The sequence below is a fragment of the Streptomyces sp. NPDC059582 genome (assembly GCF_042735715.1).
In the GTDB taxonomy this organism is placed as follows: Bacteria; Actinomycetota; Actinomycetes; order Streptomycetales; family Streptomycetaceae; genus Streptomyces.
Window position 1 is genome coordinate 1 of record NZ_JBHWCC010000024.1, and the last position, 56,645, is coordinate 56,645.

The following is a 56,645-nucleotide window of genomic DNA, read 5'->3' on the forward strand; positions in this document are numbered from 1 at the left end:
GGCGCGCAGCGCCGCCCGGTGCGCGGCCGCCGCCAGCCGGTCGTTCTCCGGCGCCGCCCCGCCCGGGAAGGCGTTGCGGCGCCGCGTGTAGCCGTAGGCCAGACCGCTGCGCGGGTCCGCGAAGGCCTGGCTGCCACCCGCCCCGCTGTGCCCGAACGCGCCCGCGCCCAGGAACGGGTGCCAGGTGTCCGCGGTGGCCTGGAACCCCAGCCCGTACGACTTGTGGGCGCGGGCCACCAGGTCGTACCCGACGGAGTGGATCTGGCCGAACTCCGCCGCCGTGTCCTCCTTCAGCAGCGGCACCTTCCCGTCGATCTCACTGATCGCCGCCGCGTACATCCCGGCCAGCCCGCGCGCCGAGGCGACCCCGCCGACCGAGGCCGGGCCCTTGGCGCGGATCACGGGCTCGTTCGGCAGCAGGACGAGGTCGGTCGGCTCGGCCGTATGGGTGTTGAAGGCGACCGACGCCAGCGTGTGCGGTCCCCGCGGCAGCGCGTCGAGCAGTGCCTGCTGCTCGGCGGTCGGGACCATCGGCTGCGCGGTGCGCCAGCGCGGCTCGTGGGCGGCGGGCAGGCCCAGGAAGAAGTCCAGCCCGTACGGGACGCGCACCCGCTCCTCGTACACCTCCTGGAGCGTACGGCCGGTGGCGCGCCGTACGACCTCGCCCGCGAGGGCGCCGATGACCAGCGCGTGGTAGCCGAAGGCCGTGCCCGGCCGCCAGAACGGCCGCTGGTCGGCGAGCCGTTCGGCGATCAGCCGGTCGTCGGCGAGCTCCGCGAGACTGAAGCCGGTGTCCGTGCCGACCAGGCCGGCCCGGTGCGCGAGCAGATCCCGCAGGGTCAGCGATCCCTTGCCCTCGGAGCCGAACTCCGGCCAGTAGTAGGTGACTTTCCGGTCCAGTTCGAGGGTGCCCTCCTGCACGAGGAGCGCCACGACGAGATGAGCGGCCCCCTTGGTCGAGGAGTACACGCCGAAGAGGGAGTCGGCATCGGCGCCGGCCCACAGGTCGACGACCCGCCGTCCGTGCACGTACGCGGTCAACTGTCCTTCGTAGTCAGGTCGTTCCTCGGCCACGAACGCCGTGAACTCCTCCCGCACCGCCTCGAAACCACTCGCGACGGTGCCGTGGATCTCCTGCGTCATCCGCTCTCCTCAACTTCAGCCGCTGTGTGCGTGCGCCCTGGTGATCAATGCCCGTCCGAGCTGGCGGAATTCTCCCTTCGGGTGGTCCCGGAAGAGGGGTTCGGTACCGAACAGGACAGCGTGCGGGCCGCTCACGACCGAGGCCCGACCGGCCGCCGCGGCGGGCCCGCCCGACCCGTCCGCCGGCGGCCGCCAGTGGCCGGAGACGAGCGGGTCGCGGGGTCTTGTGGTCCGACCTGATCTCGGGTGACCCGGCGGCGGTGCCGGGCGCGTTCTCGATCGGCTCGCGCATCCGCTGCCGGGCCCTGGTCCGGCGGGCGCCCTCCCGGGTGACGGGGGCGGGCTCGGCGCCGGTCGCGGGGTGGGGCGCGAGCAGGAGTGAGTTCGCCGAGGCGAGGGCGAGGGCGGCGATCGGAACGGTTCTCGCAGGGACGGTTCTCGTGGTGCGCACGCGTACCTCCTCCGGGCTTCCTGAGATCGGTACGGCGAGGTGTACCCGTTCGACTCAACAGCAACAAGGAGGGGTTGGTGTCATCGATGCCCCGGATGGCGTACGTCAGGCGCCCGAAGGGGGGCATGCCGAGCGCGTCGGACGCGCGTGAGGCGAGGAGAGCCCATGGCGATCCTTCGCTCCCCGGCAGGGACGAGATGCTGCGGACGGCACGCGGCACGACCGAGAACGCCGGGCAACTCGTCCACACGGCGGGGAACATCACCAGGCTCGCGATGAACGCGTGCGGACCCAGGGACGGTTCGGGCGGCGAGCTGCCGCGGGTGCCGCGCCGGACCACCGCCGAGCCGGAGCGGGCCAGTGCGCCCCCCAGGCGCAGGAGGCCTTCCACCGGACCGTCGACACCTTCACCCGGCTCGGCACGAGTGGGGCGCCGCCGGCCGTCCACCCGGTGAGCGAACCCGTCCAGGCGCGGGAGGACCGGGTGGGCGGCCGCGGGGAGGACCCTGTGACGGGTGTGGGGGGAACCGGTGCGGCGGGCACGCGGAGAGCGGGCGTGGCGGAAGGTGGCGGGAATTCACCCGATAGAGTTCGGGCATGCGCGATCTCGGGGTGGGTTTCAGCTATCTCCTGAAGGGCCAGCGATGGGTGGCCCGGCACGGAAAGCAGTACGGCTTCGGCCTGCTGCCCGGGCTGGTCACCCTCGTGCTGTACGCGGCGGCGCTGGTGTGCCTGGCCCTGTGGGGCGAGGACTTCGTCTCCTGGTCGACCCCGTTCGCGGACGACTGGTCGAGCCCCTGGCAGGGTCTGTTCCGCGGCTTCCTCACGGCCGTGCTGTTCGCCCTGGGCCTCCTCCTGGCGGTCATCACCTTCACCGCGGTCACGCTCCTGGTCGGACAGCCCTTCTACGAGAACCTCTCCGAGAAGGTCGACCGGGACGTCTCGCCCGACGGCACCGCGCCCGAGTCGGGTCTGCCGCTCTGGCGCGAGCTGTGGATCTCGGGGCGCGACAGCCTGCGCATCGTCGTCCGCGCCCTGGTCTGGGGCATCCTGCTCTTCGCCCTCGGCTTCCTCCCCGTCGTCGGCCAGACGGTCGTCCCGGTGATCGGCTTCTTCGTCACCGGCTTCTTCCTCACCGAGGAACTCGTCGCCGTCGCCCTTCAGCGCCGCGGTGTCGACCTGCGTGCACGCCTCGCCCTGCTCCGCTCCCGCAAGAACCTGGTCTGGGGTTTCGGCACCCCGCTGGGCCTGGCCTTCCTGGTCCCGTTCGTCGCGGTGTTCCTGATGCCGGGCGCGGTCGCGGGCGCGACCCTCCTCGCCCGCGACCTGCGGGGCGAGGAGATCGCCGGCGAAGAGGCCCGTGAAGAGGAGAGCGTCACCGGGTGACCGGGGCGGCGTCGGCCGCCTCCGCCAGGATCGCCCGCACCTGCGCCACGATGTCCAGCCGGTTGCGCACGAACTCGGCGTCCGTGACCGTCCCGGTCGCCGGATCCGTGTTACCCGTCCCGAACTGGAGCACCGGCGTGTGCACATGGCCGCCCGGCAGCGCGTCGTGCAGGCCCGACCGGTCCCGCAGCAGCGTCGCGCGGTAGGCGATCTCGTTGGAGAGGTAGTCGCCGCCGCCCCCGGCGCGAGCCGTCGACCCGGGGCTCGGGCCGTCCGGCCGTACGACGGGGTCGGTGCCGCCCGCCGGGATCTCGGTCACACTGGTGTGGTCGTACACCGGGAAGGGCCCGGTGTCCGCCGCGACGATCGCCGCGTACGGCAGGGTCGTGGTCGTCCACTGCGGCTGCGAGGCCGGGTCGGTGACGGGCACGGTCTCGGTGCGCGCGACGTTCTCGTTGTCCGGGAAGCCGCCCCGCCAGGCCCCGTTGGTCCGCTCCACGTCGAAGCGTCCCACCCGCCCCTGGCTCACGGTCGTGAACAGGTCGACCCGCGGCAGGTACGGCCGAAGCGTCCGCTCCACCGTGCGGTCCGCGAAGTCCTGCCAGCGCACCGGGAACACGACGGCCTCGACCCGGGCCGGGCCCCGGGCCGTCTCGATCACCGTGCCGTCGAGGGCGAGCGCGCCGGCCCCGGACGGGTTGGAGATCCGGATGTCCCGGTCCAGCGTGAACGGGTCGAAGCCGGTGACGAGGATCCGCCGGACCCCCTTCTCGCCCGCGTGCGTATGCCCCGGATAGCGGATGTCGGTCTGACCGCGCGAGGTCCGCTCCAACGCGTCGAGCAGAGCCGCGCGTTGTGCGGCGCTCACGCCGAACCCCGGCTTCCACAGCCGCACCTCCCGGGTCATCCCCAGCCGCGCCCAGTACAGCGGCCGGTCGTCGTCCCGGCTCAGGTCACCGCCCGCCGGCCCTCGCCCCTGCACGCGGTCCACGGCCCGCCGCCACAGCGCCGAACCCTGCGCCGCGACGACCCGGCGGGCCTGCGCGTAGGAGTGCGCGGCCGCCAGCCGCCGGGTGAACCCGGGCGCCACGGCGTCGAATCCGGACCGGCGGAGGATCTCCTGGGGGACGGCCCCGCCGAGCCGCTGCTCCTCGACGGTCGGTGCGGGCGCGGCGTCGACGGCGGTCGCGGGGGTGGGGGCGGAGAGTCCGGCGAGCAGGGTCAGCCCGAGCAGGCCGATCCGAACACGTAGAGAAGCCAAGGGAGTTCAGGTCCTTCCGTCGCTGTGGGGAGCGTGCAGGGCGGGACGACGGAAGTATCGCGTGACCCCAGTGGTGCACGCCATGGTGCGGGACCCGGGCGGGCGGGGGAGTGCTCAGTTCTCGCCGAGCATCGCCAGGAAGTCCCGGAACGCGCCGGGCATGTCCACCGACTCCGGGTCCAGCAGCCACTGGTACTGGAGGCCGTCCATCACCGCGACCAGCAGCGGAGCGGTGCGTTCCGGGGTGAGGCCGTTCGGCAGCCGGTCGCCGTACTCGGCGCGCAGCACCGCCGCCATGCTCGCGCGCACCCGCTGGTATCGCTCGGTGAAGTACTCGCGCGCCGGATGTCCCTCGGTGACGCTCTCGCCCAGCAGCGCGGAGAAGGTCTGGATGATGGCGGGCCGCATCGCGTTGTACTCGACCAGTGAGGCGAGCAGGTCGACCCGCCACTGGCTGTCGGGCACGGCGTCCCACTGGTCCCGCTCCTTGAGCACGGCGACCAGGAGCGCCTCCTTCGTCGGGAAGTGGTGCAACAGGCCCTGCTGGGTCAGGCCCACCCGCTCCGCCACCGCGGCCAGGCTCGCACCCCGGTAGCCGCGCTCGGCGATCACCTCCAGGGCCGCCCGGACGATCTCGGCGCGCCGCTCCTCGCTCCTGATCCTGGCGTTCATGACGTCACCGTAAGCCATGCGGCTCCCGGGAATGTAACAGCAATATCACGAAACCTACCGCACTACAGGTAGTCGGTGCACGATGGGGACCCCTGCACGGACTCAATGAGGAGGCACCGCCATGGCGGGAACCCCGGGCCCCGGAACCGGCACCCACCCCACCCCGGCCGACGCGGCCCGTGAGGCGGTCGTCGAGGCCGCCCTCGGCAAGCTCGGTCTGGACGCCAAGGCCCGGCTGCTGGCCGGCCAGGACATGTGGTCCCTGCCCGCCCTGCCGGAGATCGGCCTGAAGTCCCTGGTGATGTCCGACGGCCCGATCGGCGTCCGGGGCGTGCGCTGGACCGCCGACGACCCGTCCGTCGCCCTGCCGTCCCCGACCGCCCTCGCCGCCACCTGGGACCCCGCCCTCGCCCGCCGCGCCGGCGTGCTCCTCGCGCAGGAGGCCCGCCGCAAGGGTGTCCACGTCCTGCTCGCCCCCACGGTCAACCTGCACCGCTCCCCGCTCGGCGGCCGCCACTTCGAGGCCTACAGCGAGGACCCGTACCTGACCGGGCGGATCGGCACGGGCTATGTGAACGGCGTCCAGTCCGGCGGAGTCGGCACCACCGTCAAGCACTTCGTCGCCAACGACGCCGAGACCGACCGCTTCACGGTGAACAACCTGGTCGGCGAACGCGCCCTGCGCGAGCTCTATCTGGCCCCCTTCGAGGCCATCGTCGAGAACGCCCACCCCTGGGGCATCATGACCGCCTACAACACGGTCAACGGCACGACGATGACCGAGCACCACCACCTCGTCGACGAGGTCCTGCGCGGTGAATGGGGCTTCGACGGCTTCAACGTCTCCGACTGGATGGCCGCCCGCGACACCACCGCGGCGATCGCCGGCGGCCTCGACGTCGCCATGCCCGGCCCGCAGACGGTGTACGGCGACGCCCTCGTCCAGGCCGTGCACGACGGCGCGGTCGACGAGACCGACGTCGACGCGGCCGTACGGAACGTGCTGCGGCTCGCCGCCCGCGTCGGCATCCTGGAGGGCGCCGAACCCGCCGTCACCGAGCTGCCGCAGCCGGTCGACGGCGAGGCCCTCGCCCGCGAGATCGCCCGCCGCGCCTTCGTCCTCGTACGCAACGAGAACGACGCGCTGCCCCTGAAACCGGCCGGCACGGTCGCGCTGATCGGAGCCGCCGCCCGCGACGCCCGCGTCCTCGGCGGCGGCTCCGCCACCGTCTTCCCGGCCCGGGTCGTCTCCCCCCTCGACGGCCTCACCGCCGCCCTCCCAGGCGGCAGCCTCAGCTACACCGTCGGCGCCGATCCGGCCACCGAACTCGCCATCGCCGACAAAGGCCTCGCACTGCGCGCGATCTGCCGCGACGCCGACGGCGCCGTCCTCGGCACCCGCTCCGCGCCGAGCGGCCAGATCCATTGGATGGGTTCGGACCTCCCCGAGGGCGTCACCCACGACACGCTCCACACCATCGAGCTGACCGGTACGTTCACCCCGCGCGAGAGCGGCTCGCACACCTTCGGCATCAAGGGCACCGGCGCCTACACGCTCACCGTCGGCGGCACCACGTACTTCGACGACGTCCAGCGCCCCGCCGACGACGGCGACCCCTTCGAGGCCGTCTTCGGCTCCCCGATGCCCCACGCCGAGGTCGAACTGACCGCGGGCGAGCCCGTCGAGATCTCCCTCACCCACGTCTTCGCGCTCCCCGAGGGCATCCCGCTGAAGGCGGTCGCCTTCGCCCTCGCCCACCAGGCCCCCCGGCGCCCCGCCGACGAACTGATCGCCGAGGCCGTCGAGGCCGCGCGGGCCGCCGACACGGCCGTCGTCGTGGTCGCCACCACCGAGCGCGTCGAGTCCGAGGGCTTCGACCGCAAGGACCTGCGCCTGCCCGGCCACCAGGACGACCTGGTGCGCGCCGTCGCCGCCGCCAACCCGAACACCGTCGTGGTCGTCAACTCCGGGTCCCCGGTGGAACTGCCCTGGCGCGACGACGTCGCCGCGGTCCTGCTGAGCTGGTTCCCGGGCCAGGAGGGCGGCGCCGCCCTCGCCGACGTCCTCACCGGCGCGCACGAGCCCGGCGGCCGGCTGCCCACGACCTGGGGCTCCCTGGCCGACGCGCCGGTCACCCAGGTCACCCCGGCGGGCGGCGAGCTGCCCTACACCGAGGGCGTGTTCATCGGCTACCGCGCCTGGGACAAGGCCGACCGCACCCCGTCGTACCCCTTCGGTCACGGCCTCGGCTACACCGAGTGGACGTACGAGTCGATCGAGGTCGACGGCACCACGGCGAGGGCCCGCGTCCGCAACTCCGGCGAGCGCCACGGACGCGACGTCGTGCAGCTGTACCTGGCGCCCGTCGAGCCCGACGCGGCGCGGCCCGCCCGCTGGCTGGCCGGTTTCGCCGGCGTCGAGGCCGCACCGGGCGAGGCCGTCGAGGTCACGGTCGAGCTGCCGCGCCGCGCGTTCGAGATGTGGGACGAGAAGGCGGCCGCGTGGACCTTTGTGAAGGGTTCGTACGAACTTCGCCTCGGCCGCTCGATCGCCGACCGCGGACTCACCGCGACGATTAACGTCTGACCCGGGCCTCCGAGCCCCCAGAGCAGCCCCGGTCCGGTGACCTGACCTCCGGACCGGGGCTCAACTCTTTCCTGCCCCCGCGCGCCGGGCAGGTCAGCGGGTGGAGAACGCGTACACCGTCGCCGACCGGAACACCGCGCCAGGACGCAGCTGCGTGCTCGGGAACTGCGGACGGTTCGGGGAGTCCGGGAAGTGCTGCGTCTCCAGCGCGACGCCGTCACCGGGCGTGAACGGCGCGTCGAGGTGCTCCGCCGTGTACACCTGGATGCCCGGCTCGGTCGTCGCCACCGTCAGCACCCGCCCGGACGCCGGGTCGTGCAGCTCGGCCACCTCCTCGGGGGCCCGCGTGACGCCCTTGTCGAGCACGAAGTTGTGGTCGTAGCCGGAGCCCACCTTGCGGGCCGCCCGGAAGTCGAAGCGCGTGCCCGTCACGTCCTCCAGCGCGCCGGTCGGGATCAGGTCCGCGTCGACCGGCGTGTAGCGCGAGGCGGCCAGCCGCAGCTCGTGGCCGCCGGCGCCGCCGGCCCCGCCCAGGTCGAAGTAACTGTGGTTGGTGAGGTTGACGACCGTCGGCGCGTCCGTCGTGGCCTCGTACGCGATCCGCAGCGCCCCGGCCGCGTCCAGGGTGTACGTCGCCGAGACCTCCAGCCGGCCGGGGAAGCCCTCCTCGCCGTGCGGGCTGACCCGGTCCAGGCGCAGCCCGTGCTCGACCGGCGTCACGTCCCACACCCGCTTGTCGAAACCGCGCTCACCGCCGTGCAGCGAGTTCGGCGGGTTGTTGGGGACCAGCGCGTACGTGAGCTCCCCCAGCGGGAAACGGCCGCCCGCGATCCGGTTGGCGTACCGGCCGATCAGCGCGCCGAAGTACGGTCCCGTGTGCGTCAGGTAGCCGTCCAGGTCGGCGAACCCCAGCACCACGTTCCCGGACCGGCCGTCGCGGTCGGGCACCTCCAGCGACTGCACGATCCCGCCGTAGGACAGGATCCGGACCCGCACGCCGGCCCGCTCCAGGGTCCACCGGTGAACCGCGGTGCCGTCGGGAAGTGTGCCGAAAAGTTCACTCATGGGGGAAACCCTAGGTCACGGCTCCCGCGCCGTGACGGTGCGGTAGGCGATCTCCGCGAGCCGCGCCTGACCGTCCGTGCTCGGGTGGAACCAGTCCCAGTGGCTCAACTGACCGGTGCCGAAGCGGTATTCGAATACCGCGTCCCCGTCGAAGCGGCACCGCCGGTCCTTCGCGCACACCTCCTTCAGCACCTCGTTGTACGCCTCCACCCGGTCCTGCACCGTGTCGCGCCGCGTCGTCGCCGCCGTGTCCAGGGCGTCCGCGTCGCCCAGCATGGACGGGCAGATGCCGAGCTTCCAGACCTGCTTGCCCAGCGGGTTGGCGCGCCCCTGAGACCACAGCCGCTTCAGGTTCGGCACGCTCGACACGTACACCTGCGTCTTCGGCAGCTCCGCGCGCAGGGTGTGCAGCGACTCCTCGAAGTCCGCCCGGAAGTCGGCGACCGGCGTCATGTCCGCGGTCGAGGACCGGCAGGCGTCGTTGGCCCCCACCATCACCGTCACCAGCTGCGGCCGCCGGACGGCCGCCCGCCCGACCTGCGCGGGCAGATCGGCCATCCGGGACCCCGTCACCGCGTAGTTCCAGCTGCGCTCGGCCGCGCCCGTCCGCCCCAGCAGCCGCACCGCGAGACTGTTGACCTCCGCCGAGCTGCCCGTCGCCCAGGACACCTCCGGGCAGTCCGACAGGATCGTGCAGGCGTCGAAACCGCGGGTGATGGAGTCGCCGACCGCCGCGACCGAGTCCGGGCTGCGGTCCCAGAGCGGAGCGGGCGACGGCTTCGCCTTGGACTGCGGGCCGCCCGGGCCCGGGGAGTCGCCGCCGATCACGTCACACCCGGCGGCCCCCAGGACGGTCGCCGCCACGACGGCGACAACGGCTCGCGCACGGCAGCTTCGCTTCCGCATCCCCTGGTGATCCCCTCGGTCGTCCGGCAGGCCTTCCCCCTCCATGACAACGTCTGAGGGTTCCCGTCCCGCCCCGGTGCAACGGCACACCCCGTACAAGCGTCCCCCTGGGTGAATGGCGGGCGTTTCCGGGCACTGGGACCGACGGTACGTCACACTCCTTGCGCCGCCGCACGGTAGCCTCGCCATCAACGTGGCCATGCGCCACAGTGCATGGCCCCAGTAGCAAGATGTCCCGCTCTGCCCGGAGGTCCCGGTGACGACACGTGGAGTTCTGTACGTGCACTCCGCGCCGCGCGCGCTGTGCCCGCACGTCGAGTGGGCCGTCGCCGGGGTGCTCGGCACGCGCGTGAACCTCGACTGGATCCGGCAGCCCGCCGCGCCCGGCACCTGGCGCTCGGAGTTCTCCTGGCAGGGCGAGGTCGGCACCGCCTCCAAGCTCGCCTCCGCGCTGCGCGGCTGGCACCTGCTGCGCTTCGAGGTCACCGCCGAGCCCTGCCCCACCGCCGAGGGCGAGCGCTACAGCTGCACCCCCGACCTCGGCATCTACCACGCCGTCACCGGCATGCACGGCGACATCCTCATCCCCGAGGACCGGCTGCGCGCCGCCCTCCAGCGCTCGCAGCGCGGCGAGACCGACCTGGAGGCCGAACTCGCCAAGCTGCTGGGCAAGCCCTGGGACGACGAGCTGGAGCCGTTCCGGTACGCGGGCGAGGGCGCACCGGTGCGCTGGCTGCACCAGGTGGTCTGACCCGGGGGAGCCGGCCCGCGGCGGCAGGACGAAGGGGAGGGGGAACGCGGTGGCGGAGATCGTCCTGATCCACGGCATGGCCCAGGAACAGAAGTCCGCCGACTCGCTGGAGGGCGAGTGGCTGCCCGACCTCGCGGGCGGTGTACGCACCGCGGGGGACCGAGACCTCGCGGACGCCCTGTGGCGCAACTTCCGGCCGGGCCACCACGAGGCCCGCATGGCCTTCTACGGCGACCTTTTCCTCAAACCCGGGCGTATGGGCGCCGAGGAGCGGGTGGCCGAGCTGAGCGAGGTGCAGCAGGATCTCGCCGAGGCCCTCGCCGAGGAATGGCTGCGCGCCGCGCGGGACCGCGCGCCCGACCCCGGTGACCGGCGCGCCGCCCGCCGCGTCCTCCACGACATCGACACCGGGCGGACCGGCGAGCCCCCCGGCCGTCAGGGCGGCCGACGGCTGGCCCGCCCCGCCGTGAAAGGCCTGGCTCGGCTGAGCTGGTTCGGCCGGGCGGGTATGGCTGCCGCCGAGCGGCTGGTGAACCGCTCGCTGGTCCAGGTCACGCGGTACATGACGGAACCCGGGATCTACGCGGAGGTGCAGCGTCGCGTCGCCGAGCTGGTCGGGCCCGAGACGAAGGCGATCGTGGGCCACTCCCTCGGCTCGGTCGTGGCGTACGAGGCCGCTCTCCGGCTTGAGCGGGAACTGCCCCTGCTGCTCACCCTCGGTTCCCCGCTGGGCCTGCGCACCATCGTCCACGACCGCCTGGCCGGCGACCACCGGGCCCCCGACACCGTACGGAGCTGGGTCAACCTCGTCGACAGGGACGACCTGGTGGCGGCCGAGCCGGACCTCGCCAAGTGTTTCGCCGACCCCCGCGGCATCCTCGTCTCGGACTGGACCCTGGACAACGGGGTGGAGAACCCGCACAGCGGGCGGGCGTATCTCACCAAACGGCAGACGGGGCTGGCGGTCGCGGAGGCACTGGCGGCGGATTAGACCCGGCGGCCTCGACCAGGGGACTCAGGGCCGTCACGATGTTCCGCCGGATGTCCCGCGCGAGGTCGTCGTCCCGGCCCAGGTACCGTTCGACGTCCACGAGCAACGCCCCCCAGTCCGCGACCGCCGCGGCGACCGCGTCTGTTTGAGCCAGCCCGATGGCGACGCCGTTGCGCGCGACCAGATGGACGCGGTGGCCGGTGCCCAGCTCCCGCGCGGCACTCGTCACCAACTCGCGCCACAGACCCCGGGCGCTCTCCGTGTCACCGACCTCGTCGGTCCAGGCCGCGATGTTGTTCCGGATGACAAAGGTGAACTCGTGCTCCGGCCCCAGAGCGCGTTCGCAGTCGGGCAGCAGCTCCAGACACAGGTGCAGCGCCGTGGTGGGATCGTCGGCTCCGAACCAGGCGGCGAGCTGGTGGCGTACCTCCAGCAGCGGCCCGGCGTCCGGGTGGTCCGGGTCGAAGCCCTCCCGGCAGTCCTCCGCCAGCTCCTCGAAGAGCTGGCGCGCGCTCGCGTGGTCGCCACAGCGGTCGGTCCAGTCGGCCACTCCGGCGCGTGCGACGAACACGTAGGGCTCGTCCGGACCCAGCTCCCGTTCGAACCGGTCCCGCCAGGCGCTCCAGCGCAGCAGATTGGCCTGCGGGTCGGCCGCGGGCCGTTCGATCAGCGAGGCCACCACCGCCCTGGCCCCGTCCCGCTCCCACAGATGGGTGGCCTCCGCCTCGGCGGCGTACATGTACAGCGGGTGCCCGTCGGAGGGCCGGCCTCGGGGCGCGAGCCGGTGCAGAGCCGCGGCGATCGCCCGGTGACCGGCGGTCACGTTCACGCTGTATTCGTGCCCCGGCCGTGTCAGGTACTGCGACAGCGTCGGGTGGAAGAGCGTGTACGACGTCTCCCCGTCGCCCACCGGCCGTGACACGACCAGGCGCCGCAGCCGGTGCAGCGCCGTGCTGACGGTCTCGCCGTTGGCACGGGGGTACACCTCGCGCACCGCTTGCTGGAGCAGGCGTTGCGGGATGCCCTCGGTGGCGTCGGCGACGGTCAGCATCGTCAGGACCGCGCAGAGGGCCGAGCCCTCCCACGGTTCCTCACCCCGGATCAGGCGCAGCCGTCGGGTGTAGGTGTCGTCGACGCCGGCCGGGAGGCCGCCGAGGCCGTCATGGTCCTCCAGCCAGTCGGCGAGCAGCGTGACCACCAGCCAGTTGCCCGCACTGCGCTCGACGATCAGGTCGTGCGCGTGTCCGGGCACGCCCCGCCGCTCCAGGTAGGCGCCGATCGCGTCGGCGTGGGCCGCGCCCAGTTCCACGGCCGCGAAGTTCGGCCAGGGCAGCGCGGTCCCGGGCCGGGCGGAGACCAGGACGCGCAGGCCCGTCAGTTCCTGGTCCTGCTGGAAGAGCAACTCGTTCACCAGGTCGCGGAGTTCCGGCAGATGCGTGGGCCGTATCTGGTCGAGACCGTCGAGCGCGATCCGTACCGGTACCTCCCCCGGGATCTCGCTCAGCGCCGTCAGCAGGGACGCGGCGGCGTCGTTGCCCGTCGTCCGGTCGTGGGCGGCGGCGAATCCGGGCACCGTGTCCCGGAGCCCGTCGGACAACGCGGTCGCCACTCGAAGGGCGTCGTCCGCCGGGTCCAGCCGGTGCAGTGCGTGCACGATGCGCTCCGGGATGCCCGGATGGAGTTCGGGCCGGGTCAACGCCGTGAGCAGGGTCGTCTTCCCCGAGCCCGCCGGGGCCCGTACCACTGTGAGCGGATGTGCCCTCGTCGCGGCCACCACCTCGCCCAGCTCCGCGGCCGCCTCGAAATGCCTCAGTTCCCGGCAGAGTTCGGCGCGTGCCCGGTTACGGGCCAGCCACAGGTCGGCCGTTCCGTCGGCGCCGTCGAAGCCCAGACAGACGGGCAGATGCTCCAGACAGTCCTGCTGGACGAGGGCTTCCCTGATGTCGGCACAGCGCAGGAACCGGCCGTGTCGGACGTGCCCGTCGCGCAGGATGCGGGCGGTCTCCAGGGAGAACGCGCAGTGGTAGGCGGGCTCCAGGCTCGACGCGGTCAGCACCTGGAAGCGCCGTTTCATGTCCTCCTCGTTGAGCACCGCCCACTCCGCGGCGTTCGCGGCCCCCTGTCCCGACTCGCAGGTATCCAGGATCAGCGTCAGGCTCCGCAGTCCCGGGCGTCCGGACAGCAACCGCGCGATCCGGTGAGTGAGGAAGTACGGGGGATTGCGTGCGGCATGGTCCTCCTGGGCGTCGTACGGAAGGACGTAGTACTCCTTGTCGGTGCGCAGGCCATGGCCGACGAAGGCGAGAACGAGAGCCGCGCGTAATTCGTCGGCCCGGGCGAAGGCGTCGACAAGGGCGGTGTCCAGGCGGGTGGTGTTCGGGTTGAGCAGCAGGCTCCGGCCGTCCGGGAGCGCGGGTGCGCAGGCGCCCGAGTACGGGTGCCCCAGCACCTCGTCCAGCTCCGTGACCGCCTTCCGTAGTGGCTCGAGGCGTCGGCCCGGCCCCAGGTCGGCACACTGGGATCCGATGACCAGCGACAGCCGTCCCCCGTTCCCCATGCGGCCCAGAATAGGCCGCGGCCCGTCTTCCGGAGCTTCGAAGCGGGAAGACGGGCCGTCGAATCGTTCAGCGGGGAACGGGAGTTCAGATCGTGCGGAAGGCCAGTACCACATTGTGGCCGCCGAAGCCGAACGAGTCGTTCAGCGCCGCGATCCGGCCGTCGACGGGCAGCTTGCGCGCCTCGCCGCGGACGACGTCGGCGTTGGCCTCGGCCTCCGGGTCGAGGTTCTCCACGTTGATGGTCGGCGGGGCCACCCGGTGGTACAGGGCGAGGACGGTCGCGACGGACTCGACGCCGCCCGCGCCACCGAGCAGGTGACCGGTCATCGACTTGGTCGCGGAGACCGCCATGTGGTCGGCGTCGTCGCCGAAGACCTTGCGCAGCGCCTTCAGCTCGGCGATGTCACCGGCCGGGGTGGAGGTGGCGTGCGCGTTGACGTGCACGATCTCCGCCGGGTCCAGGTCGGTGCTGTCCAGCAGGTGCTGCAGGGCGTGCGAGATGCCGCGCCCCTCCGGCTCCGGCTGCACGATGTCGTGGCCGTCGGCGGAGATGCCCTGGCCGACCGCCTCCGCGTAGACGCGGGCGCCGCGCTTGGCGGCGTGCTCGGCGGACTCCAGGACGATCACGCCGGCGCCCTCGCCGAGGACGAAGCCGTCCCGGGCGACGTCGTAGGGACGCGAGGCGCCCTGCGGGTCGTCGTTGTTCTTGGACATCGCCATCATGTTGCCGAACGCGGCGATGGGCAGCGGGTGGATCGCCGCCTCCGTGCCACCGGCGACGACGACGTCGGCACGGCCGGTACGGATCATCTCGATGGCGTAGCCGATGGCCTCGGCGCCCGACGCGCAGGCGGAGACCGGCGTGTGCACACCCGCGCGGGCGCCCACGAGCAGACCCACGTTGGCGGACGGACCGTTCGGCATCAGCATGGGGACGGTGTGCGGGGAGACGCGGCGGACGCCCTTCTCCTTGAGCACGTCGTACTGGTCCAGCAGGGTCGTCACACCGCCGATGCCGGAGGCGATGACGGTGCCGAGCCGGTCGGGGTCGACGGAGCCGTCCTCACCCGCACGGGCGGTGAAGCCGGCGTCGGCCCAGGCTTCCTGGGCCGCGATCAGGGCGAACTGGGCGGAGCGGTCGAGACGGCGGGCCTGCGGCCGCGGGATGACCTCGCTCGGCTCCACGGCGACCGGGGCCGCGATACGGACGGCCTGGTCGGCCGCCCACTCCTGCTCCAGGGGCTTGACGCCGGAACGACCGGCGATCAGGCCTTCCCAGGTAGAGGCTGCGTCGCCACCCAGCGGTGTAGTTGCGCCGATACCGGTGACGACCACGGTGCGATTGGTCGGGCTCACGGGAATTCTTTCTCCAACGGATACGAGGAGGACCTTCCCCGCTGACGCGGGGAACGGCGCCACCGCCGGGTGGCGGGGCTTGCAGCGTCCTGGCCTAGCGGATGGCTCAGGCCTGGTGCTTGAGGATGTAGTCGGTCGCGTCGCCGACCGTCTTGAGGTTCTTGACGTCCTCGTCCGGGATCTTGACGTCGAAGCGCTCTTCGGCGGCGACGACGACCTCGACCATGGACAGCGAGTCGACGTCCAGGTCGTCGGTGAAGGACTTGTCCAGCTGGACGTCCTCAACCGGGATCCCGGCGATCTCGTTCACGATCTCCGCGAGACCGGCGACGATCTCTTCCTGAGTGGCGGCCATGTCGGCGCTCCTTCGTAGTGTTCCAGAGGGTGGGGCGCCCACCGCGTGCGCGGCGGGTGTTGCGTTTCCCGTACCGGACGCATGATCCGGCACGGAGTGCCTAGGGGAGGGTAACGACCGTCGCGGCGTACACGAGACCCGCCCCGAAGCCGATGACGAGCGCGGTGTCGCCGCTCTTCGCCTCGCCGGTCGCCAGAAGCCGCTCCATCGCGAGCGGAATCGAGGCGGCCGAGGTGTTGCCGGTGGTGCGCACGTCACGGGCGACGGTGACCGTCTCCGGCAGCTTGAGTGTCTTCACCATCGAGTCGATGATCCGCTCGTTCGCCTGGTGCGGGATGAAGACGTCCAGTTCGTCCGAGGTGATCCCGGCCGCGTCCAGCGCCTGCTGGGCCACCTTCGCCATCTCGAACACGGCCCAGCGGAACACCGCCTGGCCTTCCTGGGTGATCGCGGGGAACTTCTCGACCTCGCCTTCGCGGTAGTCCGTCCACGGCACGGTCTGCTTGATGGTCTCCGACTTGTCGCCCTCCGAGCCCCAGACGGTCGGGCCGATGGCCGGCTCCTGGGCAGGGCCCACGACGACCGCGCCCGCGCCGTCGCCGAACAGGAAGGCCGTGGCCCGGTCCTCCAGGTCGGTCAGGTCGGACAGCCGCTCGACGCCGATGACGAGGACGTACTCCGCGGAACCCTCGACGATCATGCCCTTGGCGAGGGTCAGGCCGTAGCCGAAGCCCGCGCAGCCGGCCGAGATGTCGAAGGCGGCGGCCTTGGCGGTCCCGAGCTTGTAGGCGATCTCGGTGGCGACGGCCGGGGTCTGCTTGAAGTGCGACACGGTGGAGACGACCACCGCGCCGATCTGCGCGGCGGTGATCCCGGCGTCGGCGATCGCCTTGCCGGACGCCTCCAGGGACATCGCGGCGACGGTCTCCTCGTCGTTCGCCCAGTGCCGGGTCTCGATGCCGGAGCGCGAGCGGATCCACTCGTCGGACGAGTCGATCGTCTCGAGGATCACCTCGTTCGGCACGACCCGGGTGGGCCGGTAGCCGCCCACGCCGAGGATGCGCGCGTACGGGGCGCCCTTGCTGGGCTTGATCTTCGGCATGATCGGTCGGCTCCTTATGGCGTCAGGCATGCGCGTGCTCGGCGATGAGCTCGCGAGCCGCGTCGAGGTCGTCGGGGGTCTTCAGGGCCAGCGTCCTGACGCCGGGCAGCGCGCGCTTGGCGAGGCCGGTCAGCGTGCCGCCCGGGCACACCTCGATCAGCGCCGTGACGCCGAGCTCCTTGAAGGTCTCCATGCACAGGTCCCAGCGGACCGGGTTGGCGACCTGGCCGACCAGCCGGGCGACGACCTCGTCACCGGTGGCGACGGTCCGCCCGTCCTTGTTGGAGACGTAGATGACCTCGGGGTCGGCCGGCACGAGTTCCTTGGCGGCCTCGGCCAGCTTCTGGACCGCGGGGCCCATGTGGTGCGTGTGGAAGGCGCCGGCCACCTTCAGCGCGACGACCCGGCGCACACCCTCGGGCTTGTCCGCCTCCAGCTCGGCGAGCTGCTCCAGCGTGCCCGCGGCCACGATCTGGCCCGCGCCGTTGACGTTGGCCGGGGTCAGGCCCAGCTTCTCCAGGTGCGGCAGGGTCACCTCGGGGTCGCCGCCGAGCAGCGCCGACATCCCGGTCTCGGTGACCGCGGCGGCCTCGGCCATGGCCAGACCGCGCTTGCGCACGAGGGACAGCGCGGCGGTGTCGTCGAGGACGCCCGCGAAGGCGGCGGCGGTGATCTCGCCGACGCTGTGGCCCGCGACCGCGCCGGGCGCGAGATCGGCGATGTCACCGAGTGCCGAGGCGGACAGCAGTCCGGCCGCGACGAGGAGCGGCTGCGCGACAGCCGTGTCCCGGATCGCGTCCGCGTCGGCCTGCGTGCCGTGGTGGACGAGATCCAGCCCGATGGCGTCCGACCACGCGGCGAGGCGGTCGGCGGCACCGGGCAGTTCGAGCCAAGGAGTCAGGAAGCCGGGCGTCTGAGCGCCCTGGCCGGGAGCGACGAGTACGAGCACTCTCACACTCTCTCTTGGGGACGGCCACGGCCGCCCGTGGGGACAGGGACGAAGAACAGAGGGGGGTTTTGTGGACCCCCGACAAAAGACTAGGTCTGGAGATCTCCATCGGCCAGACGCCCCAGGATGAGCGCGATCCGCAATGTGAAGGCGGATCGTACATCGGAAGGTGACCAACCGGTGACGTCAGTCACACGTCGAAGCCGGTAGCGCACGGTATTGGGGTGAACGAACAGCATCCGGGCGGCGCCTTCCAGACTGCTCGCCTGTTCCAGATAGACGCTGAGCGTCTCCAGCAGCGCGGAGCCGGCCTCCTCCAGCGGTCTGTAGATCTCCTCCACCAACTGCTCGCGCGCACCGGGATCACCGGCGATCGCGCGCTCCGGAAGCAGATCGTCCGCCAGTACCGGGCGCGGGGCGTCCTGCCAGGCGGAACACGCCTTCAGCCCCGCCGCGGCGGCCTGCGCCGACCGGGTCCCGGCCAGCAGATCGGGTACGACGGGACCGGCCACGACCGGCCCCTGCGCGAACGGCCCGATCAGCGACCTGGCCACCGCCATGGGGTTGTCGCTGCCGCCCGCGATCACCACGAGCCGACTGCCCAGCACCCCCGTGAGCACCTGGAGTTTGGCGTGCCGGGCGGCCCGCCGGATGGCCTCCACCGTCAGTTCGGAGTCACCGTCGGGTGCCGTCCCCAACACGACGCACACATGCTCGGGCGCGCTCCATCCGAGCGCCGCGGCCCGGCTCACCGCGCCCTCGTCGGCCTCCCCGCTGAGTACGGCGTTGACGACGAGAGATTCCAGCCGCGCGTCCCAGGCACCGCGTGCCTCGGCGGCCTGGGCGTAGACCTGGGCGGTGGCGAAGGCGATCTCGCGGGCGTAGACGAGCAGGGCCTCGCGCAGCACGCTCTCGTCGCCCGGGGCCGCGACCTCGTCGATCGCGCTCTCCATGACCTCGATGGTGGTGCGCACCATCTCGACGGTCTGCCGCAGGGTGATGGCCCTGGTCAGCTCGCGCGGCGCGGTGCCGAACACATCGGTGGAGATGGCCTGCGGGGCGTCGGGGTGCCGGAACCACTCGGTGAAGGCGGCGATACCCGCCTGCGCGACGAGCCCGATCCAGGAACGGTTCTCCGGGGGCATCGCCCGGTACCAGGGCAGCGTCTCGTCCATCCGCGCGATGGCCTGGACGGCGAGAGTCCCGGCGGACTTCTCCAGCCGCTTCAGGGTCGCGGCGTGCTGGTGGAGGTCGCGCGCTGCGATTCTGGGCTTGCTGGCTTCGGGTTCGGGCACGGGACAAGACTGCCTTATCGGGACGCGCGCGTGCGTCGCCGGGTCGCCGGTGCGGTCCTCGGCGGGTCCCCCGCGGGTCTACGGTGGTGGACGTGATGGACGTACGGCGCGCCGGTGAGCGCTATCGCGGAGGGGACCCGGAGGCCGGGATCGACTCCCGGCACGCCTTCTCCTTCGGCCCGCACTACGACCCGGACAACCTCCGCTTCGGCGCGGTGATCGCCTGCAACGAGGAGCGTCTCGTCCCGGGCGCCGGCTTCGACGAACATCCGCACAGCCACACGGAGATAGTGACGTGGGTGGCCGAGGGCGAGCTGACCCACCGCGACTCCGCGGGCCACGAGACGGTGGTCCGCCCCGGGGACGTGCAGCGGCTGAGCGCGGCGGCCGGTGTCCGGCACGTGGAGCGCAACGACGCCGGGACACCCCTGACCTTCGTCCAGATGTGGCTGGCCCCGCGTGAACCGGGCGGCGAGCCCTCCTACGAGATCGTCCGGGGCATCGCCGACTCCACCCCCTACGCCGTCCCGCAGGCGGGCGCGATGCTGCACGTACGACGCCTGGGCGCGGGGGAGCGGACGGCCGTACCGGACGCGTCCTATGTGTACGTCCATGTCGTGCGCGGTGAAGTGCGGCTGGACGGCGTGGAGTTGGCGGCGGGAGACGCGGCGCGGATCACGGACGCGAAGGACCTGGAGGCGGTGGGGACCACGGGCGCCGAGCTGCTGTTCTGGGAGATGGCGGCGGTCTGACGAGAGGGACACCCGGTCCCCTCGCTCACACCAGGCTGTCGAGTTGGCGGGTGAGGCGGGCGCCCTCGCGGGTCATGATCTCCGGGTCACGCAGGGCGTTGGAGAGCAGGGACATGCCCTGGTAGGCGCCGACGAGCGCCAGTGCGTGGCCCTCGGGGTCGGGCACGCCGAGCCGCCGGTACTGCTCCTCGACCCAGGTCAACAGCTTCCGTATGACCAGGCCCGCGCTGACGTCGAGGCCGCCCTCGGCGCGCTTGTCGAGCTCCGTGGCGAGGGTGCCCGTGGGGCAGCCGTAGCGGGCCGCGACCTCACGGCCGTCGACCCAGGCGCCGATGAGCTCCTTGAGGCGCTCGCGCGGGTCGGGGAGCAGGTCGAGCCGGTCGGTGAGGGTCTTGAGATGGCTCGCGTGCTCCGAGAGGGCGGCCTCGATCAGCTCGTCCTTGGTCTTGAAGTAGTAGTACACGTTGCCCGTCGGGACCTCGGCGGCGCGGGCGATGTCGGCGATGGTCGTACGTTCCACGCCCTGCTCGTGCAGGATCCGGGCCGCGGCGGCCGTCAACTGCTGCCGCTTGCCGCCCGCTCTCGTCCGAGGGCGCCGGGAATCCGTTGAGTCAGTCACCCGACTGACTATAGACAACTCGTCGCGGGCCTTGCTAGCGTCCCGTTCTACGGAGTCAGTCAGTCGACTGACTGACTGAACGGCGAGGGGGAGACCGACATGTTCGTGGTGACAGGTGCGAGCGGGAACGTGGGGCGGGCGCTGGTGCGGATGCTCACCGAGGCCGGGGTGCCGGTGACGGCGGTGGCCCGGCACATCACCGCCGCCGACGTGCCGCCCGGAGTGCGCGCGGTGGCGGCCGACCTGGCCGAGCCGGCCGGACTGCGGACCGCGTTCGACGGCGCCGAGGCACTGTTCCTGCTGGTGGCGGGCGAGGACCCGGACGGCGTCCTGGACGCGGCGAAGTCCGCCGGGATCCGCAGGGTGGTGCTGCTGTCCTCCCAGGGGGTGGGGACCCGCCCGGCGGCCTACCGGCACCCGGCCGTGTTCGAGCGGGCCGTGCGGGAGTCCGGGCTCGACTGGACGGTCCTGCGGTCGGGCGGGATGGCCACCAACGCCTTCGCCTGGGCCGAGTCGATCCGCGCCCGGCGCGAGGCCGCGGCGCCGTTCGGTGACGTCGGCCTGCCCTTCGTCGACCCCGACGACGTGGCCGCGGTCGCCGCCGCCGCGCTGCGCCAGGACACCCACCTCGGGGCCACCTACACCCTGACCGGGCCCGCGCCGACCACCCCGCGCGAGCGGGCGGCGGCGATCGCGGCCGCGCTGGGCGAACCGGTGCGCTTCACCGAACAGACCCGGGCGCAGGCGCACGAGCTGATGGCCCGGTTCATGCCGCTGCCGGTGGTCGAGGGCACCCTGGCCATCCTGGGCGAGCCGACCGACGCCGAGCGGCAGCCCGGCCCCGATGTCGCCCGGGTCCTGGGCCGGGCCCCGGGCACCTTCGCCGCCTGGGCCGAACGCAACGCCGCGGCCTTCCGCTGACCGTGCTTGTCGGCACCGTGCCGTCGTCACCGTGCCCGTCGCCAAGCGGCCGTGCCCGTGACCGTGGTGCCCGTGGGCCGTCGTGCCCGTGACCGTCGTGCCCGAGCGGATCGCGCACCTTCGACCAAGGACTGGATCATGCCTGTTCAGCACGTCCTCGACTCGACCATGCACCACCGGGAGTCCGGCACCGGTGTGCCGATCGTCTTCCTGCACGGCAACCCGACCTCGTCGTACCTGTGGCGCAACGTCATGCCGGCCGTGGGGGGCGGCCGGCTGCTGGCCCCCGACCTGATCGGCATGGGCGAGTCGGGCAAGCCCGCCATCGCGTACAGCTTCGACGACCACGCCCGCTATCTGGACGCCTGGTTCGACGCGCTCGACCTGCGGGACGTGATTTTGGTCGGGCACGACTGGGGCGGCGCGCTGGCCTTCGACCGGGCCGCGCGACACCCGGGCTCGGTGCGCGGTATCGCGTTCACCGAGACCATCGTCAAGCCGATGACCTGGGAGGAGTTCCCTGAAGGCGGCCGGGAGCTGTTCCGGGCGGTCAAGACGGACGGGGTCGGCGAGTCCATGATCCTGGACGACAACGCCTTCATCGAGCAGGGTCTGCCCGCCACCTCCGCCCGGCTCGGCGCGGACGACCTCGACGTCTACCGCAGGCCCTATCCCACCCGGGAGAGCAGGCTGCCGCTGCTGCGGTGGCCCCGGTCGATGCCGCTGGGCGGCGAGCCCGCCGACGTGGTGGCCAGGATCGAGGCGTACGACCGCTGGCTGAAGGACAGCGCGGACGTGCCCAAGCTGCTGCTCACCTTCGAGCCCGGACCGGGCGCCATGATGCACGAGGGGCTCGTCGCGTGGTGCGCGGCGAACATCGCGGGCCTGGAGACCGAGCATGCCGACGTCGTCGCCGGACACCACACGCCGGAGGACGAACCCGTGCTGATCGGTTCGGCCGTGGCGGCCTGGGCGGACCGGCACGGCCTGCGCGCCGGGTGAGCCCCGGGGTGTCAGCCGGCGAGTTCCGCGAGCACCGCGTCGGTGAAGGGCGGCCAGGCCTCGACGGCCCACGGGCCGAAGGGGCGGTCGGCCAGGGCCACGCACGCGGCCCCCGCCTCCGGGTCGATCCACAGGAACGTCCCCGACTGCCCGAAGTGCCCGAACGTGCGCGGTGAGGACGAAGCCCCCGTCCAGTGCGGGGACTTCGTGTCCCGGATCTCGAAGCCCAGGCCCCAGTCGTTCGGGTTCTGGTGCCCGTAGCCCGGCACGACGCCCTTGGTGCCCGGGTACTGCACGGTCATCGCCTCGGCGACCGTGCGCGGATCGAGCAGTTGCGGCGCCTGTACCTCCGCGGTGAACCGCAGCAGGTCCGTCACCGTGGAGATTCCGTCCTTCGCCGGGGAGCCGTCGAGGCTCGTGTCGGTCATGCCGAGCGGTTCGAGCACCGCCTGCCGGAGGTATTCGGCGAAGGGGATGTCGGTCGCCTTGGCGAGGTGCTCCCCGAGCTGCTCGAAGCCCGCGTTGGAGTACAGCCGCCGCTCCCCGGGCGGTGCCGTCACCCGGTGCTCGTCGAAGGCCAGCCCCGAGGTGTGGGCGAGCAGATGGCGGACCGTCGAACCGGGCGGACCGGCCGGCTCGTCGAACTCGATCGCCCCTTCCTCGTACGCGACGAGCGCGGCGTACGCGGCGAGCGGCTTGGTGACCGAGGCCAGCGGGAAGCGCCGTCCGACCGGTCCATGGGTTCCAAGGACCGTGCCGTCGGCCCGTACGACACCCGCCGCGGCGGTGGGGACCGACCAGTTCTCGATCAACGCCAAGCTCTTCAAGGACATGATGCCGAGCCTAAGCGGCTCAGAGTCCCAGCTCCATCAAGGGGTCCGGCTTGGGCTTGAAGCCGAGGGAGGCGTACAACGGCGCGGCCTGCGCCGACGCGGTGAGGTGGACCTGGGCGGCACCGCGTCCGCGGAACCAGTCCAGCAGGTCGTCCATGCAGGCCCGCGCGTATCCGCGGCGGCGCGCGTCCGGGTCGGTGGCCACGCTGAAGACGAAGCCGACGATCCCCTCCGGGTTGCCCGGCCGGCCGATCCGGTACTCGATCGTCCCGACCACCAGCGCCGCCAGCGCCCCCGGCCGCTGCGGATGGTCCACGACGAACGCGGCGAAGTCCCCGTCGGGCTCGGACAGTCTGGCCAGCAGCGTCGGCAGGGACTGCGCGTGCCACTCGGTCGGACCGTCCGAGGACACCATCGAATCGATCATCACCTGGCGAAGGCGCAGCACTTCCGGCGCGTCCTCGGGCACCGCACGTCGTACGAGACTCATGCCGCGCACGCTAACCGTCCCGATCGCACCACGTCCTGCGGATTTCTCACCGGTTCCGCTTGCTTGGAGTGCACTCGAAGGCCATAGCGTGGAGGGCATGACGGTGATGCAGACCACGCCCGCGGCCACCGAGCAAGCCCCCACCCCCGCAGACATCTGCTCGGCACCGCCCCGCCGGCATCCGCGCCCCGACGGCCAGGACAGCTACACGATCAGCGAGGTCGTCGCGATCACCGGCCTGACCGCGCACACCCTGCGCTGGTACGAGCGGATCGGCCTGATGTCCCACATCGACCGTTCGCACACCGGCCAGCGCCGTTACAGCAACCGCGACCTGGACTGGCTCGACCTCGTCGGCAAGCTGCGGCTGACGGGGATGCCGGTCGCCGACATGGTCCGGTACGCGGAGCTGGTGCGCGAGGGCGAGAACACCTACGCCGAGCGGCGCGACCTGCTGGAGGCGACCCGCCGGGACGTCCAGGCCAGGATCGCGGAACTCCACGACACCCTCGCCGTACTCGACCGGAAGATCACCTTCTATTCGGACGCCGGGCGCGTCTACGAGGCGGAGCGGGCGGGCTGAGGCGAGCGCGCGGCGGTGGGCCGCGCGAGCGGTGGCCGCGCGGCTACAGCTCCGCCAGGAGTTCGGCCTTCTTCACCGAGAACTCCTCGTCCGTCACCAGCCCCGCCCGGTGCAGCTCCCCGAGGTGCCGGATCCGTTCGGCGATGTCGGCGGGATCGCGGCGCGGGGCCGGTACGGGCACCGCGCTCGCCGGCCCGCCGGCGCGCACCGCGGCCAGCACGGCCGCGGCGAACGGCAGCGACTCGTGCACCGGCCCGTATCCCAGCCCGAACACCACCGCCGCCGGATCCTGGTCGGCCGGCGCCGCCTGCGGCTCCGCCGCGTCCCGCCGCAACAGTCGTAGATGCCCCTCGAAGACCTCGGGGGAGCGCCACTCGACCCCGGCGAGGGCGGTGACCGGGAAGCTCTGGTCGCCGGCCTTCCACTTCGCCGACGACGCGCCCGTCCAGAACCAGCGGAAGGACACCGTCCGGCCGTCGAAGGACACCTTCGCGTCGTACGCCTTGAACTGCCGCGGCGTCTCGGGCGCGGGCACCAGATGGCGCTCGGCGGGGCCGGACTCGGTGAGCAGGGCGCGCAGTTCGTCGGCGTAGTACTCGGCGAGCGTCTCGCGTTCGGCCGGCAGCACGAGTCGGTAGGGGTCGGCCCCCTCCTTGAGCTGACCGGCGGCCGCCTCCATCAGCGGGTCGGCGCCCGGCCGGGGCTCGGCGCGCAGCACGACCGTGCCGCGCTTGCCGGGAGTGAGTGTCACCGCCTCGATCGCCGCGAGCGGGACGCGTCGCTCACCCAGCGCCTGAAAGAGCTTGGGTGTTCGAATGCCCCGTTCGTAGCGGATGAGCACGGAGTCGGACTCGAACTCCCAGGCGGCATGAAATCCGGCCAGTACGTCACCCATGCGGCTCATCGTATGCGGCACGCGCTCCTCCGTCGCCTCCCCGGGCAGACCGCAGTTCCTGCGCTTCTACGCGCGTCCTGCCGCCGCCTTGCCGGGCAGATCCGCCCGGCACCCGTCATCCTCGTGTGCGCACTCGACCGCCTGGTACGCGCCCGCGCCGATGTCGGCGAGGTTTCGCAGGCTGTCCGTGCCCGGCTCGAAATAGCCGCTGTGCCCCTTCGCGTCCCGCGCCGACAGCACCCGCGCGCCGAACGCTGCGGACACCGGGTCGGCGCCGTGCCCGAGCCCCCCGACCTCCAGGTACGGCACGTCCTGCACCCAGTCGTCGGGGTCGCGCATCGCCCACACCCGGGCGGAGGTGCCCAGGTGGGCGGCGTTCGTCACGCGCATGCCGGGGCTGGCGGCCACGGCTATGTCGACCACCCGGCGCGGCATGCCGTGCGCGGCGATCCCGCAGAGCACCGAGCCGTAGCTGTGGCAGAACACGGAGACCGGCGCGCCGCCGGGCAGCGCGCGCAGCAGCGCGTTCAGCCGGACGGCGCCGTCCTCGGCACGCATCGCGGTGGCCGAGTCGATGCCGAGTCCGGCGGGGGCCGTGTAGTCGGCCCAGGCGATCACGGCCGTACGGGTCGAGGGCTCGGCCGCGCGCTCGGCGGCGTAGAGGGACTTGGCCATGCCGACGGGCGCCGTGTACCTGCGGTTCGTGCGCTGGAAGGTGAGCAGGTCGGTGTCGACACCGGGGACGACGACCGAGATCCGGTCGGCCTCGGTGAGGTCCCCGAACACCTCGGCCACGCGGCCGGAGCCCGCCGGGTCGAAGGCGAGGATCTGCCGGCCGCCCCTCATCAGCGAGTCGAAGCGGTGCATCCGGCGCCCCGCCTCCTGCTGCCCCGACGCACTCAGCCGCTTGTCGTGCATGCGTTCGCTCTCGACCTCGCGGGCCTGGCCGAGCGCGACGCGGTTGGCGCGGTAGCGGAGCTTGACCGGGGCACCGTTCATGTTGCCGACCGCGAGCGGGTAGCGGGTCGCGAGCCGGTTGCGCTCCGGCGCGGTGAGCGAGACGAAGAACCGGGAGAGGCGGGCCGGGGCCGCGTGCGGGTCCGGCAGCCGGTGGCCGGCGACGCTGCCGCGCTCCCATGCCGTCAGCGAGACCTGGAGCCCCGACGTCGCCTCGTGCCGGCGCAGTGCCGTCCAGCCGGTGGTCGCCAGCATCACGAACACGACGGCCAGAGCGAGCAGTGCGCGCCAGACGTTGAGCTGCGGGGAGGTGTCGAAGGAAGTCACTGGGAGGACACACTAGGAGAACGGGAGGGTCTCGCGTTAACCGAGTGAGCGGGATCACGTTTCGGCGCGCGTGACGTTGACCTCAGACGATGAGGTCAGGGGGCGCGCCAGTGCCCGGTGAGGGCGGGCCCGACCTGATCGAGGTAGCGGGCGGTCAGCTCCCGGATCGCCGCCGGGCTGAAGTCCTCGCCCGTGCTCCACTGCCGTTCCGTCACCCGGATCACCCCGCCGAACACGGCCACCGCGAGGCGCGGGCGCGGATCGGCGTCCACGTCGAGGCCCTCGCGCTCGGCCAGCACGCGCGCGATCTTCTCCTCCGTCTCCGCGGAGCGGCGCAGATGGGCGGCGAGCAGGGCGGGCGTCGACTCGATCGTCCGGTACATCCGTACGTACAGCTCGACCGGGACGACGGCCGCGATCGCCTCGCTGAGCCGGTCCCAGCCGTCCAGCACGGCCTTGCGCATGGCCTCCATCGGGGCCTCGTGCGGCGGGCGCGCGCCCACCGACGCGACGAAGTGCGCCTCCGCCATCTCCTGGACGGCGAACGCGGCCTCCTCCTTGCCGGCGAAGTAGCGGAAGAAGGTGCGCTGCGAGACCTCGACGGCCTCGGTGATGTCGTCGACGGTGGTCTGCTCGTACCCGCGCGTGGTGAACAGTTCGAGAGCCGCCAGCAGCAGCGCGTCCCGGGTGCGCCGCTTCTTGCGCTCGCGCAGCCCCGGCTGTGACGCCGTGTCCATCGGGTCTCTCCTGTCTGTTCGGTACGAGGCGTGACAGTTACCGACTTGTGAACTCGTTTGTCAATTGTCAGTGGCTGTCACTAGCTTTGAGCGCATGACTAGTCAGACCACCATCGACACGACGGGGCCGGGGGACAAGGCGCCTGCCGCCCCGCCGCCCGGCCCGGCTCCGGCGGCCTCCGGACTGCGCGGGCACCCGTGGTTCACGCTCATAACCGTCGCCGTCGGCGTCATGATGGTGGCCCTCGACGGCACCATCGTGGCTATCGCCAACCCGGCGATCCAGAAGGACCTCGGCGCCACCTTCGCCCAGGTCCAGTGGATCACCAACGGCTACTTCCTCGCCCTCGCGGTCTCCCTGATCACCGCGGGCAAGCTCGGTGACCGTTTCGGCCACCGGCAGACCTTCCTCATCGGCGTGGTCGGCTTCGCCGCCGCCTCGGGTGCCATCGGGCTGTCCGACAGCATCGCGCTCGTCGTCACCTTCCGCGTCTTCCAGGGCCTGTTCGGCGCGCTGCTGATGCCGGCCGCGCTCGGCCTGCTGCGGGCCACGTTCCCGGCCGAGAAGCTCAACATGGCCATCGGCATCTGGGGCATGGTCATCGGCGCCTCCACCGCGGGCGGCCCGATCCTCGGCGGTGTGCTCGTCGAGCACGTGAACTGGCAGTCGGTGTTCTTCATCAACGTGCCGGTCGGCATCCTCGCCCTGGTGCTGGGCGGCCTGATCCTGCTCGACCACCGGGCCGACAACGCCCCGCGCTCCTTCGACATCCTGGGCATCGTCCTGCTCTCCGGCGCGATGTTCTGCCTCGTCTGGGCGCTGATCAAGGCTCCGGCATGGGGCTGGGGAGACGGCAAGACCTGGGCCTTCGTGGTCGGGTCCGCCGTGCTCTTCGCGGCGTTCGCCTTCTGGGAGGCGAAGGTCAAGGAGCCCCTCGTCCCGCTGGGGCTGTTCCGCTCGGTGGCGCTGTCGGCGGGCGTGGTCCTGATGGTCCTGATGGCCATCGCCTTCATGGGCGGCCTGTTCTTCGTGACGTTCTACCTCCAGAACGTCCACGGCATGAGCCCGATCGACGCCGGTCTGCACCTGCTGCCCCTCACCGGCATGATGATCGTCGGTTCGCCGCTGGCCGGCGTGCTGATCACCAAGCTCGGCCCGCGCATCCCGCTGGCCGGCGGCATGGCGGCCGTCGCGATCGCCATGTACGGCATGTCCACGCTGGAGACGGACACCGGCAGCGGCATCATGTCGGTCTGGTTCGCCCTGCTGGGCCTCGGCCTCGCGCCGGTCATGGTCGGCGCCACGGAGGTCATCGTCGGCAACGCCCCGATGGAGCTCTCCGGTGTGGCCGGCGGTCTCCAGCAGGCGGCGATGCAGATCGGCGGCAGCCTCGGCACGGCCGTGCTCGGTGCGGTGATGGCGTCCAAGGTGGACAGCGACCTCCCTGGCAACTGGAAGGCCGCGGGCCTGCCGCCGCTCACTCCCGCGCAACTGGACCAGGCCTCCGAGGCGGTCCAGGTCGGCGTGGCACCGGTGGCCGAGGGCACCCCGGAGGCGATCGTCGCGAAGATCACGGGTGTCGCGCACGACACCTTCATCTCCGGCATGAGCCTGGCGTCGCTCGTCGCCGCCGTCGTGGCGGTGGTGGCGGTCTTCGTCGCCTTCCTCACCAAGCGCGGCGAGAACGCGGAGGCGGGCGCGGGAGCGGCTCACATCTGACGCCATTCTGACGGGGTTTCACGGAAGATTCCCCTATCAGGGTGACAACGCTAAAGATTCCTGTTCTCCGGTACGCGCCGCAGGTCACAGTGGGTCAAGCCCTCCGGTACGGAATGTTCCACCGGCACATTCCGTACGTCGAGGAGGGCGGCCCGGGCCGCGGCGCGCTACCGGAGGGGGGCAGCGCGCCCAGGCCCGTGGGCCGATGAGCCGGGGCCTGCGAGCCCGATGACTCGATGCCCATATCGGGGGTACCCGCATTTGCGAACCCCGATGTACACCCAACTCTTCCCGGGGTTCTGGGAGTTGATGATGGCGGGCTTCGGACAGGGAACGCGCAGGTACCCCCGCTCACGTGGCCGGATGGGGTCACGGACCGGGCCGGATCGCGCGACGCTCGGAATCATCGGAGTCATCTGCGCGGTCGCCGGATTCTTCGTGCTGGGGATCGTCCTCGGCCCCGCGGCGATCGTCTGCGGCTGGCTCGCCATGGGCCGCACCTGGGCGGGCACCCGCTCGGTCCCGGCCCTGATCGCCGTCGTACTGGGCGCGATAGACACGCTCCTGGCGATCCTGTGGCTGGTGTAGCTCGTGTAGCTCGTGTAGCTCGTGTAGCTCGTGTAGCTCGTGAAGCGCGGGCAGCTCGTGCAGCCGTGTAGGCGGACGCGGGCAGCCGTGCCGCCGGGGCGGCACGGGCGGGCGCGACGGCACCCCGCGAGCGCGGGGTGAGCGCGCCCGCCCGCCCCCGGTGCGGCGCCGGCCGGCGAAGTCAGTGAGGCTGTTCCCCCACCAGGGGCTCAGGCACGGCCCCCGCACGGGACAGCGCCGCGACCTCCTCGCGCAGGGCCCGTACCTCCTCCGTCAGCCGCTCGATCGCCTCCGTCTGCCGCCGCTCCTCCACGTCGTCCTTCTCGAACCGCGCGATGAACCACGCGGCGATGTTCGCGGTCACGACACCCAACAGGGCGATGCCCGACAGCATCAGCCCCACGGCCAGCACCCGTCCCATGCCGGTGGTCGGCGCGTGGTCCCCGTACCCGACGGTCGTCATCGTCGTGAAGGACCACCACACGGCGTCACCCAGCGTCCGGATGTTCCCGTTCGGCGAGTCCCGCTCCACCGACAGCACGGCCAGCGAGCCGAACATCAGCAGTCCGACGACCGCCCCGCCGACGTACGTCGTCAGCCGGATCTGCGAGGCCATCCGCGCCCGCCGCCCCACCAGCATCAGCGTCGCCACCAGCCGCAGCAGCCGCAGCGGCTGGAGGATCGGCAGCACCACCGCGCACAGGTCCAGCCAGTGCGAACGGACGAACTCCCGGCGACGAGGAGCTGTCGCGAACCGCACCAGGTAGTCGGCGGCGAACGACCCCCACACCACCCATTCGGTCACCGTGCACGCGGTCGTCAGCGAGTGCCCGGCCGAACTGTCCACGATCGGCACGGCATAGGCGACGGCGAACACCACGGCGAGTGCCAGCAGCGGTCGCTGGGTGAGCTGTTCCCAGCGGGCTTGCGCCGATTGTTCCTGCATGACCGCATCGTAAGGAACGCGCGAAGGGCGACGGGACCGAGCAGTCCCGCCGCCCTTCATCCGGTCAGGCGCGTGGTGTCACGCGTCGCCGCCGGCCGCGCCCGGATGCGCCGCCGCGACGTCGAGCAGCTGGTACCGGTCGATGGCCTGCTTCAGCACCGACCGGTCGACCTTGCCCTCGCGCGCCAGCTCGGTCAGCACCGCGACCACGATCGACTGCGCGTCGATGTGGAAGAACCGGCGTGCCGCGCCGCGCGTGTCGGCGAACCCGAACCCGTCGGCGCCCAGCGACTGGTACGTCCCCGGCACCCACCGGGCGATCTGGTCCGGAACCGAGCGCATCCAGTCGGAGACCGCCACGACCGGTCCCTCGGCCCCGGTCAGCTTCTGCGTCACGTACGGCACGCGCTGCTCCTCCTCCGGGTGCAGCAGGTTGTGCCGCTCGACCTCCACCGCCTCGCGCCGCAGCTCGTTCCAGGAGGTCGCCGACCACACGTCGGCGCGTACGTTCCACTCCTCGGCCAGGATCCGCTGCGCCTCGACGGCCCACGGCTCGGCCACGCCCGACGCGATGATCTGCGCCGGAACCGTGCCCGCCGAGCCGGCGGCGATGCGGTGGATGCCCTTGAGGATGCCCTCCACGTCGACGTCCGCGGGCTCGGCCGGGTGCTGGATCGGCTCGTTGTAGACGGTGAGGTAGTAGAAGACGTCCTCGCTGTCCGGGCCGTACATCCGGCGCAGGCCGTCCTGCACGATGTGCGCGATCTCGTACCCGTAGGCCGGGTCGTAGGCGACACAGCCGGGGTTCGTCGAGGCGAGCAGCTGCGAGTGGCCGTCCGCGTGCTGAAGGCCCTCGCCGGTCAGGGTCGTACGCCCGGCGGTCGCACCCAGGACGAAACCGCGCGCCAACTGGTCGGCCATCTGCCAGAACTGGTCACCGGTGCGCTGGAATCCGAACATCGAGTAGAAGACGTAGACCGGGATGAGCGGCTCGCCGTGCGTCGCGTAGGCCGAGCCGGCCGCGATCAGCGAGGCCGTGCAGCCCGCCTCGGAGATGCCGTCGTGCAGCATCTGCCCGGTGGGCGACTCCTTGTAGGCCAGCAGGAGGTCGCGGTCAACGGACTCGTACTGCTGCCCCAGCGGGTTGTAGATCTTCGCGCTCGGGAAGAACGAGTCCATGCCGAACGTGCGGTACTCGTCCGGCGCGATCAGCACGAACCGCCGGCCGAGCTCCTTGTCCCGCATGAGGTCCTTCAGCAGCCGGACGAACGCCATGGTCGTGGCGATCGACTGCTGGCCGGAGCCCTTCTTCACGGTCGCGTACGCCGTGTCGTCCGGCAGGGCCAGCGGCTGGGAGCGCACGACGCGCGTCGGGACGTACCCGCCGAGCCCCTTGCGCCGGTCGTGCATGTACTGGAGCTCCTCCGAGTCACGGCCCGGGTGGTAGTACGGCGGCGCGCCCGACTCCAGCTCCCGGTCGGAGATCGGCAGGTGCAGCCGGTCCCGGAAGCCCTTGAGGTCGGCGACCGTCAGCTTCTTCATCTGGTGCGTGGCGTTGCGGCCCTCGAAGTTCGGGCCGAGCGTCCAGCCCTTGATGGTCTTGGCCAGGATGACCGTGGGCTGGCCGCTGTGCTCGACGGCGGCCTTGAAGGCGGCGTAGATCTTCCGGTGGTCGTGACCACCGCGGCCCAGGTGCAGGATCTGGTCGTCGGTCATGTTCTGGACCATCGCGCGCAGCCGGTGGTCGTCGCCGAAGAAGTGGTCGCGGATGTAGCCGCCGGACTCGGTGGCGTACGTCTGGAACTGGCCGTCCGGGGTCGTGTTCATCTTGTTGACGAGGATGCCGTCGCGGTCCTGGGCGAGCAGCGGGTCCCACGTCCGGTCCCAGATCAGCTTGATCACGTTCCAGCCGGCACCCCGGAAGACCGACTCCAGCTCCTGGATGATCTTGCCGTTGCCGCGCACCGGGCCGTCGAGCCGCTGGAGGTTGCAGTTGACGACGAAGGTCAGGTTGTCCAGGCCCTCGCGCGCGGCGATGCTCAGCTGGCCCAGCGACTCAGGCTCGTCCATCTCGCCGTCGCCGAGGAACGCCCACACGTGCGACCTGGAGGTGTCGGCGATGCCGCGCGCGTGCATGTAGCGGTTCATCCGGGCCTGGTAGATCGCGCCGATCGGGCCGAGGCCCATCGACACGGTCGGGAACTCCCAGAACCCGGGCATCAGCCGCGGGTGCGGATACGAGGACAGGCCGTACGGGGCCTTCGACTTCTCCTGGCGGAACCCGTCCAGGTGCTGGTCGCTGAGGCGGTCCAGCAGGTAGGCGCGCGCGTAGATGCCCGGGGAGGCGTGGCCCTGGAAGAAGACCTGGTCGCCGCCGTCGCCCTCGTCCTTGCCGCGGAAGAAGTGGTTGAAGCCGACGTCGTACAGCGAGGCGGAGGAGGCGAACGTGGCGATGTGGCCACCGACGCCGATGCCGGGCCGCTGGGCGCGCGAGACCATCACGGCCGCGTTCCAGCGGGTCGCGTTGAGGATCCGGCGCTCGATCTCCTCGTTGCCCGGGAAGAAGGGCTCGGCTCTGGTGGGGATGGTGTTGACGTAGTCCGTGCTGCGCATCTCCGGCACGGCCACGCGCTTCTCGCGGGCCCGCTCGATCAGCCGGAGCATGAGGTACCGGGCTCGCTCCCGGCCGCGCTCGTCGATGGCCGCGTCCAGGGAGTCGAGCCACTCCTGGGTCTCTTCGGGATCGAAGTCAGGAACCTGACTCGGAAGGCCGCCAATGATGATCGGGTTTCGATCGGATCCGGAAGCCACGCTGTTCCTTACTTGTCAGAGGGCTGTTTTTGCTGTTCTTTCCCGGGTTCTCGGTGGTCCTGCACCGTTCCCCATCGTGTACCTCGGGGCGGCAATCGTCATCTCTACTCAGAGGTAACCCGGATCTGCGTCAGCTCTTCCGGATTCCCAAACGGACAAAGGGGGCACAAGGGTGTGGTGTGAGTCACTCCCGGCCGCGACGGCGTGCCTGGAGTTGGGGCGACACGGCCCGGATCGTCACCGTTTCGGCGGTCTGAACCGCCGGGTACTTGCGCGATCCGTCCCGCCCGTGTGGACTACGGCCAATGCTTCGCGCACGCGCGTGGCTGAGATATTCACCAAGACATGATCAGGAGGCAACCCGTGAGCGCGACCGCGGACCACGCGGAGGAGCGGACTAACCCTGCCGTCAGGCTGGGTTTCCAGCCCGAGCAGGTGGTCCAGGAGATCGGCTACGACGACGACGTAGACCAGGAACTCCGCGAGGCCATTGAAGAAGTTGTCGGCAGCGACCTGGTGGACGAGGACTACGACGACGTAGCCGATGCCGTGGTGCTGTGGTTCCGCGACGAGGACGGCGACCTGACCGATGTACTCGTGGACGCCACCACGTACATCGAAGAGGGCGGTGCGATCCTGCTTCTCACGCCGAAGACCGGACGTGATGGCTACGTGGAGCCGAGCGACATCTCGGAAGCCGCGACGACGGCGGGGCTGTCGGCCTCCAAGAGCGTCAGCGTGGGCAAGGACTGGATCGGCAGCCGGCTGCTGACCCCGAAGGCGGCCAAGACCCACAAGAAGTAAGCCCCGGTCCCACCCTCCGGACGGGCTGACGGTCAAGGTCAGCCCGTCCGAAGCTCTGTCGTGCGTACTGCGTAGGGTGGTCGTGGCGCTGCCGGTGTTCGCAGCGCTCTCACCCGAGCAGCCCACCGGAAGGGAAGCACGACGATGGCGATCCAGGTCGGCGACAAGGCCCCCGACTTCGAGCTCAAGGACAACCACGGCGCGAGCGTGAGGCTCTCCGACTTCCGCGGCGAGAAGAACGTGGTCCTGCTCTTCTACCCCTTCGCCTTCACCGGCGTCTGCACCGGTGAGCTGTGCGAGCTGCGTGACAACCTGCCGCAGTTCTCCGACCGCGACACCGAGCTGCTCGCCGTCTCCAACGACTCCATCCACACCCTGCGCGTCTTCGCCGAGCAGGAGGGCCTGGAGTACCCGCTGCTCTCCGACTTCTGGCCGCACGGCGAGGTCTCGCGCGCCTACGGCGTCTTCGCCGAGGACAAGGGCTGCGCGGTGCGCGGCACCTTCGTCATCGACAAGACGGGCGTCGTCCGCTGGACCGTCGTCAACGGCCTGCCGGACGCGCGTGACCTGAACGAGTACGTCAAGGCGCTCGACACCCTGTGATTGTTCAGCTCCAGGGCCTGCGGTGCGCGGGAACCCGTTACTAGGATCGACTCGTTGATCCGATGCCAGAGCACGAAGGGGCTCCCCGCCCCCCGGACACCAATGGAGGACTCGTGGGAGTCAGCCTCAGCAAGGGCGGCAACGTTTCGCTGACCAAGGAGGCCCCGGGCCTGACCGCGGTCATCGTCGGTCTGGGGTGGGACGCACGCTCCACCACCGGCACCGACTTCGACCTGGACGCCAGCGCGCTGCTGCTGGACACCTCGGGCAAGGTCGGCAACGACGCGAATTTCGTCTTCTTCAACAACCTGAAGAGCCCGGACGGTTCGGTCGAGCACACCGGCGACAACCTCACCGGTGAGGGCGAGGGCGACGACGAGCAGATCAAGGTCAACCTCGCCGGCGTCCCGGCCGACGTCGACAAGATCGTCTTCCCGGTCTCGATCTACGACGCGGAGAACCGCCAGCAGTCCTTCGGCCAGGTGCGCAACGCCTTCATCCGCGTGGTGAACCAGGCCGGCGGCGCCGAGATCGCCCGGTACGACCTGTCCGAGGACGCCTCGACGGAGACCGCCATGGTCTTCGGCGAGCTGTACCGCAACGGCGCGGAGTGGAAGTTCCGCGCCATCGGCCAGGGCTACGCCTCGGGCCTGCGCGGCATCGCGCAGGACTTCGGCGTCAACGTCTGAGCCGTGAGCTCCATCCGAGGAGCTACGGAGTCCAGCGGGGCTCCGAGGAGTTTCGAGGAGTGACGTCTCGACCGGCGCCGCACCGTTTACGGGCGGCGCCGGACGTGCAGGACAACCGAAGAAGCACGACCTAGGGGAGGACCAGCATCATGGGCGTCACGCTCGCCAAGGGGGGCAACGTCTCCCTGTCCAAGGCCGCGCCGAACCTCACGCAGGTGATGGTCGGGCTCGGCTGGGACGCACGCTCCACCACCGGAGCCCCCTTCGACCTCGACGCCAGCGCGCTCCTGTGCCGGGACGGACGGGTGCTGGGCGACGAGTGGTTCGTGTTCTACAACCAGCTCAAGAGCCCGGACGGCTCGGTGGAGCACACCGGCGACAACCTCACCGGTGAGGGCGAGGGCGACGACGAGTCGATCCTCGTGGACCTCTCCAAGGTGCCGGCCCACTGCGACAAGATCGTCTTTCCCGTCTCCATCCACCTGGCCGACGAGCGCGGCCAGACCTTCGGCCAGGTCAGCAACGCCTTCATCCGCGTCGTCAACCAGGCCGACGGCCAGGAACTCGCCCGCTACGACCTCAGTGAGGACGCGTCCACGGAGACCGCGATGATCTTCGGCGAGCTGTACCGGTACCAGGGCGAGTGGAAGTTCCGAGCCGTGGGCCAGGGGTACGCGTCGGGTCTGCGGGGCATCGCCATGGACTTCGGCGTCAACGTCTCGTAGGGATCGCGTGCGGCCGTGACCAGGGACTGAGGCTCTGGACCTGCGGCTCTCCGGGCACGTGGGCCCGCCCATGTCGTCCGGAGCGCCGTGCCTCTAGACTTCGGGGTCAATACTTCGTAAAGCCGAGTGCGGCGCGGGGGAGCCCCGTACACACAGGATTGGGTAGCCAGTGCTTCTGAAAACCTTCGGCTGGTCGTTCGCGGTCACCGCGCTCGGCCTGGTCGCAGCGGTCTTCTACGGGGGGTGGGAGGCGTTCGGCATCGTCGCGATCCTCTCCGTTCTCGAGATCTCGCTGTCGTTCGACAACGCGGTGGTCAACGCCGGAATCCTGAAGAAGATGAGTGCCTTCTGGCAGAAGATCTTCCTCACGGTCGGTGTGCTCATCGCCGTCTTCGGCATGCGACTGGTCTTCCCCGTCGTCATCGTCGCGATCAGCGCCAAGATCGGCCCCATCGACGCGGTCGACCTCGCGCTCAACAACAAGGACCACTACCAGGAACTGGTCACCGACGCCCACCCGGCGATCGCCGCCTTCGGCGGAATGTTCCTGCTCATGATCTTCCTCGACTTCATCTTCGAGGACCGTGACATCCAGTGGCTGCGCTGGATCGAGCGGCCGCTGGCCAAGCTCGGCAAGGTCGACATGCTGTCGGTCTGCATCGCGCTGATCGTCCTGCTGATCACCTCCTTCACCTTCGCGACCCACGCCCACCAGCACGGCGGCGCGCATGTCGACAAGGCGCAGACGGTACTGATCGCCGGTGTCGCCGGCCTGATCACCTACATGGTCGTCGGCGGCCTCTCCGGCTACTTCGAGGACAAGCTCGAAGAGGAGGAGGAGCGCGAGCACGAGGAAGAGGAGGAGGCCCAGCGGACCGGCAAGAAGAAGCCGCCCATCGTCCTCGCGGGCCAGGCCGCGTTCTTCATGTTCCTCTACCTCGAGGTCCTGGACGCGTCCTTCTCCTTCGACGGCGTGATCGGCGCCTTCGCGATCACCAACGACATCGTCCTGATGGCTCTCGGCCTCGGTATCGGCGCGATGTACGTCCGGTCGCTCACGGTCTACCTGGTCCGCCAGGGCACCCTCGACGACTACGTCTACCTGGAGCACGGCGCCCACTACGCGATCGGCGCGCTCGCCGTGATCCTCATGGTCACGATCCAGTACCAGATCAACGAGGTCATCACCGGTCTCGTCGGCGTCGTCCTGATCGCCTGGTCGTTCTGGTCCTCCGTACGCCGCAACCGCGCACTGGCGGCGGCCGAGGGAAAAGCAGGCTCGGACGAGAAAGCTGAAGTCTCGTCCGGGGTGTGATCACCAGCTGAGCGAGGAACGCTCTGTGCGGGGCGGCCGACGAGGACGAGTCCTCCGGCCGTCCCGCTGGTCTGTCCAGTGCACGTGAAGGTGGGGGTGGGGCGGGTATGGGCTTCTTCGACGGGCTGTGGCGCGGGCGGGAGCTCGACTTCGACTCGGGCAGCGCGGCCAGCAACGCCATCGAGCTGACCAAACGGCACCACCAGGTCTCCCTCACCAAGCAGGGCGCGGCCACCGGCAACCTGCGCATCAACCTGACCTGGCGGATGCGGACCTCCGACATCGGCGGCACCCAGCGGGAGAGCCTGCTGCGGCACCCGTTCAAGGCGCTCAGGCCTCCGGAGGTCGTCGGCCACAGTCAGAGCATGGTCAACGTCGACCTGGACCTCGGCTGCCTCTACGAGCTCAAGGACGGCACCAAGGGCGTCGTCCAGCCGCTGGGGGGCTATCTCGGCGACGTCAACGCGCCGCCGTACGTGAAACTCAGCGGCGACGACCGCTTCGGCTCGGCGTCCGGCGAGACGGTCTACGTCAACCTCGACCACCGGGACGACATCAAACGCCTCCTGGTGTTCGTGTACATCTACGACCAGACGCCCGCCTTCGACCGTACCCACGCCATCGTCACCCTCTACCCGAGCAACGGCCCGCGGATCGAGATAGGCCTGGACGAACGCCACCCCCAGGCCCGCTCCTGCGCGGTCGTGATGATCGAGAACGTCAAGGACGAGCTCATCGTCCGCCGCGAGGTGAAGTTCGTGTACGGCTTCCAGGCGGAACTCGACCGGCTGTACGGGTGGGGGCTGCAGTGGGGCCGGGGTTACAAGACGAAGGTCGAGGGCTGACGCCCCCGACCCGTCCGCTCCGGTGCCGTGGCCGTTGCCTGTTGCGGCACTAGCGGCCGACGAACTGCGGGCCCTGCGGCGGCAGCCGGAACTCCGCGGCGGGGACCGCCGGCACCGGCTGGGGATAGCCGTACGCGGGCTGGCCGGCCGGCTGCGGGTACCCGTAGGCGGGCTGGGTCGCCACCGGCGGCTGCGGGTACCCGTAGGCGGGCTGGGCGGGTACGGCGTTCGACTGCTGCTCCGGAGGCAGCGGCTGGGCCGTGGTGGGCGGCGGGGGCTGGGCGGCCTGCGACTCCTCCGCCGCCTCCGCCTCGTCCACCGAGATGCCGAAGTCGGTCGCGAGACCCTTCAGCCCGTTCGAGTAGCCCTCGCCCAGCGCCCGGAACTTCCAGCCGTCCCCGCGCCGGTAGAGCTCGCCGCAGATCAGCGCGGTCTCCCCGCCCGTCTCCGGCTTGACGTCGAAGTACGCCAGCGGTTCGCTCTCGGTGACCGAGGCGTCGTACAGCAGGATGCGCAGCGACCGTACGCGATCGAACGTGACGCCGTCCGCCGAAGCGACCAGCAGAATCTGGCCGACCCCGGGCTCGACACCGACGAGATCTGTCTGGATCGTATCGGTGAGGCCCTCGGCGACCCGCTTCTTGCCGAGTCGCCAGACCTTCCCGGAGGGGTGCCGGGGCTGGTTGTAGAAAACGAAGTCCTCGTCGGAGCGCACCCGACCGTCGAGGCCGAGGAGCAGCGCGGAGGCATCGACATCCGGGACCCCCTGCCCGGGCGTCCAGCGCAGCACGGCGCGCACCGTCGTAGCCTCGACCGGGACGTTCGACCCCTTCAGCATCGCGTGCGTCATACGGTCATCCTGCCCTCTCGGTCCTGATCACGACAATGCGGGGCCGGGCCCGGACACGGTGACCCACTGTGTTTGCCTGCGTTACCTGAACTTCATGCCCGGCGGGAACCTCTGACATGGATCCTTACGTACTATTACCGGCCACCCATAGACACTTCACGGACTGGTCCGCCACGTTCCGTCACCACAGGGGAGCTCAATGCGTCATTTCGGGCATATTGCCCCTGAGGTACGGCAGCGCCTCTTCCATCAGGAGCCGTGCGAGTTCACCGCGGACTCCCCGGCCCGGCTGCTCTCCGCGGCGCTCGGCGCCACCCTCTACAGCCCGGCCACCCGGCCCCAGCTCGCCGACGACATCGTCAAGCAGGCCGGGCGCGGCGTGGTCTCGATGGTGCTGTGCCTGGAGGACTCGATCGACGACGCGGACGTCGAGCACGGCGAGGAGAACCTGGTCCGCCAGTTCGCCGACCTGGACGCCCGCACCGGCACCGGCCTCCCGCTGCTGTTCATCCGGGTCCGCACCCCCGAGCAGATCCCCGACCTGGTCCGCCGCCTCGGCCCCACCGTCCGCCGGCTGTCCGGCTTCGTGATGCCGAAGTTCACCGAGGAACGCGGCATGCCGTTCCTCGAGGCCCTCACCACCGCGGAGACGGCGAGCGGCCGGCGCCTGTTCGCGATGCCGGTGCTGGAGTCGCCCGAGCTGCTGTACCGCGAGTCGCGGGTCGAGACCCTGGAGGGCATCGCCCGCGCGGTCGACAAGTACCGCGGCCGGGTGCTCGCGCTGCGCCTCGGCGTGACCGACTTCTGCTCCTCGTACGGCCTGCGCCGGGCCCCCGACATGACGGCGTACGACGTCCAGATCGTCGCCTCCGTGATCTCCGACGTGGTGAACATGCTGGGCCGCGCCGACGGCACCGGCTTCACGGTGACCGGCCCGGTGTGGGAGTACTTCCGCGTCCCCGAGCGCATGTTCAAGCCGATGCTGCGGCACAGCCCCTTCATGGAAGGACAGGCCGTCGAGCTGCGCGAGATACTGATAGAGCACGCCATGGACGGACTGCTGCGGGAGATCTCCCTGGACCATGCCAACGGCCTGCTCGGCAAGACCTGCATCCATCCCTCCCATGTGCCGGCCGTGCACGCGCTGTCCGTCGTCAGTCACGAGGAGTTCAGTGACGCGGCGGACATCCTGCGGCCCGAGCGCGGCGGCGGGGGAGTGCTGAGGTCGGCGTACACCAACAAGATGAACGAGGTGAAGCCGCACCGCGCCTGGGCCGAGCGGACCATGCTGCGCGCGGAGGTCTTCGGCGTCGCGCACGAGGACGTCAGCTTCGTCGACCTGCTCGCCGCCGGCATCCCGAGCTGAACCGCCGAACCGGCTGAACCGGCCGCTTCCGAGGGAACCGGCCAGAACCGGCTACACACAAGGGACGTATGAACAAGGCAGTGAACGACGGGGTCTGGTCCGGTGCCTGGGTCGCCCAGCGGCTCGGGATCGAACTCGTGGGCGACGGCAAACTGAGCGACCTGGTGGGGCTGGCGCTGCGCCGCAACCCCAAGCGGGCCCATCTGCTCGTGTCGAACGTGCTCGGCAAGCACGTGCCGCAGTCGCCGTCCGTGGTCTACGGCTACGGATACGCCCTCGGCCGCCGGGTGCGCGACCTGCTCGGCGCCGAGGAGGCGGCCGAGGCGGTCGTCCTCGGCTACGCGGAGACCGCCACCGGGCTCGGCCACTCCGTCGCCGACGGGCTGGGCGCCGCTCCCTGTCTGCACTCCACCCGTCGCCCGGTCGCCGGCGTGGCGACCGCGGGCGGCTTCGAGGAGTCCCACTCGCACGCCACCTCCCACCTGCTGCTGCCCGAGGACCCGGCCCTGCTGGTCGGCGGCGGTCCGCTGGTCCTGGTCGACGACGAGTTCTCCACCGGCAACACGGTCCTGAACACCATCAGGGACCTGCACGAGCGCTATCCGCGCGGGCGGTACGTCGTCGTCGCGCTCGTCGACATGCGCTCGGCGGCCGACGCGGGCCGCCTGGCGGCGCTCGCGCGGGAGCTCGGCGCCCGGGTGGACCTGGTGGCGGCCGCCTCCGGGACCGTGCGGCTTCCGGAGGGCGTGCTGGAGAAGGGCCAGGAGCTGGTCGCCCGGTACGAGTCCGCCGCGCTCCCCGCCCCGCGCCCGCAGGGCCGTGTCGAACGCGTCGACCTGTGCTGGCCGCGCGGTCTGCCCGACGGCGGCCGGCACGGCTTCACGGCCCGGCACCGCAGGCGCCTGGAGTCCGCGCTGCCCGCCATGGCGGCCCGGCTCGCCGAGGCGATACCCGACGACGCCCGGCGCGTCCTCGTCCTCGGCTTCGAGGAGCTGATGTACGCACCGCTGCGGCTGGCCCGCGAGCTCGAACAGGTCGTGGCCGCCGAGGTGCGCTACTCCACCACCACCCGCTCACCCGTCCTGGCCGTCGACGACCCCGGCTACGCGATACGCAGCCGACTGGTCTTCCCCGCCCACGACGACCCGGCCGACGGCCCCGGTGAGCGCTACGCCTACAACGTCGCCGGAGCCGGTTTCGACGCGGTCGTGGCGGTCGTGGACTCGGTCGCCGACACGGCCTCACTGCACGCCCCCGACGGCCTCCTCGCCCGGCTCGCCGAGCACGCCCCGCACGTCCTGCTCGCGGTCGTGCCCTCGTACGTCCCCGAACCGCTGTACGCCGCCGCCTTGCCGGAAGAGAGACCCGCCATGCTGCCCGAGCCCCTCCGCGGCCCCGCCTTCTCCTCGTACGCGCCGGAGGAGGTCGGCTGGCTGCTCCAGGACCTCTCGGACGTGACGCTGGAGGCGCCGACCGAGGAGCGCGAGGAGGCCATCCAGAGCGGCGGCGCGCACTACGCCGAGTCGCTGCCGGTGGAGTACCAGCCGAGCGAGCAGTACCAGGAGCTGTTCCACACGGCCCTCGGCATCTCGGCCGACCGCATCGCCCACGCCGTCGGAGTGGTCACCGAGACCGTGATCGCGGAGCGCTCGCCGCGCCCGGTGCTGGTCTCGCTGGCCCGCGCGGGCACGCCGGTCGGCGTCCTGATGCGCCGCTGGGCCCAGTACCGGCACGGCCTCGACCTGCCCCACTACGCCGTGTCGATCGTGCGCGGCCGGGGCATCGACGTCAACGCGCTGCGCTGGCTGGCCGCCCACCACGACCCGTCCGACGTGGTCTTCGTCGACGGCTGGACCGGCAAGGGCGCCATCACCCGGGAACTCGCCGACGCCCTGAGGGAGTTCGAGGAGTCCGACGGCGTCTCGGGCTTCGACCCGGAGATCGCGGTCCTGGCCGACCCGGGCTCGTGCGTGCGTACGTACGGCACCCGGGAGGACTTCCTCATCCCGTCCGCGTGCCTCAACTCGACCGTGTCGGGGCTCATCTCACGGACGGTGCTGCGCGCGGACCTGGTGGGCCCGCACGACTTCCACGGCGCGAAGTTCTACCGCGAACTCGCCGGCACGGACGTGTCGGTGGACTTCCTCGACGCGGTCGCCGCGCGCTTCGGCGAGGTCATGGACACGGTGGACGCGGCCGTCAAGGAGCTGCTGGCCGCCGACCGCACCCCGACCTGGGAGGGCTGGGCGGCCGTCGAGCGGATCAGCGAGGAGTACGGCATCCACGACGTGAACCTGGTCAAGCCCGGCGTCGGCGAGACCACACGGGTGCTGCTGCGCCGGGTGCCGTGGAAGATCCTCGCGCGGGCCGGCGCGGGCGCCGACCTCGACCACGTCCGCCTGCTGGCGGAGCAGCGCGGGGTGCCCGTCGAGGAGGTGGGGGAACTGCCCTACACCTGCGTGGGGTTGATCCACCCGAAGTTCACGCGCGGCGCGACCGGCGCCGACGGCAAGGCGGTGACGGTCTGATGCCGGTGCTGGTGGCGAGCGACCTCGACCGTACGCTCATCTACTCCGCGGGGGCCCTGGCGCTGACCATGCCCGACGCGCGGGCCCCGCGGCTGCTGTGCGTGGAGGTGCACGAGAGCAGGCCGCTGTCGTACCTGACGGAGACGGCGGCCGGGCTGCTCACCGAGCTCGGCGACGCGGCGGTGTTCGTGCCGACCACGACCCGCACCCGCAAGCAGTACCTGCGCATCAACCTGCCGGGTCCGGCGCCCACGTACGCGATCTGCGCCAACGGCGGCCATCTGCTGGTGGACGGCGTGTCCGACGAGGACTGGCACGCGCGGGTGAACGCGCGGCTGGCCGACGAGTGCGCGCCGCTGGCGGAGGTGCAGGAGCACCTGACGCGCACGGCGGACCCGGTCTGGCTGCGCAAGGAGCGGGTCGCCGAGAACCTGTTCGTCTATCTGGTCGTCGAGCGCGAGCTGTTGCCCGAGGAGTGGGTGAAGGAGCTCGCGGCCTGGGCGGAGAACCTCGGCTGGACGGTGTCGCTCCAGGGCCGCAAGATCTACGCGGTGCCGAAGCCGCTCACCAAGGGCGCGGCCGTGCGTGAGGTCGCCCGCCGCACCGGCGCCGACCTCACCCTCGCGGCCGGCGACTCACTGCTGGACGCGGACCTGCTGCTGGCCGCGGACCAGGGCTGGCGGCCGGGGCACGGCGAACTGGCCGACGCCGACTGGACGGCGCCAGGGATCACCGCGCTGCCCGAGCGGGGCGTGCTGGCGGGCGAGCGCATCCTGCGCGAGTTCCTGCGCGTGTCGCGCCCCCAGCACCACCCTTAGGCCGCCCCCGGCAACGCTTCTGGGCCGCCGCCGTCAGCCGCAGCAGCCTCCGCCGCAGCACCCGCCGCCTCCGCCGCCCGCCCCGGGCGCGGGGGCGGACGCGGTGGCCGAGCCGCCCACCGCGACCGTTGAGAGCAACTTCACTGTGTCGTCGTGTCCGGCCGGGCAACTCGCCGGTGCGGAGGACTCGGCCATGGGACGGCTGAGTTCGAACGTGTCGCCGCAGGTCCGGCAGCGGTATTCGTAGCGAGGCATGTGCTCAGGCTAACGGCCGCGACCGCTAACGTGAGCTCTAAATTTTGCTATGCGATCGGTTCTGTCGGTTTCTCGTGCGGAGAAATTGCAAAGATCGCTGGTAATTTGGCAGAGCCGCGATGAGCCGCGGGGCCTTGGCCTCGGTCCGGCAAGAGCGACACAGGGGGATCTCAGCCGCGTACGCGGCAGCTGTGTCGGCCCGCGCGAGCACCACGGAGTGCGGAGGGAGACGCAGTCGTGACCGAGGAGGGGCAGGGGGCCGAGGCCCAGGGGGACGGTCGACGCCACGGTCGCCGTGCCGCGCCGAAACGTTCCCGTCACCGTACGGAGGGGGAGGCACCGGCCGAGGAGCCGCCGTCGTCGGACGTCACCATGCAGCTCAGGTTCGAGCCGCCGTCGGACGAGACCATGCAGCTCAGGTTCGAGCCGCCGCCGCCGGCGGACGCCACCATGGAACTGCGGGTCGTCCAGCGGTCGGAGCTGCCCGACCGCTCCGCCCGCGACGGCAGGACCCCGCCGGCCGCCGCGCCGACCACCCTCCTCGGCCGCCTCGCCGCCGCCGTGGCGCCGCTCCTGGCCGCGCCGGCCCGGTTCCTGGCGCCCGTCACCCGCCGGCTGGCGCCCTACGCCGACCGGCTGGCCCCGTACGCCCGCCGGCTGGCGCCCTACGCCCGCAGGCTCAGGCCGCAGTACCCACGCCCCGGCCGCGCCGACTGGCGCCGCTGGATACCCTCCTGGCGGCAGTCGCTGGGCGCCGTGGTCTCGGCCGTGGGCATGTCCGGCGCGTTCCTGGTCGTCGCGTACGCCGCGACCGACATCCCGGAGAACCTGAACAGCTACGCCACCCAGCAGGACAACGTCTTCTTCTGGTCCGACGGGACGCCCATGGCCCGTACCGGCTGGGTGCAGCGGCAGGCCATGCCTCTGAAGGACATACCCGAGGACGTCCGCTGGGCGGTCGTGGCGGCGGAGAACGCCAGCTTCTACTCCGACCCGGGCATATCCGTCTCCGGCATCGGCCGCGCCGTGTGGCGCACGGTCGGCTCCGGAGACACCCAGGGCGGCTCCACCATCACGCAGCAGTACGTCAAGAACGTCTACCTGAACCAGAACCAGACGGTCAGCCGCAAGTTCACCGAGGCGATGATCGCCCTCAAGCTCGACAACCGGATGAGCAAGGACAAGATCCTCGAGGGCTACCTCAACACCAGCTGGTTCGGCCGCGGCACCTACGGCATCCAGCGCGCCGCCCAGGCCTACTACGGCAAGGAGGTCGGCGATCTCAACGTCAGCGAGGCCGCCTTCTTGGCCTCCCTGCTCAAGGGCGCCGGGCTGTACGACCCGACGCTGAGCCAGGCCAACCACGCGCGCGCCGTGGAGCGCTGGAACTGGATCCTCGACCGCATGGTGGACGTCGGCAAGCTGTCGCCCACCGAGCGGGCCACGTACAAGAAGTTCCCCGAGCCGCTGAAGCGGTCCCCGAGCTTCGACACCGGCAAGCAGAGCGACTACCTGGTCGAACTGGCCCAGCAGTACGCCAAGAAGGCCGCCGGCATCTCGGACAAGGACTTCGACCTCGGCGGCTACCAGATCTACACGACCTTCGACCGCAAGCGGGAGACCTCGCTCACCGACGCCGTCGCCAAGGCCCGCAAGGAGGCGAAGGAGGACGACCCCGGCGCCGCGAGGACCGCCCACTACGGCGCCTCCTCGATCGCCTCCGACGGCCGTATCCTCGCCGTCTACGGCGGCCCCGACCACCGTACGCAGGGCTACAACGAGTCCAACGCCACCACGGTCCCGGCCGGTTCGGCCTTCACGCCCTTCGTCTACGCCGCCGGTCTCGAACACGGCGTCCGCAAGACCCGCGACGGCACCGTGAGCACGGTGACCGGCGAGTCGCTCTACGACGGTGACGACGGCGTGCCCGTCTCCACGCCGGAGGGGCCCTACTGGGACCGCAGCGGCAAGAAGGTCGCCGCCCACAACGACGGCGAGAAGTCCTACGGGCAGATCAGCCTGCACCAGGCGCTCGCCAACTCCGTGAACACCCCGTTCATGCAACTCGGCATGGACACCGGTCTCGACACCGTGCGCGGCACCGCCGAGGCTGCCGGGCTGCTGTCCTCCAGCTTCGGCGCGCAGGTGCCCGCGCTGTCCCTGGGCAACTCCACGCCCAGCGCGATCCGCATGGCGAGCGCGTACGGGACCTTCGCCGCCGACGGCAGGCACGTCGAGCCGTACTCGGTGAGCCGGATCACCCGCAACGGCTCCAAGGTCACGCTGAAGAAGCCCGCGTCCCGGCGAGCGATGAGCCAGAAGGTGGCCGAGGAGGTCGAGGCCGCGCTCGCGGACGCCTTCCGCACCGCCCATCCGACGGATGCGGGCACCACCGCCGGCGCACCGGCGGTCACCGCCTCCGACGAGGTGGCCGGAAAAATCGGAACCACTCAGAACGACACCGCCCTCTGGTATGTCGGCACGGCCAAGTCCGTGTCGACCGCGGTGGTCGTCTACCGCATGGATCTGGCCAAGAGCCTCGAGCCACTGCCGCTGAAGGGGATCGCGGGCACGGCCTCCGACAGCGTCCCGTACGACATCTGGTCGGGTGCCATGAGTCCCCTCGGCTGACCCCCGCACCGGGCACCCGCACCCCACTCCCTCGGAGAATGAGCCGCACATGAAGTCACCGTCCGGCCGCCGCCGCGCAGGCCGCGCACCGCGCCGCACCACCCGCCCCGGGTTCCTCACCCTGGCGGCCTTCCTGGTCGCGGCGTCCCTGGTCGCGGGCTACCTGGTCCTGACCCGCTCGGACAGCACCGCTCCGACGGCGTCCTCGGGCAAGGGGGCGACGCCCAAGGCGAGCGAGTCCCCGTGGGACGGCAAGACCAAGGTGCTCGGGGACGGCTCCACCTCCTACACCGGCCCGCAGACCGGCGAGTTGAAGGCGGTTCCGCTCAAACCGGGCGAGAAGCCTCCCCAGTTCGTCGTGTTCTCCTGGGACGGCGCCCTCCAGGGCGACGACGAGCTCTTCTCGCACTACCGGGAGCTGGCCAAGGAGTACGACGCCCACATGACGTTCTTCCTCACGGGCATCTACCTGCTGCCCAAGAGCAAGAAGGACCTCTACAACCCTCCGCAGCACCCCCGGGGTTCGGCCGCGATCAGCTTCCCCACCGACGAGCACATCCGCACCACGCTGGAACAGCTCGGCAAGGCCTGGGAGGACGGGAACGAGATCGGCACGCACTTCAACGGCCACTTCTGCGAGGCCAAGGGCGGCGGCGAGTGGAGCGTCGACGAGTGGAAGAGCGAGATCGACCAGTTCTTCGACTTCGTGGAGCGCTGGAAGACCAACACCGGCTACACCGACATCGCGCCGCTGCCCTTCGACTTCAAGAAGGAGGTCGCCGGCGGCCGCGCCCCCTGCCTGGAGGGCCAGGCGAACCTGCTGAAGGCCATCAAGGGCTACGGCTGGAAGTACGACGCCAGCTCCGCCGGCGACTTCCAGATATGGCCCAGGAAGAAGAACGGCATCTGGGACTTCCCGCTCCAGATGCTCCCGTACGAGGGCGGCAAGTACCAGGGCCTGTCCATGGACTTCAACTTCCTCTACAACCAGTCCGAGGGCGAGACCCAGGGCGACACGGCCAAGTTCCCCGAGTGGGAACAGGAGACCGTCGGCTCCTACATGGCCGGCTTCAACCGCGTGTACTACGGCAGCCGGGCACCGCTGTTCATCGGCAACCACTTCGAGGACTGGAACGGGGGCATCTACATGAAGTCCATCGACCAGGTCATCAAGAACGTGTGCACCAAGAAGGGCGTCAAGTGCGTGTCCTTCAAGGAGTTGGCCGCCTGGATGGACGTGCAGAAGCCCGAGACCCTGGAGCGGCTGCGCAGCCTGGACCCGGCCCAGTCGCCGGACTGGTCGACGGTGGTGAAGTGACCGGTGCGGCAACCGGTGAAGTAACCAAACCTCTACCGTATCCCCCTTCACACGGCACACACATGTCGTGCGAAGATTCCGTTCCCGGCGTCCCCAGTGCCGGGGTAGAGGGGAAACATCAGTGAAGTCAAGGAAATTGAGCCGTACGCGCCGCCGCGCCACCATACTCGGGGCGGCCGCCGCGTCGGTCGTCGCCGGTGTGGCGCTGCTGCCCAACTGGAGCGCGGGCGCCGCCGTCGTCGACGACCCCACGGTGGACGCCAAGACGAAGGCCACCTTCCAGCGGCTGGCGGACGCGGTCTTCACCGACCGCACCGACGCCCTGGTCACCGGCCGGCAGAGCAACCGCGCGAAGCCGCTGACGCAGGGCTTCTCCGGGGACGTCCAGGTGTCCTCGGGTGTGTCCCGCAGCGAGGACACCGCGCTGTCCACGCTGGACCAGCGCAAGGGCCGGCTCGCGAAGGCCGGCGAGAAGTACAGCAAGGCCGGCACCACCGTCACGCTGGACGCCACGAACGTGAAGGGCCGCAAGGCCAAGGTCGCGGTCACCGAGACGACGACCCTGACCTACGCCAAGGTCCGCGGCGACGAGCCGAGGACCACCGGTTTCCAGGCCCACCACGAGCTGACGTTCACCGCCGACCAGCAGGGCACCTGGCGGCTGACCGACATCAAGGACACCGACGCGGGCCTCGCGGTCAACACGGTGGCCAAGCCCTCCGTCAAGGCCGCCAAGGCCGACGACACCATGCCGTCGGCTCCCCGTGCGGCGACCACGTACCCCGCCGCTGCGAAGCCCAAGACCCTCACCGGCGGGGCCCTGGACTACAAGGCCATGGCCACGTACGCGGAGAAGTACTGGAACAAGTACAACACCGCCTACCCGGACTACAACGGGCACGGTGCCGGCGGCGACTGCACCAACTTCGTCAGCCAGTCCCTGAAGGCCGGCGGCTGGAAGCACGTCCCCGGCTACGTGTACGACTACACCAAGTGGTTCGGCACCGCGGACATCCAGTCGGACTCGTTCGTCGGCGTCAACGAGTGGTCCTGGTTCGCGCAGAACTCCAAGCGGACCACGAGCCTCGCCAACGTCTACCAGCTGGAGGTCGGCGACGTCCTCCAGATGGACTTCGACAAGGACGGGTCCAAGGACCACACGATGATCGTCACGTACAAGAGCCCGCAGGGCGTGCCGTACGTGACGTACCACTCCAACAACACCTACCGTCGCTCGGTGGCGAGCCTCGTCGCGTCGTACCCGACCGCCGCGTTCTACGCCTACCGCACCTGACGCGACCGCTCCCGCCGTCCCGGCCCGGCGTGGCCCAGGTGGCGGGAGCGTCCGTACGGGTTGCCGTGCGGCAGGGTCGTGCCGACCCTGCCGCACTTCGCGTGCAGCCCGGCACCGATCGCGTGCCGCCGGGGGCAGCGGGCGCTCAGTGCCCCGCGCCGCGTTCCTCCCGGATCTGCGAGACCACGCCCGCCACCGACCGCCGTACCGCTTCCGTCTCCGTCAGGAAGTGCCAGTAGTCGGGGTGGCGGCCCTCCAGCGTGCCGATCGCGCGCTCCAGACGGGCCACCGAGTCGTCCAGCGGCCGTGCGTGCCGCGGGTCCGGCGTCGTACGCCCCGACATGGCCAGCCGCTGCGCGTCCCGGATCGCGAACCGGGTCCGCTCGATCTCCCGCTGCGGGTCCTTCTGCACGGCGTTCAGCCGGGTCAGCCGGTCACCGGCGGCCGACACGGCCTCGTCCGTGGTGTTGAGCAGCGCCCGCGCCGTGGACAGCAGCGCGGTGGCGTCCGGCCAGCGCTGCGCGTCCCGCGCGGTCTGGGCCTCCGTCAGTTTCAGCTCGGCCTGCCGGACGTTCTCCCCGGCCTGCTCCGGCACCTGCTGGAGATCCTGCCAGCACGCGGCCGAGAACCGCCGCCGCAGCTCGCTCAGCACCGGGTCGACCTGCCCGGCACGGGTGGTCAGCGCCTGGGCCCGGGTGCGCAGCGACACCAGCCGGTGGTCGATCTCGGCGGCCTTCTCCGGCAGTCGCCCGGCCTCCGCGCGGATCGCCTCGGCCTCCCGGGACACCCGCTCGGCCCGCTCCAGCGTCTGCGGGACGCCGTGCTGCCCGGCCCCCTGGTTCAGCCGGGTCAGCTCCGGTCCGAGGGCGGCGAGCCGGGCGGCGAGGTCGTCCGCCCGCAGTCCCGCCTCCCGGGTGCCGTCCAGAGCGTTCGAGGCGCCCAGCAGCGCCTGCCGGGCCCGCTCGACGGCGGGCGCGAGCCGGGCCAGCTGGGTCTCGGCCTTGCCCAGCAGCGGCCCGAGCCCGTCGGTGAACCGGTCCAGCTCCTGCTTGACGCGGTCGAGTTCGTCCTTGGCCCGGGTGAAATCGGTACGGGCGCGGACCGCGGCGGCCGCCTCCAGGTCGTCGCGGTCGAGGTCGTGCGCGTCGACGGCGTCGATGTACTGCCGGCTGGCCTCGTCGATCCGGCCGCCGATCGCCTCGAAGTCGGAGACCGAGCGCCGGGCGGCGGGGGAGGCGTCGACGGCTGTGATCGTCTCGACGGAGATCCGCAGATCGCGCTGGGCGGTGTCCAGCTCGTAGAACGCGGCGGCGGCCGCGTCCTTCGCGGCCTGCGCCTCGGCCCGCTGGCTCTCCGCCCGCCCGCCGAACCAGCGCCGGGTGCCGCCGCCGGCGAAGGCGGCGGGCAGCGCGAGGGCCACGACGAGCGGCAGACCCAGCAGGGTCAGTGTGTCCCGCAGTGCGCGTCGCACGGGACGGGGTGCCCCCGGCACCGACGGCGAGTACGGCTTTCCTGGTGTCGCCGTCACATCCCTCTCCCGTGCTGTGATCCGCCCTGCCCGGTTCATTCTCCCACCGGTTATGGACGAACACACGGGTCGGTCAGTTCGCGGTACGGACCGTGACTTTCCCGTCGCCGGTGTGGGCGGACACGACATGGGAGCTGTTGTCGTCCCGGGGCACCGAGACGTCCACCGCGCCGTCCCCCGTCTCGGTGGTCACGCGGTACGTGGCCCGGGGCAGCGCGACGGTGACGGACCCGTCGCCGCTGCGGGTCTCCACCAGGTCCGGCACGGCGCCGAGTTCGAGCCGGATCGAGCCGTCGCCGCTGTGCGCGCTCACCCGCCGCGAGGTGACGTCGGCCCGGACGGATCCGTCGCCCGAACGCAGCTCCAGCGGCCCGGCGGAGTCGCTGACGTGCACGGACCCGTCGCCCGTACGGATGCTCAGCGCGTCCTCGAACCCGCGCGCCCGCACGCTCCCGTCCCCGTCCTCGACCCGCACCGCGACGCCCCGCGGCACCTCGATCCGGTGCTTCGCCGCACAGTCGGCGACGACGCCGGAGCACTTCATCCGCAGCACCAGCCGGTCGTCCTTCATGGACCAGGTCACCTTCGGGTCCCCGCCGACGACCACGGATCCCTGGAACCAGCGGGTGACCGCTATCCGGCCCGCCGGGTTCGTGTCCGCGGCGACGATCTCCAGCGCCGAGTCGTCGGAGTCGACGGTGAGGGTGCGGCCGTGCAGGGCGAAGGACCGGTGGTCGGGGTCCTTGTCGTCACCGGCGGAGGCACCGCAGCCGGTGGCGGTGGCGACGACGACCACGACGACACCGGCGGCGAGGGCCGCGCGGGCGGTGGCGGGAACGGTACGGGTCATGGTGGTCTCCCCCTGGACGGACGCCGGGTCGACGCCGACCCGGACGACTACGACCGTACGGACCGGCGGCCCGCCGGGGGATCCGGCGCACTCCCGGATCGCGGGTGGGGGTAACCCCCGTATCGGCCCGGATTCACGTTTGCGGGACAGTGGCCCCGGCAATGTAGGCTGTCGACTCGTCCTGGGTGCGTAGCTCAGGGGTAGAGCGCCTGCCTTACAAGCAGGATGTCGGCGGTTCGAAACCGTCCGCGCCCACCAGGACCGGCGTACTCGTCGGCGTGAGGACCCCCGCAGTGTGACTGTGGGGGTCCTTCGCGTTTCCCCGAGGTGCGTGTCTGCGTGTTCCCGCGCCGTTCTGTGTGGTCCGCGTTTCGGGGTGCGCGTTCCGGAGGGGGCGAGCCGCTGCGCACGGGACGCGCTACTCTCCGTCGTCGCCGGGCGGAGTTCCGTGCGCGTGCTTGAGCCGGGTGCGGGCCTCCATCCGGTCCCCGGCGGCGACCTCCGCCCAGAACCGGTGACAGCTCACGAACACCGCGAGTTCGTGCTCGCGCAGCCGGAGCTTCTCGACCTCGGCCTGCTCGTCCGCCGTCCAGCCCGGAGAGGCGGGGCGCTCCACCCGGCGCCAGCCGTTGTCGTCGCTGAAGCCGTCCAGCGGCTCGACCGACCAGGGGAGCCGCTTCAGCAGGGCCGACAGCTCGGCCCGGACCTGATGCAGCTCCTCCTGGCCGGAGCGGAGGTCACTGGGGAAGTCATAGGTCGTAGCCACGCGGCAATGCTACGCCTGTTCGATTTTGCGGTGCGAGTTTCTTCCGGAGGTTCATGCGAACGAGTGTTCCGAACAGGAGTTCTATTGGGGAAGGAGTTCGGTGACCGTCCAGGGCCCGGGCCTCGCCGGCCCCGGTCGGCCGGCAGGCGGGACCCGGGAGGTTCACCGACGTTGGCGGCGACCCCCTGCCGGGCCGCCGTCCGGGGGGTCACACTGGAGGCATGTGCCGCAGCATCAAGACACTTCGCCCGCCCGTGTTGCCCGAGGAGGCCACGGAGGAGGAGATCCGCGCCGCCGCCCTCCAGTACGTGCGCAAGATCTCCGGATTCCGGGCCCCCGCCGCCCACAACCAGGAGGTGTTCGAGCATGCCGTCGACGTGATCGCGCAGGCTACGGCCGAACTCCTGGACGGCCTGGAGATCCGCGGACAGGCGGTCCGGCAGACCGGCTGAGCCCCCGGAGGAAGGTCCCCGGGGCCAGGGCCTTTCCTTCGTATCAGGCCGGTCGTGGCCGACGGGGCTGATCGGCCGGCCCGAGCGGGGTGTGGCGCGGGGTGGCCGCAGGGCGGAGGAGGGCGCCGACGTGGAGCGTCGGCAACCGACGGCAACGCCGCGGACGCGCGTGCCTCACCCCGCGACACCGGGCTGATCCAGACGCAGGGCTAGGCCGCCGGTCGGCGGCGCATCAGGTACGCGGCGCCCGCGCCCGCCCCGAACAGCGCCAGCACGGACACCCCCGTGGCCAGCCAGGTGGCGCCCAGCCAGTGGGCGCCGAAGTAGCCGAGGGCGACGCTGTAGACGGCCCAGGAGAGGCCGGCCAGCGCGGACCAGGGCAGGAAGTCGCGAGCCCGGCGGTGGGCGGCGCCCGCGCCGAGGGAGACGACCGAGCGTCCGGCGGGGGCGAAGCGGGCCAGTACGACCAGGGCCCCGCCGCCGCGGGCGAGGGCCGCGCCGAGACGTTCCTGCGCGGTGCGCAGCCGGCGCGAGCGGGCGATCGCCCGGTCCAGGCGCTCGCCGCCCCGCCAGGCCAGCCGGTAGGCCGCCAGGTCGCCGACAACCGAGGCGGTGGCGGCGGACAGCGTCAGGAACAGGATGTCGGGGACCCTGCCCGGCACCTGCCCGGCCGCGGCACCCGAGCCCGCGGCCGCCGCCGTGGCGGCCGTGACGACCAGGACGCCGCTCGGCAGCACCGGTACGAACACGTCGAAGAGGACCGACACGGCGACCATGGCGTAGATCCATGGACTGCCGGTCAGCGCCCCCACATCCTCCAGCACTGCTACTCCCGCGCTACTCCCCCGTGGCCGTACGTGCCGCGACGTCGCGAGGGAGCGGCAGGGGCGGCCATTGACAGCCATGCAGCGTACGCCTGGGCTGTGACATGGGGTTCACGGGGGGCGCCTGTGTTCGACATGGACCCTTCACCCCGCCGCCGCGACCTCCTGAAGCCCGCCGACCCGGACGGCGCCCACCCCGCTTGCGCGGGACGGACGCCGACGTCCGACCGGACCCGGACCCGGACCCGGACCCGGACCCGGACCCGGACCCGGACCCGGACCCGGACCCGGACCCGAAGCCTGAGCCGCATCCGGCGCCGGTTCCGTGGATCAGGCGGTGACCGGCGCCTGATCCGGTACCCGCTCGCCCCGCGTGGCCGTGCGGCGCACCAGGAGGCGGTCCAGGCCGAAGGCGCCGGAACCGGTGAACACGAGCAGCAGGAACGCCCAGCAGAACATCGCCGACGGCTCGCCGCCGTTCTGGATCGGCCACAGGGCGTGCTCCTGGTGCACATGGAAGTAGGCGTACGCCATGGAGCCGGAGGAGACGAACGCGGCGGCGCGGGTGCCGAGGCCGAGCAGGACCAGGCCGCCGCCGACGAGCTGGATGACGGCCGCGTACCAGCCGGGCCAGGCACCGGCGTCGAGCGTGCCGCCGTCGGTGCCCGCGGCGCCGCCGAGGATGCCGAACAGCGAGGCGGCGCCGTGGGCGGCGAAGAGCAGGCCGACGACTATGCGGAAGAAGCCGAGGACGTATGGCTGGGCATGGTTGAGGCGTGCGGACATGTGGGGGGTGCTCCTTCGGTTGCGGACGGGCCGGTCCGAAGGGGGCCGGCCGGTGGGGGCGGCGGTACCGAACGAGCAACCCAGGTTAGGAGCACCTAATTCGTGCTTGCAAGTTCAACATTTGGCCACGAGGCCGGTTCCGTTTCCGCCTCCGTTTCCGCCCCCGCCCCTGCGGCTGAATCCGCCCCTGTCCCTGTACCGGTCCCTGTCTCCGTTTCTGCCTCCACATGGGCCGCTGCCTCCGCTCCCGCGGTACGGAGGACCGCTCGGGCCACCGCGTCGGCGTCCGAGAGCGTGACCGAGTCCACGCCGGGTCTGGCGCCCGCCGCGGTCACCCAGTGCACGCCTTCCGTGGGCACTCCGAAGGCGAACCTCCGCTCGTGCGGGCGGCCCTGGCGGTCGATCAGACGGTAGGGGCGCCGGGTCACGTCCAGTCCACCCGTCTCGTAGCCGTCGACCGTGTGCGGACGGCACCCCCCGGTCTTCAGCAGCCGGGCGAGCAGGTCGTCGCCCGTGCGGCGCAGGTCCGGTTCCGGGAGCCGGGCCTCCACGAGGGTGGTCACCCGCACCGCCGATCCCGGCACGTCGGGGGAGTGCGCCAGCCAGGCCCCGTCCGCGCAGCGCACCTGGAGCCGAGGTCCGAGCACGTCGACCACGCCCGCCTCCAGCAGGGCCACGAGCTCCTCGACACGGCGCCGGGGCGGCCCGATGGACAGGAAGGCGTTGAGCGGGGTGTACCAGCGGTCGAGGTGGTCCCGGCGGGAGGCGCCGGCCAGCCCGCCGTGGTCGACGATCAGCCGGAGCTCGTTGCGCAGGTCCCGCAGCACGTCCAGGGCCGCCTTCAGCGGGCCGCGCACATTGCCCAGGGCGGCCTGCGCGGCGTCCTCGCCCAGATACGACAGCAGCCAGTCCCGCCACTGTCCGGGGTGTGCGAAGTCCCGTTCCGTATACGGCCGGGACATCCGGTCCCAGGACCAGCGGGCGGCCTTCGGCACGCCGAACTCGTCCAGCAGCAGGGCCTCTTCGGGGGCGCCGTGCGGGATGGCGAGGAAGCGCTCGGCGACGTCGGGGTGATGGCGCCGAAGGAGTGCGGTGTAGTAGACCGTCTCCACCTCCTTCGCCACCAACGGCCATATCTCCGCGAGGAAGTCGGGCGCCTCGCCGGAGTCCGCGCGCTTGCGGAGGCCCGCGACGACCTCCGGCGTGAGCACCAGCGGGGTGTGCCGGCCGTACGGGCCCTTGGCGTTGTCGCCGCGCGCCTGGTAGGGGATGCCGCGCCGGGAACCCGCGTACAGGCGCGGCTCGCGGCCGGAGGGAAGGTAGCGCAGCCTGCCGTCGCGGACGAACCGGCCGCCCCGGCCGGTCGTCAACAGGGCCATGTGGTCGAAGAAGTTGAGACCCAGGCCGCGCAGCAGCACCGGTTCGCCCGGCGCGAGCGCGTCGAGGTCGACGTCGGCCGGGTTGGCGGGCGGTATGTGCCGCAGGCCGTGCTGTTCGGCGTACGACGCCAGGCGCTGCCGCGACCCGTCCGTGGCCGTCGGCAGATGGCCCTGGGCGAGCACCACGGCCGACAGGGCGCTCAGCACTCGGCCGTTGTCGAGGGTCAGCAGCTGACGGCCGTCGGAGGCGTCGTCGAGCCGTACGGCGCGCGCCCGGTGCGTCCGCACCCGCACCGCGTCCGGCGCCTCCCGCGCCACCTTCGCGAACACCCACTCCAGATAACGGCCGTAGGCGGCGCGGGTCGGGTACTCGTCCGGCCCCAGCGAGCCGTCCGCCCACTCGTACAGACTCGGGCCCGGGCGGACCGGGCCCGAGCAGTCCAGGCTGTCGTCGGTGAAGAGCGTGACCTGACAGGCCACGGTGTTCATCAGCAGCTCGGTGGACTGCGCGGTGCGCCAGACGCGGCCCGGGCCGGGCGGCGCGGGGTCGACGACGTGCACCGTCAGCCGGACGCCGGGCGGCAGCAGCTCGGGGGCGGAGGCGCAGAGGCGTTCCAGGACGGAGGTGCCGCGGGGGCCGGCGCCGACCAGGGCCACGGAGACCGACGTCACGGCCGGGCCGGCGGCGTTCTCCGCGTTCGGCGCGGGCGAAGGGAGCAGGTTCGGCGCGGACGTGGGGAACAAAGGGGTAACTCCCGGGCGTGTGGGGCGCAAATGGAGCAGACCGCCCGAGGGAAGCGGACGGTCCGCCTCATCATGCCGTCGCGCGCCGCGGAAGCCAACGCGTGCCCCATCCGCCCCGGACGCCCCGCGCGGGCGCGTGCCCCAACCGCCCCCGGATGCCCCTCATGTGGTGGTCAGGGTGGACTCCTCCACGGTTCGCAACTCCCCGCCCGGCCGTGCCTGGTCCAGCCGCAGCACCGCCGAACGCCCGCGCAGCGTCAGCGTCA

Annotated in this window: 51 protein-coding genes, 1 tRNA gene and 1 pseudogene (1 of these 53 running past the window's edge); 24 read left to right on the top strand and 29 right to left on the bottom strand. The window is 71.5% G+C overall.

Features of this window, described 5'->3' with window-relative positions:
• A partial coding sequence (locus ACFV0T_RS21015) for a serine hydrolase domain-containing protein (protein WP_385781090.1) occupies positions 1-1,143 on the bottom strand: 1,143 nt, incomplete at its 3' end.
• 15 nt (positions 1,144-1,158) lie between these two features.
• A pseudogene (locus ACFV0T_RS21020) lies at positions 1,159-1,359 on the bottom strand (hypothetical protein); the annotation flags it as partial.
• An 832-nt stretch (positions 1,360-2,191) separates the two neighbouring features.
• Here ACFV0T_RS21020 and ACFV0T_RS21025 point away from each other — a divergent pair.
• On the top strand, positions 2,192-2,980 hold the full coding sequence (locus ACFV0T_RS21025; protein ID WP_385781093.1) for an EI24 domain-containing protein: 789 nt from the start codon (positions 2,192-2,194) through the stop codon (positions 2,978-2,980).
• Here the strand turns inward: ACFV0T_RS21025 and ACFV0T_RS21030 are convergent.
• Both ACFV0T_RS21030 and ACFV0T_RS21035 read right to left on the bottom strand, forming a co-directional pair.
• Positions 2,970-4,241: a pyroglutamyl peptidase gene (locus ACFV0T_RS21030; protein WP_385781095.1), complete on the bottom strand. Its 1,272-nt coding sequence runs from the start codon at positions 4,239-4,241 to the stop codon at positions 2,970-2,972. The genes ACFV0T_RS21025 and ACFV0T_RS21030 overlap by 11 nt on opposite strands.
• 114 nt (positions 4,242-4,355) lie before the next feature.
• The gene (locus tag ACFV0T_RS21035) at positions 4,356-4,931 is read right to left on the bottom strand and encodes a TetR/AcrR family transcriptional regulator (protein WP_385781098.1); all 576 of its coding nucleotides are present in this window, start codon (positions 4,929-4,931) and stop codon (positions 4,356-4,358) included.
• A gap of 103 nt (positions 4,932-5,034) precedes the next feature.
• Between ACFV0T_RS21035 and ACFV0T_RS21040 the strand changes: the two genes are divergently transcribed.
• The gene (locus ACFV0T_RS21040) at positions 5,035-7,500 is read left to right on the top strand and encodes a glycoside hydrolase family 3 C-terminal domain-containing protein (protein ID WP_385781101.1); all 2,466 of its coding nucleotides are present in this window, start codon (positions 5,035-5,037) and stop codon (positions 7,498-7,500) included.
• 93 nt (positions 7,501-7,593) lie between these two features.
• Here the strand turns inward: ACFV0T_RS21040 and ACFV0T_RS21045 are convergent, their stop codons facing one another.
• Positions 7,594-8,565 (bottom strand): aldose epimerase family protein, encoded by a 972-nt coding sequence (locus ACFV0T_RS21045; RefSeq protein WP_385781103.1) that lies wholly within the window; start codon positions 8,563-8,565, stop codon positions 7,594-7,596.
• A gap of 15 nt (positions 8,566-8,580) precedes the next feature.
• On the bottom strand, positions 8,581-9,471 hold the full coding sequence (locus tag ACFV0T_RS21050) for an SGNH/GDSL hydrolase family protein (protein ID WP_385781106.1): 891 nt from the start codon (positions 9,469-9,471) through the stop codon (positions 8,581-8,583).
• 256 nt (positions 9,472-9,727) lie between these two features.
• Between ACFV0T_RS21050 and ACFV0T_RS21055 the strand changes: the two genes are divergently transcribed.
• Both ACFV0T_RS21055 and ACFV0T_RS21060 read left to right on the top strand, forming a co-directional pair.
• Positions 9,728-10,222 (top strand): DUF3145 domain-containing protein, encoded by a 495-nt coding sequence (locus ACFV0T_RS21055; protein ID WP_385781109.1) that lies wholly within the window; start codon positions 9,728-9,730, stop codon positions 10,220-10,222.
• 49 nt (positions 10,223-10,271) lie between these two features.
• Positions 10,272-11,213 (top strand): hypothetical protein, encoded by a 942-nt coding sequence (locus ACFV0T_RS21060; RefSeq protein WP_385781112.1) that lies wholly within the window; start codon positions 10,272-10,274, stop codon positions 11,211-11,213.
• On the opposite strand, the gene ACFV0T_RS21065 is transcribed toward ACFV0T_RS21060, so the two are convergent.
• From ACFV0T_RS21065 to ACFV0T_RS21090, 6 genes are all read right to left on the bottom strand, one after another.
• On the bottom strand, positions 11,161-13,770 hold the full coding sequence (locus ACFV0T_RS21065) for a tetratricopeptide repeat protein (protein ID WP_385781115.1): 2,610 nt from the start codon (positions 13,768-13,770) through the stop codon (positions 11,161-11,163). The genes ACFV0T_RS21060 and ACFV0T_RS21065 overlap by 53 nt on opposite strands.
• 85 nt (positions 13,771-13,855) lie before the next feature.
• Complete coding sequence (locus ACFV0T_RS21070; protein WP_385781118.1) at positions 13,856-15,127, bottom strand: beta-ketoacyl-[acyl-carrier-protein] synthase family protein; 1,272 nt, start codon at positions 15,125-15,127, stop codon at positions 13,856-13,858.
• A gap of 106 nt (positions 15,128-15,233) precedes the next feature.
• Complete coding sequence (locus tag ACFV0T_RS21075) at positions 15,234-15,482, bottom strand: acyl carrier protein (protein WP_030341284.1); 249 nt, start codon at positions 15,480-15,482, stop codon at positions 15,234-15,236.
• Positions 15,483-15,582: 100 nt separating this feature from the next.
• Positions 15,583-16,584: a ketoacyl-ACP synthase III gene (locus ACFV0T_RS21080; protein ID WP_385781121.1), complete on the bottom strand. Its 1,002-nt coding sequence runs from the start codon at positions 16,582-16,584 to the stop codon at positions 15,583-15,585.
• A gap of 22 nt (positions 16,585-16,606) precedes the next feature.
• A complete protein-coding gene (locus tag ACFV0T_RS21085) occupies positions 16,607-17,533 on the bottom strand; it encodes an ACP S-malonyltransferase (protein ID WP_385781124.1) in 927 nt (308 codons plus the stop codon).
• 89 nt (positions 17,534-17,622) lie between these two features.
• Complete coding sequence (locus ACFV0T_RS21090) at positions 17,623-18,828, bottom strand: PucR family transcriptional regulator (protein ID WP_385781128.1); 1,206 nt, start codon at positions 18,826-18,828, stop codon at positions 17,623-17,625.
• 95 nt (positions 18,829-18,923) lie between these two features.
• Here ACFV0T_RS21090 and ACFV0T_RS21095 point away from each other — a divergent pair, with 95 nt between their 5' ends.
• Positions 18,924-19,580, top strand: a complete 657-nt coding sequence (locus tag ACFV0T_RS21095) for a pirin family protein (RefSeq protein WP_385781400.1) — start codon at positions 18,924-18,926, stop codon at positions 19,578-19,580.
• Between the two features lie 25 nt (positions 19,581-19,605).
• On the opposite strand, the gene ACFV0T_RS21100 is transcribed toward ACFV0T_RS21095, so the two are convergent.
• Positions 19,606-20,199: a TetR/AcrR family transcriptional regulator gene (locus ACFV0T_RS21100; RefSeq protein ID WP_385781131.1), complete on the bottom strand. Its 594-nt coding sequence runs from the start codon at positions 20,197-20,199 to the stop codon at positions 19,606-19,608.
• A gap of 99 nt (positions 20,200-20,298) precedes the next feature.
• On the opposite strand from ACFV0T_RS21100, the gene ACFV0T_RS21105 reads away from it, so the two are divergent.
• Positions 20,299-21,120 carry an SDR family oxidoreductase gene (locus tag ACFV0T_RS21105; RefSeq protein ID WP_385781134.1) on the top strand — a complete coding sequence of 274 codons (822 nt, stop codon included), beginning with the start codon at positions 20,299-20,301 and terminating at the stop codon, positions 21,118-21,120.
• Positions 21,121-21,258: 138 nt separating this feature from the next.
• Positions 21,259-22,122, top strand: a complete 864-nt coding sequence (locus ACFV0T_RS21110; RefSeq protein ID WP_385781139.1) for a haloalkane dehalogenase — start codon at positions 21,259-21,261, stop codon at positions 22,120-22,122.
• 11 nt (positions 22,123-22,133) lie between these two features.
• Here the strand turns inward: ACFV0T_RS21110 and ACFV0T_RS21115 are convergent, their stop codons facing one another.
• Both ACFV0T_RS21115 and ACFV0T_RS21120 read right to left on the bottom strand, forming a co-directional pair.
• Complete coding sequence (locus ACFV0T_RS21115; protein ID WP_385781142.1) at positions 22,134-22,955, bottom strand: serine hydrolase domain-containing protein; 822 nt, start codon at positions 22,953-22,955, stop codon at positions 22,134-22,136.
• Positions 22,956-22,974: 19 nt separating this feature from the next.
• Entirely contained in the window at positions 22,975-23,445 is a 471-nt protein-coding gene (locus tag ACFV0T_RS21120) for a GNAT family N-acetyltransferase (protein WP_385781144.1), read from the bottom strand.
• A 97-nt stretch (positions 23,446-23,542) separates the two neighbouring features.
• On the opposite strand from ACFV0T_RS21120, the gene ACFV0T_RS21125 reads away from it, so the two are divergent.
• The gene (locus ACFV0T_RS21125; protein WP_385781147.1) at positions 23,543-24,028 is read left to right on the top strand and encodes a MerR family transcriptional regulator; all 486 of its coding nucleotides are present in this window, start codon (positions 23,543-23,545) and stop codon (positions 24,026-24,028) included.
• A gap of 43 nt (positions 24,029-24,071) precedes the next feature.
• Here ACFV0T_RS21125 and ACFV0T_RS21130 read toward each other — a convergent pair whose 3' ends face one another.
• The 3 genes from ACFV0T_RS21130 to ACFV0T_RS21140 form a co-directional block, all read right to left on the bottom strand.
• Positions 24,072-24,923: a DUF4429 domain-containing protein gene (locus tag ACFV0T_RS21130; protein WP_385781149.1), complete on the bottom strand. Its 852-nt coding sequence runs from the start codon at positions 24,921-24,923 to the stop codon at positions 24,072-24,074.
• A 66-nt stretch (positions 24,924-24,989) separates the two neighbouring features.
• Positions 24,990-26,207: an alpha/beta hydrolase gene (locus ACFV0T_RS21135; protein ID WP_385781152.1), complete on the bottom strand. Its 1,218-nt coding sequence runs from the start codon at positions 26,205-26,207 to the stop codon at positions 24,990-24,992.
• Positions 26,208-26,302: 95 nt separating this feature from the next.
• Entirely contained in the window at positions 26,303-26,944 is a 642-nt protein-coding gene (locus ACFV0T_RS21140; RefSeq protein WP_385781154.1) for a TetR family transcriptional regulator, read from the bottom strand.
• Positions 26,945-27,038: 94 nt separating this feature from the next.
• Here ACFV0T_RS21140 and ACFV0T_RS21145 point away from each other — a divergent pair, with 94 nt between their 5' ends.
• Positions 27,039-28,664, top strand: a complete 1,626-nt coding sequence (locus tag ACFV0T_RS21145) for an MFS transporter (protein WP_385781157.1) — start codon at positions 27,039-27,041, stop codon at positions 28,662-28,664.
• A gap of 309 nt (positions 28,665-28,973) precedes the next feature.
• Positions 28,974-29,252, top strand: a complete 279-nt coding sequence (locus ACFV0T_RS21150; protein WP_385781403.1) for a small hydrophobic protein — start codon at positions 28,974-28,976, stop codon at positions 29,250-29,252.
• A 181-nt stretch (positions 29,253-29,433) separates the two neighbouring features.
• Here ACFV0T_RS21150 and ACFV0T_RS21155 read toward each other — a convergent pair whose 3' ends face one another.
• Together ACFV0T_RS21155 and aceE are read right to left on the bottom strand one after the other, a co-directional pair.
• A complete protein-coding gene (locus tag ACFV0T_RS21155) occupies positions 29,434-30,198 on the bottom strand; it encodes a potassium channel family protein (RefSeq protein ID WP_385781159.1) in 765 nt (254 codons plus the stop codon).
• A gap of 78 nt (positions 30,199-30,276) precedes the next feature.
• On the bottom strand, positions 30,277-33,009 hold the full coding sequence (gene aceE / locus ACFV0T_RS21160) for a pyruvate dehydrogenase (acetyl-transferring), homodimeric type (RefSeq protein WP_385781162.1): 2,733 nt from the start codon (positions 33,007-33,009) through the stop codon (positions 30,277-30,279).
• A gap of 363 nt (positions 33,010-33,372) precedes the next feature.
• On the opposite strand from aceE, the gene ACFV0T_RS21165 reads away from it, so the two are divergent.
• The 6 genes from ACFV0T_RS21165 (at position 33,373) to ACFV0T_RS21190 (ending at position 37,990) form a co-directional block, all read left to right on the top strand.
• Positions 33,373-33,813, top strand: coding sequence for a DUF3052 domain-containing protein (locus ACFV0T_RS21165; protein WP_385781165.1), 441 nt, complete (start codon positions 33,373-33,375; stop codon positions 33,811-33,813).
• Between the two features lie 144 nt (positions 33,814-33,957).
• Positions 33,958-34,416, top strand: coding sequence for a peroxiredoxin (locus tag ACFV0T_RS21170; RefSeq protein ID WP_385781168.1), 459 nt, complete (start codon positions 33,958-33,960; stop codon positions 34,414-34,416).
• Positions 34,417-34,529: 113 nt separating this feature from the next.
• Positions 34,530-35,105, top strand: a complete 576-nt coding sequence (locus ACFV0T_RS21175; protein WP_385781171.1) for a TerD family protein — start codon at positions 34,530-34,532, stop codon at positions 35,103-35,105.
• Positions 35,106-35,254: 149 nt separating this feature from the next.
• Complete coding sequence (locus ACFV0T_RS21180; protein WP_385781173.1) at positions 35,255-35,830, top strand: TerD family protein; 576 nt, start codon at positions 35,255-35,257, stop codon at positions 35,828-35,830.
• Between the two features lie 169 nt (positions 35,831-35,999).
• Positions 36,000-37,145, top strand: a complete 1,146-nt coding sequence (locus ACFV0T_RS21185) for a DUF475 domain-containing protein (RefSeq protein WP_385781176.1) — start codon at positions 36,000-36,002, stop codon at positions 37,143-37,145.
• Between the two features lie 107 nt (positions 37,146-37,252).
• Entirely contained in the window at positions 37,253-37,990 is a 738-nt protein-coding gene (locus ACFV0T_RS21190; RefSeq protein ID WP_385781179.1) for a Tellurium resistance, read from the top strand.
• A 49-nt stretch (positions 37,991-38,039) separates the two neighbouring features.
• On the opposite strand, the gene ACFV0T_RS21195 is transcribed toward ACFV0T_RS21190, so the two are convergent.
• Positions 38,040-38,840, bottom strand: coding sequence for a TerD family protein (locus ACFV0T_RS21195; RefSeq protein ID WP_385781182.1), 801 nt, complete (start codon positions 38,838-38,840; stop codon positions 38,040-38,042).
• Between the two features lie 199 nt (positions 38,841-39,039).
• Here ACFV0T_RS21195 and ACFV0T_RS21200 point away from each other — a divergent pair, with 199 nt between their 5' ends.
• The 3 genes from ACFV0T_RS21200 to ACFV0T_RS21210 all read left to right on the top strand — a co-directional run bounded on the left by ACFV0T_RS21200 (position 39,040) and on the right by ACFV0T_RS21210 (position 43,552).
• Positions 39,040-40,206, top strand: a complete 1,167-nt coding sequence (locus ACFV0T_RS21200; RefSeq protein ID WP_385781185.1) for an HpcH/HpaI aldolase/citrate lyase family protein — start codon at positions 39,040-39,042, stop codon at positions 40,204-40,206.
• 68 nt (positions 40,207-40,274) lie between these two features.
• Entirely contained in the window at positions 40,275-42,734 is a 2,460-nt protein-coding gene (locus ACFV0T_RS21205; protein WP_385781188.1) for a phosphoribosyltransferase, read from the top strand.
• Entirely contained in the window at positions 42,734-43,552 is an 819-nt protein-coding gene (locus tag ACFV0T_RS21210; RefSeq protein ID WP_385781190.1) for an HAD family hydrolase, read from the top strand. The genes ACFV0T_RS21205 and ACFV0T_RS21210 overlap by 1 nt, the downstream gene beginning before the upstream one ends.
• A gap of 33 nt (positions 43,553-43,585) precedes the next feature.
• Here ACFV0T_RS21210 and ACFV0T_RS21215 read toward each other — a convergent pair whose 3' ends face one another.
• Complete coding sequence (locus ACFV0T_RS21215; RefSeq protein ID WP_385781192.1) at positions 43,586-43,807, bottom strand: zinc ribbon domain-containing protein; 222 nt, start codon at positions 43,805-43,807, stop codon at positions 43,586-43,588.
• 237 nt (positions 43,808-44,044) lie between these two features.
• Between ACFV0T_RS21215 and ACFV0T_RS21220 the strand changes: the two genes are divergently transcribed.
• The 3 genes from ACFV0T_RS21220 to ACFV0T_RS21230 all read left to right on the top strand — a co-directional run bounded on the left by ACFV0T_RS21220 (position 44,045) and on the right by ACFV0T_RS21230 (position 49,050).
• Positions 44,045-46,438, top strand: coding sequence for a transglycosylase domain-containing protein (locus tag ACFV0T_RS21220; protein WP_385781195.1), 2,394 nt, complete (start codon positions 44,045-44,047; stop codon positions 46,436-46,438).
• A gap of 49 nt (positions 46,439-46,487) precedes the next feature.
• Positions 46,488-47,756 carry a hypothetical protein gene (locus ACFV0T_RS21225; protein WP_385781198.1) on the top strand — a complete coding sequence of 423 codons (1,269 nt, stop codon included), beginning with the start codon at positions 46,488-46,490 and terminating at the stop codon, positions 47,754-47,756.
• Positions 47,757-47,877: 121 nt separating this feature from the next.
• Positions 47,878-49,050 carry an amidase domain-containing protein gene (locus ACFV0T_RS21230; RefSeq protein WP_385781201.1) on the top strand — a complete coding sequence of 391 codons (1,173 nt, stop codon included), beginning with the start codon at positions 47,878-47,880 and terminating at the stop codon, positions 49,048-49,050.
• Positions 49,051-49,195: 145 nt separating this feature from the next.
• Here ACFV0T_RS21230 and ACFV0T_RS21235 read toward each other — a convergent pair whose 3' ends face one another.
• Positions 49,196-50,578, bottom strand: a complete 1,383-nt coding sequence (locus ACFV0T_RS21235) for a hypothetical protein (protein WP_385781204.1) — start codon at positions 50,576-50,578, stop codon at positions 49,196-49,198.
• Between the two features lie 73 nt (positions 50,579-50,651).
• Complete coding sequence (locus tag ACFV0T_RS21240; RefSeq protein WP_385781207.1) at positions 50,652-51,428, bottom strand: DUF4097 family beta strand repeat-containing protein; 777 nt, start codon at positions 51,426-51,428, stop codon at positions 50,652-50,654.
• A 183-nt stretch (positions 51,429-51,611) separates the two neighbouring features.
• On the opposite strand from ACFV0T_RS21240, the gene ACFV0T_RS21245 reads away from it, so the two are divergent.
• A tRNA-Val gene (locus ACFV0T_RS21245) sits at positions 51,612-51,686 on the top strand.
• Between the two features lie 160 nt (positions 51,687-51,846).
• On the opposite strand, the gene ACFV0T_RS21250 is transcribed toward ACFV0T_RS21245, so the two are convergent.
• Positions 51,847-52,194: a hypothetical protein gene (locus ACFV0T_RS21250; protein WP_385781209.1), complete on the bottom strand. Its 348-nt coding sequence runs from the start codon at positions 52,192-52,194 to the stop codon at positions 51,847-51,849.
• Between the two features lie 221 nt (positions 52,195-52,415).
• On the opposite strand from ACFV0T_RS21250, the gene ACFV0T_RS21255 reads away from it, so the two are divergent.
• Positions 52,416-52,646, top strand: coding sequence for a DUF2277 domain-containing protein (locus tag ACFV0T_RS21255; protein ID WP_385781212.1), 231 nt, complete (start codon positions 52,416-52,418; stop codon positions 52,644-52,646).
• Between the two features lie 209 nt (positions 52,647-52,855).
• Here the strand turns inward: ACFV0T_RS21255 and ACFV0T_RS21260 are convergent, their stop codons facing one another.
• The 4 genes from ACFV0T_RS21260 to ACFV0T_RS21275 form a co-directional block, all read right to left on the bottom strand.
• Positions 52,856-53,470, bottom strand: a complete 615-nt coding sequence (locus ACFV0T_RS21260) for a DedA family protein (RefSeq protein ID WP_385781214.1) — start codon at positions 53,468-53,470, stop codon at positions 52,856-52,858.
• 330 nt (positions 53,471-53,800) lie between these two features.
• Complete coding sequence (locus ACFV0T_RS21265; protein ID WP_385781217.1) at positions 53,801-54,256, bottom strand: DoxX family protein; 456 nt, start codon at positions 54,254-54,256, stop codon at positions 53,801-53,803.
• Between the two features lie 95 nt (positions 54,257-54,351).
• Positions 54,352-56,307: an FAD/NAD(P)-binding protein gene (locus ACFV0T_RS21270; RefSeq protein ID WP_385781406.1), complete on the bottom strand. Its 1,956-nt coding sequence runs from the start codon at positions 56,305-56,307 to the stop codon at positions 54,352-54,354.
• Positions 56,308-56,541: 234 nt separating this feature from the next.
• Positions 56,542-56,645, bottom strand: the final stretch of a protein-coding gene (locus ACFV0T_RS21275; RefSeq protein WP_385781220.1) for an alkaline phosphatase D family protein. It continues 1,528 nt past the right edge of the window; 104 of the gene's 1,632 nt are visible here — the last part of the coding sequence; its start codon lies off the right edge, out of view; the stop codon is at positions 56,542-56,544.

What these genes read in the sequence shown, in the direction of transcription:
- ACFV0T_RS21045 (WP_385781103.1), bottom strand. Translation starts at nt 8,565, where the DNA reads ATGAGTGAACTTTTCGGCACACTTCCCGACGGCACCGCGGTTCACCGG.
- ACFV0T_RS21210 (WP_385781190.1), top strand. Translation starts at nt 42,734, where the DNA reads ATGCCGGTGCTGGTGGCGAGCGACCTCGACCGTACGCTCATCTACTCC.
- ACFV0T_RS21025 (WP_385781093.1), top strand. Translation starts at nt 2,192, where the DNA reads ATGCGCGATCTCGGGGTGGGTTTCAGCTATCTCCTGAAGGGCCAGCGA.
- ACFV0T_RS21125 (WP_385781147.1), top strand. Translation starts at nt 23,543, where the DNA reads ATGACGGTGATGCAGACCACGCCCGCGGCCACCGAGCAAGCCCCCACC.
- ACFV0T_RS21155 (WP_385781159.1), bottom strand. Translation starts at nt 30,198, where the DNA reads ATGCAGGAACAATCGGCGCAAGCCCGCTGGGAACAGCTCACCCAGCGA.
- ACFV0T_RS21095 (WP_385781400.1), top strand. Translation starts at nt 18,924, where the DNA reads ATGGACGTACGGCGCGCCGGTGAGCGCTATCGCGGAGGGGACCCGGAG.
- ACFV0T_RS21265 (WP_385781217.1), bottom strand. Translation starts at nt 54,256, where the DNA reads ATGTCCGCACGCCTCAACCATGCCCAGCCATACGTCCTCGGCTTCTTC.
- ACFV0T_RS21115 (WP_385781142.1), bottom strand. Translation starts at nt 22,955, where the DNA reads ATGTCCTTGAAGAGCTTGGCGTTGATCGAGAACTGGTCGGTCCCCACC.
- ACFV0T_RS21120 (WP_385781144.1), bottom strand. Translation starts at nt 23,445, where the DNA reads ATGAGTCTCGTACGACGTGCGGTGCCCGAGGACGCGCCGGAAGTGCTG.
- ACFV0T_RS21080 (WP_385781121.1), bottom strand. Translation starts at nt 16,584, where the DNA reads ATGCCGAAGATCAAGCCCAGCAAGGGCGCCCCGTACGCGCGCATCCTC.
- ACFV0T_RS21035 (WP_385781098.1), bottom strand. Translation starts at nt 4,931, where the DNA reads ATGGCTTACGGTGACGTCATGAACGCCAGGATCAGGAGCGAGGAGCGG.
- ACFV0T_RS21180 (WP_385781173.1), top strand. Translation starts at nt 35,255, where the DNA reads ATGGGCGTCACGCTCGCCAAGGGGGGCAACGTCTCCCTGTCCAAGGCC.
- ACFV0T_RS21195 (WP_385781182.1), bottom strand. Translation starts at nt 38,840, where the DNA reads ATGACGCACGCGATGCTGAAGGGGTCGAACGTCCCGGTCGAGGCTACG.
- ACFV0T_RS21255 (WP_385781212.1), top strand. Translation starts at nt 52,416, where the DNA reads ATGTGCCGCAGCATCAAGACACTTCGCCCGCCCGTGTTGCCCGAGGAG.
- ACFV0T_RS21170 (WP_385781168.1), top strand. Translation starts at nt 33,958, where the DNA reads ATGGCGATCCAGGTCGGCGACAAGGCCCCCGACTTCGAGCTCAAGGAC.
- ACFV0T_RS21205 (WP_385781188.1), top strand. Translation starts at nt 40,275, where the DNA reads ATGAACAAGGCAGTGAACGACGGGGTCTGGTCCGGTGCCTGGGTCGCC.
- ACFV0T_RS21040 (WP_385781101.1), top strand. Translation starts at nt 5,035, where the DNA reads ATGGCGGGAACCCCGGGCCCCGGAACCGGCACCCACCCCACCCCGGCC.
- ACFV0T_RS21075 (WP_030341284.1), bottom strand. Translation starts at nt 15,482, where the DNA reads ATGGCCGCCACTCAGGAAGAGATCGTCGCCGGTCTCGCGGAGATCGTG.
- ACFV0T_RS21065 (WP_385781115.1), bottom strand. Translation starts at nt 13,770, where the DNA reads ATGGGGAACGGGGGACGGCTGTCGCTGGTCATCGGATCCCAGTGTGCC.
- ACFV0T_RS21110 (WP_385781139.1), top strand. Translation starts at nt 21,259, where the DNA reads ATGCCTGTTCAGCACGTCCTCGACTCGACCATGCACCACCGGGAGTCC.
- ACFV0T_RS21240 (WP_385781207.1), bottom strand. Translation starts at nt 51,428, where the DNA reads ATGACCCGTACCGTTCCCGCCACCGCCCGCGCGGCCCTCGCCGCCGGT.
- ACFV0T_RS21150 (WP_385781403.1), top strand. Translation starts at nt 28,974, where the DNA reads ATGATGGCGGGCTTCGGACAGGGAACGCGCAGGTACCCCCGCTCACGT.
- ACFV0T_RS21130 (WP_385781149.1), bottom strand. Translation starts at nt 24,923, where the DNA reads ATGGGTGACGTACTGGCCGGATTTCATGCCGCCTGGGAGTTCGAGTCC.
- ACFV0T_RS21105 (WP_385781134.1), top strand. Translation starts at nt 20,299, where the DNA reads ATGTTCGTGGTGACAGGTGCGAGCGGGAACGTGGGGCGGGCGCTGGTG.
- ACFV0T_RS21200 (WP_385781185.1), top strand. Translation starts at nt 39,040, where the DNA reads ATGCGTCATTTCGGGCATATTGCCCCTGAGGTACGGCAGCGCCTCTTC.
- ACFV0T_RS21140 (WP_385781154.1), bottom strand. Translation starts at nt 26,944, where the DNA reads ATGGACACGGCGTCACAGCCGGGGCTGCGCGAGCGCAAGAAGCGGCGC.
- ACFV0T_RS21050 (WP_385781106.1), bottom strand. Translation starts at nt 9,471, where the DNA reads ATGCGGAAGCGAAGCTGCCGTGCGCGAGCCGTTGTCGCCGTCGTGGCG.
- ACFV0T_RS21190 (WP_385781179.1), top strand. Translation starts at nt 37,253, where the DNA reads ATGGGCTTCTTCGACGGGCTGTGGCGCGGGCGGGAGCTCGACTTCGAC.
- ACFV0T_RS21215 (WP_385781192.1), bottom strand. Translation starts at nt 43,807, where the DNA reads ATGCCTCGCTACGAATACCGCTGCCGGACCTGCGGCGACACGTTCGAA.
- ACFV0T_RS21145 (WP_385781157.1), top strand. Translation starts at nt 27,039, where the DNA reads ATGACTAGTCAGACCACCATCGACACGACGGGGCCGGGGGACAAGGCG.
- ACFV0T_RS21225 (WP_385781198.1), top strand. Translation starts at nt 46,488, where the DNA reads ATGAAGTCACCGTCCGGCCGCCGCCGCGCAGGCCGCGCACCGCGCCGC.